Source organism: Kitasatospora sp. SolWspMP-SS2h, assembly GCF_003259315.1.
GTDB classification, from domain to species: domain Bacteria; phylum Actinomycetota; class Actinomycetes; order Streptomycetales; family Streptomycetaceae; genus Kitasatospora; species Kitasatospora fiedleri.
Genome location: NZ_QLLT01000021.1, coordinates 57,672 through 115,342, shown reverse-complemented (window position 1 = coordinate 115,342; position 57,671 = coordinate 57,672). Strand labels below are relative to the sequence as shown.

The window sequence follows — 57,671 nt, the reverse complement described above, 5'->3', positions numbered from 1 at the left end:
GCGTACGAGTCCGGCCGCGGCACCTTCAAGATCCGCGCGACCACCGCGATCGAGAACGTCACCGCCCGCCGCAAGGGCATCGTGGTCACCGAACTGCCGTACACGGTCGGCCCGGAGAAGGTGATCGGGAAGATCAAGGACCTGGTCAACGCGAAGAAGCTCCAGGGCATCGCCGACGTCAAGGACCTCACCGACCGCGCGCACGGCCTGCGCCTGGTCATCGAGGTGAAGAACGGCTTCGTCCCCGAGGCGCTGCTGGAGCAGCTGTACAAGCTGACGCCGATGGAGGAGACCTTCGGCATCAACAACGTCGCGCTGGTCGACGGCCAGCCGCTGACGCTGGGCCTCAAGGAGCTGCTGGAGGTCTACGTCGACCACCGCTTCACGGTGGTCAAGCGGCGCAGCGACTTCCGGCGCCGCAAGCGCCAGGACCGGCTGCACCTGGTGGAGGGCCTGCTGGTCGCGCTCGTCGACATCGACGAGGTGATCGCGATCATCCGCAACAGCGACGACGCGGGCCAGGCCAAGGACCGGCTGATGGAGCGCTTCGGCCTCTCCGAGACCCAGACCGCGTACATCCTCGACACCCCGCTGCGCCGGCTCACCCGGTTCGACCGGGTCGAGCTGGAGACCGAGCAGGCCAAGCTGCTCAAGGAGATCGCCGAACTGAGCGAGATCCTGGAGTCGGACAGCAAGCTGCGCTCCGTGGTCTCCGCCGAACTCGCTTCCGTCTCCAAGCAGTTCGGCACCGAGCGGCGCACCGTGCTGCTGGAGGCCGGCGCGGTGCCGTCCGCCGCGCTGGCGGTTCCGCTGGAGGTCGCCGACGACCCGTGCCGGGTGCTGCTCTCCGCCACCGGGCTGCTGGCCCGCACCTTCGACCTGGAGCCGGTCACCGAGGAGTCGGCGGCCCGCGCCAAGCACGACGTGCTGGCCTCCGCCGTCCCGGCCACCGCCCGCGGCGACGTCGGCCTGGTCACCACGGCCGGCCGGGTGCTGCGGCTGCCGGTGATCGACCTGCCCGCGCTGCCCCCGGGCACCACGGCGCTGTCCGGCGGCGCGGCGGTCTCCGAGTTCCTCCGCCTGGAGGCCGACGAGCGGCCGCTCGCCCTGACCACCCTGGACGAGTCCTCCCCCGGCCTGGCGCTGGGCACCGTGCAGGGCACGGTCAAGCGGGTGGTGCCCGAGTGGCCCGCCAACAAGGACGAGTTCGAGGTGATCGCGCTCAAGGACGGCGACACCGTGGTCGGCGCGGTCGAGCTGCGCACCGGCGAGGAGGACCTGGTCTTCATCACCTCCGACGCCCAGCTGCTGCGCTACCCGGCGGCCCAGGTCCGCCCGCAGGGCCGCCCGGCCGGCGGCATGACCGGCATCAAGCTGGCCGACGGCGCGCGGGTGCTCTCCTTCACCGCGGTCGACCCGGCGCAGGACGCGGTGGTCCTCTCGGTGGCCACCGCCTCCGGCACGCTGGCCGGCGAGGAGCAGACCAGCTGGAAGCTCACCCCGTTCGACCAGTACCCGCGCAAGGGCCGGGCCACCGGCGGCGTCCGCTGCCAGCGCTTCCTGCGCGGCGAGGACGGCCTCGCCTTCGCCTGGGCCGGCCCGCTGCCCGCCCTCGGCACCAGCACCGCCGGCCGGCCCGTCGCCCTCCCGGAGCGCGACCCGCGCCGCGACGGCTCCGGCACCCCGGTGCCCTCGCCGATCGGGGCGGTCGGCAGCCGGATGTGACGGCGGAACGCGACACCGGGGTCCGGGGAACGGCCGGGCACACGGGTGGCGCGGTCCGGGGATCGGCGGGCTCGGGGCCGCCGCGCGCAAGGGCGGCCGCGTGCGGGGGCCGTCGCGTGCGGGGGCCGTCGCATACGGCCGTTCCGGGTCCCCGGTCCCGGCCAGGAGCAGCGCGGACGAGCCGACGGGCTCCGGCCCCCGCGGCTCGGACCCGGCGTCCCGGCTGCCCCTGGCCCCTTCCGCGCCGGCCGCCGGAGGAGCCCCAGGGCCTAGGGTGGGGCGGGTGAGCACCTGCACGACGCTGTCGCACGAACTGGCCGAGCCGTTGACCGCCACCGCGGCCACCGCCACCACCTGGCTGCTGGTCGAGCAGTCCGGCCCGTGGGGGGCGCGGGCGCTGACCGGCAGTCACCTCGACGCCGGGGTCGGCGCCGCGCTGGAGGCGGCCGCGGAGGGGACCGGAGTCCGGGTGGCGCTGATCCGCCGCCCGGGCCGGCACCCGGACGGCGCCCTCGCGGCCCGGCACGAGGTGCTGGTCGCGCACACCTCCCCGGCCGACCCGTGGGTCCGCCGCGGGCACGTCGCCGACCCCGGCGAACTGCTCGCCCTCGACTTCGCCGCCCTCGGCGCGGGCGACCACGGCTCCCTCGGCGCCCCGCACGACGGCGGCCCGATCGCCCTGGTGTGCACCAACGGCCGCCGCGACCGCTGCTGCGCGCTGCTCGGCCGCCCGCTGGCGGCGGACATCGCGGCGGCCGGCCACGGCGAGGCGTGGGAGGTCACCCACCTCGGCGGGCACCGCTTCTCGCCGACCATGCTGGTGCTGCCGCACGGCTACGCGTACGGGCGGCTGACCGCCGAGTCCGCGAAGGAGGTGCTGGCCGCGACCGCCGCGGGCCGCACCGTCCCGGCGCACTCCCGCGGCCGTTCGTACTGGCCGCGCCCCGCCCAGGCCGCCGAGCAGGCCGTCCGCGAGCTGACGGCCGAGACCGCCGCCGACGCGCTGACCCTGCGGGTGTCCCCCGGCGGCTCGCCCTGGACGGTCGACGTCCGGCACGCCGACGGCCGGCACTGGCGGGCCGGCGTCGCCGAGTCGTTCAGCGAGCCGCCGCGCCCCGAGAGCTGCGGCAAGGGCCCGGGCACCCCGTCCCGGATGGACGTGGTCGCGCTGGAGGCCGTGGCCCGCTGACCGGGCGGCGGGCCGGTCCGGGACGGCGGGCGGCCGGTCCGGGACGGCGGCGGGCGGTCACTCCTCGGGCAGGGTGAAGCAGACCGCGGTGCCGCCTCCGGGGGCGTCGTCCAGCCAGACCGCGCCGCCGTGCCGTTCGACGATGCGGCGCACGATGGCCAGTCCGGCGCCGGAGCCGCCGCCGTGCTCGGCCGTCCGGTGCAGCCGGCGGAACAGCCCGAACACCAGCTCGCGCTGGGCGGCCGGCACGCCGATCCCGTTGTCGCGGACCACCACCGCCTCCCGCTCCGGGCCGCCGTCCGGGCCCGGCCGGCGCTCCACCGTGACCTCGACGGTGCGCGGCCCGTCCGCCCGGGCGTACTTGGCGGCGTTCACCAGCAGGTTGACCAGGACCTCCTGGAGCCGGTCGGGATCGGCGTGGACGACCGGGAGGTGCCCGCGCAGGAGCCGGACGCGCTGCTCGGCGAGCCGGGGCCCGGCGATCTCCAGGGCGTGCTCCAGGGCCTCGGCGAGCGGCACCGGGACGCGGCGCAGCCCGACCTCGCTGACCTGGGAGTAGCGCAGCAGCGAGTCGAGCAGGCCGTCCATCCGGACGGTCAGCCTGCGCACGGTGTCCAGGTGGCGGCGGCCGGCCCCGTCCAGGGCGTCGCCGATGTCCTCGATGACGAAGCTGGCCGCGTTGGAGATCCCGCGCAGCGGCTCCTTGAGGTCGTGGGCGGCGGCGTGGGCGAAGGCGTCGAGGTCCGCGTTGCTGCGTTCCAGCCGCTGGGTGAAGACCGCGGTCCAGGCGGCGTGCCGGGCCAGCAGCCCGGCGACCGCCCGGGCCACCTCGTGGGCGGCCGCCAGGTCGGTACCGTTCCACGGCAGGCTGCGCCCCCGCACGGCCGCCCGGAACACCTCCGTGGAGCCGCGCGGCGTCAACCGCTCGCCGTGCGGTCCCAGCCGGACGGGTACCGCGGGGTCGGCGGCCCAGCTGCGGGCGCCGGTCCGCTCCTGTCGCCACCAGGCGAGGAACCCGTCCCCCAGCGGCAGCAGCAGGACGCCCGCCGGGGCGTGGGCGTCACCGTCCGCCGCCGCGTCCGCGCCGACCGGTTCGCCGCCCGCGTCGGCGAGTGCTTCCGCCAGCCGGTCGGTGTGCCACGTCCCGGTGGTCCGCAGGCCGGCGGCGACGGTCCGCAGCCAGGAGAGCGTCCGGGCGCCCGGGTCCGGGCCCTCGACGGTGGTCTGCCCGGTCTGGTGGACGACCAGGCCGTCCGCCTCGACCAGCCCGGCGAACAGCCCGGCGAAGGCGTGCAGGGACGGGGCCCGTTCGTCGGGCGCCCCGCCGAGCAGGCCGTCGAGGGCGCCGCGGACCAGGTCGAGCGCCGCGGACCGCTCCCGGTCCGCGACCGCGGCGAGCTGCACGGACAGGGCGCTGCCGAACAGTTCGCAGGCCGCCCGCACGTCCGGCGACAGCCAGCGCGGCTCCTCGCCGTGGCAGGCGATCAGCCCCCACAGGGCGTCGTCGGAGAGCACCGAGACCGACATCGAGGAGCGCACGCCGATGTTGCGCAGGTACTCCAGGTGGTACGCGGAGACGGTGCGCAGCGCCGCGGCGGACAGGTCGAGGGGCGGGGCGCCGGCCTCGCCGCGGACGGAGTGCAGCCCGGCGGTGCGGTCGTCGACGTCGCCGATCACCCGGATCCAGTTGTGCCGGTAGAGCCGCCGGGCCTGCGGCGGGATGTCGCTGGCCGGGAACCACAGCCCGAGCCAGGGCTCCAGGTGCGCGGCCCGCTCCTCGGCGACGACCTCGCCGGGCCCCTCGGCGTCCTCGAAGCGGTAGGCGACCACCCGCGAGTAGCCGGTGAGCAGCCGCACCTCGCGCACGGCGGCCTCGCAGCACTCCGCCACGGTGGCGCACCGCTGGATGCGCAGCAGCGCCCGCTGGACGCGGCGGGCGAAGTCCGGGCCGGCCTCGGGCCGCTCGGCGCAGGGTTCGAGCTCCAGCACCAGCAGTCCGTCCCGGTGGTGCGCGCTGACGTCGAACGGGTGGGCGGCGCCGGCGGGACGGGCCCGGCCGGTGAGCAGCACGGCGGACTCCCCGGCGGCCCCGGCCTCGGCGAGCACCTCGGCGCCGACCAGGTCCCGGGCCGGACGGCCGACCAGGTCCGCGGCGGGGCGTCCCAGGTGGTCGGCGGCGTTGTCGGAGACGGTGCGGACGGTCCCGTCGAGCGGGTCGACCGCGATCAGCACGCCGAACGACTGCACGCCGCCGAGCAGGTGGATCGGCTCCCGGACGCAGTCGGCCAGGTCGAAGCCGCCGGGCGCGGCGGCCTCGGCCTGCTGCGCCCGCACCGACAGCCACCCGTCCTCGGCCATGCCCGGTTCCCGTCCTCGGCGCGGCCGGGTCGGCCGCGCGGTCGGTTCCACCCTAGGGCCTGCGACCGGCCCCGCGTCGTCGCCCGCCGGGCCGCACGCGCCGGGGGCGCCTCCCGGCGCGTGCGGCCCGACGGGCCGGACGGGGCTATCGTTGCGGGCGAGGTCCTCCCGCCGGAGGCGGGTACCGGGCGGGACCCGGAAGCCACGGACCGGTCCCACCGCCGGCGTACAACGGGGCCGGGCGGAAAGAGAGAGACCGTGACAGGCCAACAGCCCCCCGACGAACCGGCGGGAACCGCTCCCCGCGGCGACGGCGCCCCGCCGCCGCCCCGCGCGGCGCGGGCCGGGCGCCCGGCGGACGGTGACTGGAGCGCGGGTCTGCACCGGATGTGGCGGCTCGCCCAGACCTCGACCGACGTGACGGCGCTCTCCGAGCAGCTGTACGACCTGCTGCTGGGCCGGCCGGGGGTGGTCGTGGTCTCGGGCACCCGGTTCGCCCCGTCCGGCGCGGCCCGGTACATGCGGTCCAGCAGCCGTCCCGACACCCGCCCCGAACGGGTGCTGGCGCCTCCCGGCGATGCCTGGAAGGGCGGGCCGGCCCCGGTGCCCGGCCTGGTCCGGCAGTTCGCGCTGCGCTCCGAGCACGCGCGGGCCCGGCCCGAGTACGGGGTGTGGCGGGCGGCCGGGGCGGTGCGGGTGGTGGAGTGCGCGCTGGCGCTGGAGGAGGGCGACTGGGCGGTGGTGTCCGTCGGCCTGGCCGCGGGCCGGTCCGTCCCGGCCCGGCTCGGCCTCCGGGTCGCCCAGGTGTGCGACGTGGTCGCCGCCTGCAACGACCGGATCGTGCAGGAGCGGGAGAACGCCCGGGTGCAGGCCCGGGACGCGCTGCTCGCGGAGGCGTCGCTGCAGATGGACGCCTCGCTGGACGTCGGGGAGACCCTCCAGCGGGTGGCCCGGATGACGGTGCCCGCGGTGGCCGAGGGCTGCCTGGTGCACCTGTGCGGGCCCGGCGGGCTCACGCTGGTCGCCTCCGCGCACCTGGCGGCGGGCGCGCAGCGGCGGTTCGCCGCGGCGGGCGAGGACGGGACCTGGGTGGACGACGTCCTGCCGAAGCTGTCCGCGCTGCGCGAGGGCACCGTCCTGAGCGGCGGGGAGCTGGCGGGCACGCCCTTCGGCCCGGCCTCCGAGGTGACCGCCCGGGCGGTCACGGTGAACCCGCTGCGGGCCCGGGGCCGGCTGCTGGGCACCGTCACCTTCGTCTACGAGCGCGACCCGTCCCGCCTGCCGCCGCCGCTGTTCCTGGCCGACCTGGCGCTGCGGGCCGCGCTGGCGATCGACAACGCGACGCTGTACGAGGAGCGCCGGCAGCACGTGGTCTCGCTGCAGCAGCACCTGCTGCCGGCCGTCCTGCCCACCGTGCCGGGCCTGGAGCTGGCCGCCGCCTACGAGGTCGGCGACGCGGCCCTGGAGGTGGGCGGCGACTTCTACGACGCCGTCTCCGGCCGGCACTCGTTCTCCCTCCTGGTGGGCGACGTGTGCGGCCGCGGGGCCGAGGCCGCCGCGCTCACCGGCCTGGCCCGGCACACCCTGCGCACGCTGCTGGAGGACGACCTGCCGCCCGCCGCGGCGCTCACCCGCCTCAACCGCGCGCTGCGGACGGCCGCCTCCCGGAAGTTCGTCACCGGCGTGGTGCTGTCGCTGGTCCCGGCCGCGGACGGCGCCTTCGCGGCCCGGATCGCCAACGCCGGCCACCCGCAGGCGCTGGTGCTGCGCGCGGACGGGACGGTCGCGCCGCTGGGCGGCACCGGCGGGCTGCTGCTCGGCGTGGTCGACGACTACGAGCTGGCGGAGACCACCGACGTGCTGCGCCCCGGGGACACCGCGGTGCTGCTGACCGACGGGATCACCGAGTCCCGCTCACCCGACGGGGCGTTCTTCGAGGACCGGCTCTCCGCCGCCCTCGGCGCGCTGGCCGGCCTCCCGCCGGCGGAGGTGGTCACCGGGCTGGCCCGGGCGGCGCTCGGCTTCGGCCGGGGCTCGGCGGACGACATGGCCGTCCTGGCGATGCGGGTGGCATCGGGGGCGGAACCGGACCGGAACGAGGAGGGGAAGGCGTCGTGACGGCGATGGCCGAGGGACTGGTGCTCGTGGTCGAGGACTCCGAGGAGGACATGGAGGCGGTGGCGCGGGCCCTGGGCCGCTCGCACCCGCTGGTCCGCCTGGAGTTCGCCGGGCGGGCGGACGCCGTCCTCGGGCGGCTGCTCGACCCGGCGGCCGAACGGCCGCGCCTGGTCCTGCTCGACCTCAACCTGCCCGGCTACAGCGGCCACGACCTGCTCGGCGACCTCCGGGCCCACCCGGAGCTGGCCGGGCTGCCGGTGGTGGTCTTCACCTCCTCCACCGCCCCCGCGGAGGTGGACGCCTGCTACGCCGCCGGGGCGGACAGCTACATCTTCAAGCCGCTGAACTTCGAGCTGTTCCGGACCGTGCTCGGCAGCACCGTCGACTTCTGGCTCGGCGAGGTCCGGTCCGGCTGAACCGGGCCGGAACCGACCCGGCCGGAGCTGAACCGGGCCGGAGCGCGGGCCGGAAACGACCCGGCCGGAGCTGACCCGGCCGGAGCGCGGGCCGGAGCTGACCCGGGCCGGGGGGCGGGGACCGGACGTCCGGTCCCCGCCCCCCGGCCCGGGGTGCGTTCCTAGGCGGCGCCCGCGCCCGTCAGGGCCCGCACCTCCAGCTCGGCGAAGCCGTCCTCGTCCGGCGGCTCCCGGTCCAGGACGGTGCCCAGCCAGCCGGCCAGGAAGCCGAGCGGGATGGAGACCAGCCCCGGGTTCTCCAGCGGGAACCAGTGGAAGTCCAGGCCCGGCAGGACGGCGGTCTTCGCGCCGGAGACCACCGGCGAGAACAGCACCAGCACCACCGCCGGGACGAGGCCGCCGTACACCGACCAGACCGCGCCGCGGGTGGTGAACCGCTTCCAGAACAGCGAGTACAGCAGGGTCGGCAGGTTGGCCGAGGCGGCCACCGCGAAGGCCAGGCCGACCAGGAAGGCCACGTTCAGCTTCTGGGCGAACAGGCTGAGCACGATGGCGAGTCCGCCGATCACCACGGCCGAGATCCGCGCCGCGATGACCTCCTCGCGCTCGGAGACCTGCCGCCGCTCGGGGCGCCGCCAGGCCCGCGCGTAGAGGTCGTGGGCGAAGGCCGCGGAGGAGGCCAGCGTCAGCCCGGCCACCACGGCGAGGATGGTGGCGAAGGCGATCGCGGAGATCACCGCGAACAGCAGCAGGCCCCAGGTGGACTCCGGCCCGCCGCCGAGGTCGAGGGCCAGCAGCGGGACGGCCGTGTTGCCGGCCGGGTTGGCGGCCCGGACGGCCTTCGCGCCGACCACCGCGCCGGCCCCGAGGCCGAGCACGATCGCCATCAGGTAGAAGCAGCCGATCAGGCCGATGGCCCACATCGTGGAGCGCCGCGCGGCCCGCGCCGTGGGCACGGTGTAGAAGCGGCTGAGGATGTGCGGCAGGCCCGCGGTGCCGAGCACCAGCGCCAGGCCGAGGCTGACGAAGTCGAGCCGGCTGACCAGGCTGGAGCCGTACCGCAGGCCCGGTTCCAGGTACCTGTCGCCGACGCCGCTGCGCTGGGCCGCGGTCTCCATCAGCGCGCCGAGGTCGCCGTGGAAGCGGGCCACCACCAGCACCGTGAGCAGCACCGAACCGGCCACCAGCAGGAAGGCCTTGACGATCTGGATCCAGGTGGTGGCGCGCATCCCGCCGACCGTCACGTAGACGATCATCAGGCCGCCGACGCCGACGATGGTCCAGCCCTTGGCGGCGCCGCTGTCGGTGCCGAGCAGCAGGGCGACCAGGCTGCCCGCGCCGACCATCTGCGCGATCAGGTACATCAGGGTGACGACCATGGACGCCAGGCCGGCCGCGGCGCGCACCGGCCGCTGGCGCATCCGCAGCGCCAGCACGTCGGCCAGGGTGTAGCGGCCGGCGTTGCGGACGAGTTCGGAGACCAGCATCAGCACGACCAGCCAGGCGACCAGGAAGCCGATGCTGTAGAGCACGCCGTCGTAGCCGTACAGCGCGATCAGGCCGGTGACGCCGAGGAAGGACGCGGCGGAGAGGTAGTCGCCGGAGAGGGCGAAGCCGTTCTGCAGCGGCGAGAAGTCGCGGCCGCCGGCGTAGAAGTCCTCGGCGGCGTGGCCGCGGCGGCCGACCCAGACGGTGATGGTGAGCGTGACGGCGACGACGACGGCGAACAGCGCCACCGCGAGGCCGTGGCTGGGGTGTGGGGTCATCGCAGTTGGTCCTGGGTGTCCCAGCGCAGTTCGAGGGCGGCTCGGTCGCGCTTGGTGCGGGCGTTGCGGGCGTAGAGCCAGGTGAGCAGGAAGGTCGAGGCGAACTGGCCGAGGCCGAGCAGCCAGGCCAGGTTGAGCGGCCCGGCGACCCGCTGGCGCATCAGGTCCGGCGCGAACGCCTGGGCCGCGACGAACAGCAGGTACCAGGCCAGGAACCCGGCGCTGGCCGGGAACACGAAGGAGCGGTAGCCGCGCCTGATCTCCTGGAACGCCTCGCTGTCCTGGACGCTCCGGTAGACCTCCCGGCCGACCCGCTCCTCCGGCGGTGCCGGTTCCGCGGCCCGCCGCTGCGCCACCACCCGGGGTCGGGAAGGGGCCGCGGGCCACCAGTCGACTCTCTCCTGCTGCGCCACAGCCGACACCTCATCATTTCGGTCACCAGGACCGAACCATGATGGAGCGTCACAAACCAGACCACGAAACCCGTGCAGATACGTTCACCCGAACCAGCTAACCGGAAGTCGGTTCACGAACCGTCGGAAATTCCATGCTTGAAGGCGTACGCCACGGCCTGGGCGCGGTCCCGTACCGCTGTCTTGGCGAAAAGGTTGTTGATATGTGTTTTCACCGTCGCGGGGCTGACGAACAACCTTCCGGCGATCTCCGCGTTGGACAGGCCGGCGGCGATCAGCTCCAGCACCTCGGCCTCGCGCTGGGTCAACCCGTCCGGCAGCGCCGGGCGCCCGGCCGGCTCGGTCCTCGGCTGCGGTCCCGCCTGCGGTTCCGGCCGCGACTGCGCGGCGGGCCCGGTCGGGGCCGACAGCCGTTCCAGCAGCCGCAGTTGGACCTGCGGGGAGAGCCCGGCCGCGCCCGAGCGGACGTCCGCGACCGCGCGGGCGATCTCCTCCGCCCCGGCGTCCTTGGTCAGGAAGCCGCGGGCGCCGGCCTGCAGCGCCGAGAACAGCGAGTCGTCGTCGGCGTAGGTGGTGAGCACCACCACCTCGGTGGCGGGGTGCTCGGCGCGGATCCGGCGGGTCGCCTCCACCCCGTCGCAGCGCGGCATCCGCAGGTCCATCAGCACCACGTCGGGGGCGTGTTCGGCGACCAGCCGCAGCGCCTCCTCGCCGTCCGGCGCCGAGCCGACCACCGTGATGCCCGGCAGCAGGCCGAGCAGCATCACGATCCCCTCCCGCACCACGGTCTGGTCGTCGGCGACCACCACCCGGATCGGTCCGTCCGTCACGCCGGCACCCGCAGCAGCACGCGCCACCCTCCCTCCTCGGGGCCCGCCAGCAGTTCGCCGCCGAGCAGTTCCGCGCGTTCGCGCATCCCGAGCAGACCGTACCCGCTCCCGCTGTCGCCCAGCACCGGGTGCGCCCCGCGCGGCGCAGCGGAGTTGCGCACCCGCAGCTCCACCGCGCCGTCCAGGTAGCCGAGTCGGACGTCCACCCGGCCGCCGGGCGCGTGCTTGCGGGCGTTGGTCAGCGCCTCCTGGGCGACCCGGCGCACGGCCAGCCCGGCCTCGGCGGGCAGCGGCCGGGGCACCCCGTCGACGGTCAGCCCGGCCCCGGACTGGGCGGCCAGCTCGGCCACGAACTCGGCGACGGGGGTGAACTCGCCGCGCAGCGCGGACAGCGCCTGCCGGGTCTCGGTCAGCCCGTCCTGCGCCATCCGCCGGGCGGCGACCACCCGTTCGCGGACCTCGGCCCGGTCGGCCCCGGCGTCCAGCATCAGCCGGGCCGCCTCCAGGTGCACCAGCTGCGCGGACAGGCTGTGCGCCAGCACGTCGTGGATCTCCCGGGCGATCCTGGCCCGTTCGGCCAGCGCCGCGGACTCCGCCCGCGCGGCCTGCGCGGCCCGCTCCTGGGCGAGCAGGGCGCGCTGCGCGGAGCGGGCCTGGCCGTCCAGCCGCAGCAGGTAGCCGAGCAGGCCGATGCCGCCCGAGACGGCCAGCATCACCAGCAGCGAGTCGCCCGAGCCGAGGCCGTAACTGGCCAGCGCCGCCCCGGCGGTGAGCAGCCCGGCGGCCAGCGGCAGCCGGATCACGGCGAGCACCGCGAGCCCGCACCAGATCACCGAGGCGAGGGTGTCGGCCCCGCCCTCGTGGGCCAGCCCGGCGGTGGCCAGCAGCCCGGCGGCGCAGCCCAGCGCGGGCCACAGCCGCCGGGCCCGGCAGGCCAGGAACCAGCCGGTGGTCAGGGCGACCGCGGCCGCGATCCAGCCGACCGGGGCCAGCAGCCGCCAGCCGGAGTACCGCTCCTCGGCGAAGGTGCCGAGGACCACGGCGCCCAGCATGACGGCCCGGCTGCAGAACGACAGCACCACCCGGGCCCGGCTGGTGTGCTCCCGGAGCGGCACGTCCCCGGCGGGCCACCCGGTCCAGCGCTCCAGCGTGCTCACCTGCTGATCCTCCCTCAACGGTGGTGCCGCCGACCCCCGTTGCGGGGGCCGACGGCGGATGCCCGGCCCGGCGGCGGATGCCCGGCCCGGCGGCGGTGCGCCGGGCGGTACGGCGTGGGTGCGCCGGGCGGTACGGCGGGCGGCGCGTCAGGCGGCCAGGCCGTGGTGCTGCTTGCCGCCGCCGTCCAGCTGCCGGGCCCGCCACTGCAGGGCCGCCGAGCGGACCAGCAGCAGCAGGGCCAGCGACAGCAGCAGCACGCTGCCGGACTGGTGGACGTGCAGCGCGGCGCCCACCCCGTACCAGGCGATCCGGACCAGGATCGCGCCGACCCAGGCGAACACCGTGACGGTGGTGCCCCGGCTCCACAGCGCGCCGTCCGCCTCGCGCCAGATCCGCACCGTCCAGCCCCAGGCGCAGCCCATGCCGGCGGTGGTGAGCATCGAGCCGATCAGCAGGGCGGTGGCGGCGGTCCGGTGCTGCGGGTCGATCAGCACCGGGTCGCGCAGCGCGACGGCGGCGAGCACCAGCGGCAGCAGCCAGAAGCGGCGTTCGGTGTCCAGTCGGCGGGCCCGCAGCTGCCGGCCCACCACCAGGACGATCACGGCGGCGGCGATCAGGACGTCGGACAGGGCGGTCATTTCGGGTGCCTCCCGGGCGGGGTGGTTTCGACACCCCGAACGCTACGGAGCCGGCGCCCGCCGGTCCTCGGAGCGGGGGTTGATCCGCGGCGCGAAGGGCTCTCCACCCCGGGGTGGAGAGCCCTCGTGCGCGGGGCCGCCCGGCGGGGCGGCGGCCGGTCCGCCCCGGGGTCGCTCAGGCGTCGATCCGGGACCGGTCCAGGGTGGCCGCCGAGTCGACGATGAACTCCCGGCGCGGGGCGACGTCGTTGCCCATCAGCAGGTCGAAGGTCTTCTCCGCGGACTCCAGGTCGCCCAGGTTGATCCGGCGCAGGATCCGGTGCCGGGGGTCCATGGTGGTCTCGGCCAGCTGGTCGGCGTCCATCTCGCCGAGGCCCTTGTAGCGCTGGATCGGGTCCTTCCAGCGCAGCCCCTTGCCCTGGAACTGGAGCAGGGTGCGCCGCAGCTCGGCGTCGGAGTAGGTGTAGTGGTACTTCTCCTGGCCGCGCTTGGGGTTGGTCAGCTCGATCCGGTGCAGCGGCGGCACCGCGGCGAACACCCGGCCCTGCTCGACCATCGGCCGCATGTAGCGGTGGAACAGCGTCAGCAGCAGGGTGCGGATGTGCGAGCCGTCGACGTCGGCGTCGGCCATGAAGATGACCTTGCCGTAGCGGGCCTGGTCGATGTCGAACGTCCGGCCCGAGCCCGCTCCTATCACCTGGATGATCGAGGCGCACTCGGCGTTCTTGAGCATGTCGCTCACGGACGCCTTCTGGACGTTCAGGATCTTGCCGCGGATCGGCAGCAGCGCCTGGAACTCCGAGTTGCGGGCCAGCTTGGCGGTGCCGAGCGCGGAGTCGCCCTCGACGATGAACAGCTCGCTGCGGTCCACGTCGTCGCTGCGGCAGTCGGCCAGCTTGGCGGGCAGCGAGGAGGTCTCCAGCGCGGTCTTGCGGCGCTGCGCCTCCTTGTGCTGCCGGGCCGCGACCCGGGTGCGGGCGGCCGCGACGACCTTCTCCAGCACGGCCCGGGCCTGGAGCTTCTCGTCCTTCTTGGCGGAGGTCAGGAACGCCTTCAGCTCCTTGGCGACCACGGCCGCGACGATCCGGTTGGCCGCCGAGGTGCCGAGCACCTCCTTGGTCTGCCCCTCGAACTGCGGCTCGGCCAGCCGGACGGTGATGACCGCGGTCAGGCCCTCCTGCGCGTCGTCCTTGGTGATGTCGTCCTCGGCGACCCGCAGCAGCTTGGCGGCCCGCAGCGCCTCGTTGACGGTCTTGGCGAGCTGCCGCTCGAAGCCGGTGACGTGGGTGCCGCCCTTGGGGGTGGAGATGATGTTGACGAAGGAGCGCTGGGTGGTGTCGTAGCCGGCGCCCCAGCGCAGCGCGATGTCCACCCCGAGCTCGCGGGTGACCTCGGTGGGGGTCATGTGCCCGAGCTCGTCGAGCACCGGGACGGTCTCCTTGAAGGTGCCCTCGCCGCGCAGCCGCAGCACGTCGGAGATCGGTCGGTCGGGGGCCAGGAACTCGCAGAACTCGCTGATCCCGCCGTCGTAGCGGAAGGTCTCCTCGGCGACCTGCTCGCTCTCGGTGAGCCGCTCGTCGCGCACCACGATGGTCAGGCCGGGCACCAGGAAGGCGGTCTGCCGGGCCCGGCTGTGCAGCGACTCCAGCGAGAGCTTCGCGTCCTTGAGGAAGATCTGCCGGTCCGCCCAGTAGCGGATCCGGGTGCCGGTCCGGGTCTTGGCGAACTTGCCCTTCTTGGTCATGCCGCTGCCGGGCTCGAACTTCGCGTCCGGGCCCTCCCCGGCGTACGCGCCGGGGGTGCCGCGCCGGAAGCTGATCGCGTGGGTGGCGCCGGAGCGGTCCACCTCGACGTCCAGCCGGGCGGAGAGCGCGTTGACCACCGAGGCGCCGACGCCGTGCAGACCGCCGGAGGCCGCGTACGAGCCGCCGCCGAACTTGCCGCCCGCGTGCAGCTTGGTCATCACCACCTCGACGCCGGACAGCCCGGTCTTGGGCTCCACGTCCACCGGGATGCCGCGCCCGTTGTCGCGGACCTCGACCGAGCCGTCCTGGTGCAGCAGCACCTCGATCCGGTCGCAGAAGCCGCCCAGGGCCTCGTCCACCGAGTTGTCGATGATCTCCCACAGGCAGTGCATCAGGCCGCGGCTGTCGGTCGACCCGATGTACATGCCCGGCCGCTTGCGGACCGCCTCGAGCCCCTCCAGGACGAGCAGATGCCGCGCGGTGTAGTCGGACCCGCCCTCACCGGTCACCAGAGAGGGCGGGCCGGTCTTTTCTCCACTCACGCTCTGCACTCCTCCATGACGTTGACGGACACCCCCGCATGCTCTCAGCAACTGAGATCCGGGCCGCCGGGGCCCGCGCGCGCTGTACGCGCTGCGCGAACACGATTCCCGCCTCGGAGGCGGTTACCAGCCTGCCATCTCCTGCCGACACCACGGGTCCTGGCGGATCCGGGCGGCCGGGGAGGGCTGCGGAGCTGCTGCGATGCGGTGCAACGGGTTCCGGGACGGGGCTTATGCTCCGACCCGGCGGAGGATTATGCTACGCGGACCTCACCCCCCGGCCCGGCCGGGAGTTCGAGGTGATCGGCCGGCCACGGGAATCGGTACGCATGAACCATCGTTGCCCGGGGCACGTCCTCATCAAGACGACGGCAGAATCCTCCAAGAGAAAAGCCACGAGCGGGAACGAATTCGACCTGGTTGGATGTTGATCCTGGTACACAGCTCGTCGAGCTAGAGAAGAGGCGACGTGACTACTGTTCTGACCCCTGCGAGCCCGCTGACCGCGGCAGACCGCTGCGACCGTTGCGGCGCTCAGGCTTACCTGCGCGTCGTCCTCTCCAGCGGCGGAGAGCTGCTGTTCTGCGCCCACCACGGGCGCAAGTTCGAGCCCGAGCTCAAGAAGATCGCCGTGGAGATACACGACGAGAGCGACCGCCTCTCCGGTACGCCGGCGGTCGCCGAGGAGGGGGAGCGCTGACGCTCCCGCTCCACCGAGCTGCCTGAAACGGCCGGGTGGCCCACCCCTCCCAGGGGCGGGCCACCCGGCCGTGGCGTTCCCGGGCCCCGGCCCGGTCCGCGTTCACAGCACCTCGTGCACGGCCTCCGAGACGGCCGCGATCCGGGTGTACACCCCGGGGTGCTCGGCCTCCGCGCAGCCCGCGCCCCAGGAGACCAGCCCGGCCAGCCGCCCGGCCACCAGCAGCGGCCCGCCGCTGTCGCCCTGGCAGGCGTCCTTGCCGCCCCGCTCCTCGCCCGCGCACACCATGCTCCGGGCGTCGTACGCACTGTCCGAGCCGCCCGGGTAGGCGCGGCCGCAGACCTCGTCCGAGACGATCGGCACGGTGACCTGGCGCAGCGTGTTCGAGTAGCTGCCGTTGCCCCGGGTGTCGCCCCAGCCGAACACCGTGGCCGGGGTGCCCGCCGCGTACGGCTCGGTCTCGCCCGGGCCCACCATCTCCAGCACCGGCCGGCCGTCCTGCGGCTCGGCCAGGGTGAGCACCGCCACGTCCCGGGTGTTCGCGGTGAAGCTGTAGCCCGGGTCGATCCACACCCCGCGCACCGCCACCTCCCGCCCCGCGCCGCCCCGCAGGTCGTCCCGCCCGACGATCACCCGCAGCCCGGGCCGGTCGGTCGGCCGGGCCGTGGTCTCGTCGTAGAAGCAGTGCGCCGCCGTGACCACCTTGGTCGGACTGATCAGCGCCCCGCCGCAGAACTGCCCGGAGCGGGCCGAGCCGAACTGCTGCCGACTGGCCAGCGCCACCATCCACGGGTGGTCCCCGGTGCTGGCGCCGGTACCGCCGATGATCCGCCGCTGCGCGACGGCCGGCCCGGCCGCGCCCAGCGCGACCAGCGGGGCGGGCAGGGCGGCCAGGGCGACGAGCGCGACCGCCCGGCGGCGGAGCCGAGGCGCGAACGTGTCCAGGATGGGCACCGGTTCTCCAGGGGGTTCGGCGGGCTGGGAGGCGCTCCGAACGGGTCCGAGCCGGTCCGGGCGGAGCTGCGACAACCTGCCCAGCGTAGTCACCCCCTCACCCGCCGTGCCCGCACCCGGCCCGCCCACCACTCCATCAGGCGACCCCCGGACACGCGAACGGGCCCCTCCGCCGGTGGCGGAGGGGCCCGTCCAGGTGACTCGGGCCGACCGGGGTCAGTCCAGGTAGTCGCGCAGCACCTGGGAGCGCGACGGGTGGCGCAGCTTCGACATGGTCTTCGACTCGATCTGCCGGATGCGCTCGCGCGTCACGCCGTAGACCTTGCCGATCTCGTCCAGCGTCTTCGGCTGGCCGTCGGTCAGGCCGAAGCGCATCGAGACCACGCCCGCCTCGCGCTCGGACAGCGTGTCCAGCACCGAGTGCAGCTGCTCCTGGAGCAGGGTGAAGGAGACCGCGTCGGCCGGGACGACCGCCTCGGAGTCCTCGATCAGGTCACCGAACTCGCTGTCGCCGTCCTCGCCGAGCGGGGTGTGCAGCGAGATCGGCTCGCGGCCGTACTTCTGGACCTCGATGACCTTCTCGGGGGTCATGTCGAGTTCCTTGGCCAGCTCCTCCGGGGTGGGCTCGCGGCCCAGGTCCTGGAGCATCTGGCGCTGCACGCGGGCGAGCTTGTTGATGACCTCGACCATGTGCACCGGGATGCGGATGGTGCGGGCCTGGTCGGCCATGGCGCGGGTGATCGCCTGCCGGATCCACCAGGTCGCGTAGGTGGAGAACTTGTAGCCCTTGGTGTAGTCGAACTTCTCGACCGCGCGGATCAGACCGAGGTTGCCCTCCTGGATCAGGTCCAGGAAGAGCATGCCGCGGCCGGTGTAGCGCTTGGCCAGCGAGACCACCAGGCGGAGGTTGGCCTCCAGCAGGTGGTTCTTGGCGCGGCGGCCGTCCTCGGCGATGATCTCCAGCTCGCGCTTGAGCTTCGGGGCGAGCTTGTCGGCCTGGCTCAGCTTGTCCTCGGCGAACAGGCCGGCCTCGATCCGCTTGGCGAGCTCGACCTCCTGCTCGGCGTTGAGCAGCGGGACCTTGCCGATCTGCTTGAGGTAGTCCTTGACCGGGTCGGCGGTGGCGCCGGCCACCGCGACCTGCTGGGCCGGGGCGTCGTCCTCGTCGTCGTCCGAGAGCACGAAGCCCTGGTCGGTCTCCTCCTCGGCCTCGCCCTCCTTGCCGTCGCCGGGCAGGGCCACGTCCTCGAGGAGCTCCTCCTCGCCGATGACGTCCTCTTCGCCGGCCTTGGCACCGGGCTTGGCGGCCGCGGCGGTCTTCTTGGCGGCGGTCTTCTTCGCGGGGGCGGCCTTCTTGGCCACCGCCTTCTTCGCCGGGGCGGCGGCCTTCTTGACGGCGGCCTTCGCCTCGGCGACCTCGATGGTCTCGACGCCGACCTCGGTGCCGGCCACCGCGGCCACCGAGACCGACGGAGCCACGGTCGCCGCGGGGGCGATCCGGACCGGGGGCTTGGTCTGGGCGACCGGTGTGCGGGTGGTGACCGCCTTGGTCGCGGTGCGCTTGGTGGTGCTCTTGGCCGCGACGCTCTTGCGCTTGGCGCCGGCCGGCTCGGCCGCGCTGACCATCAGCTCCACCCCCTCCTCAATCAGCACCTGGTTGAGGCTGCGCATGACGTTCTTCCACTTGGTGACCGGGATCTGGTCCGCCTCGAACGCGTGGCGCACGTCGTCACCGGCGATCTGCCCCTGGGCCTTGCCCCGCTCGATGAGCGCCAGCAGTGCCGCGGACTCGGCGATCTCGGGGGGAAGGGAACGGGATGTGCTGGCCGACACGAACAACCTCTCGGACGATGAGTGGACACGAACCCGCGCCGACCGGCCCGACTGCTCGGGCTCGGACGGGTGGACGGTGACCGGGGTCTGCAGGACGGCAGCAGCGCCGCGGACCATCACAGCCAGCTGGCTTGTGGTGATATTCCGGAGCTGCTTCCGCTCCGTACACATCGCTGCCGCCCCTCAAGTGTTACGCATGCCCGTCGTGGCGCCCGTCACACCACCCGAGGGCCGGTGCGGGCAGCCCCCGAGCGGCCTATCCGCAGGGTCGGAGCGGCCCGGCGGGCGGCGTCGCACCGGGTCCTGGCGGGCGGCGTCGCACCGGCCCGGGGGCGGTCGGTCGGACGGCCTGGCCCCGACGTGCCGATGTGTCGCCGCGTCGACGTACCGATGTGCTGATGTGTCGCCTGTGCTGATGTGTCGCCGCGCCACCACGCCGATGTGCCGATGGCCCCTCGGCTGCGCGGGTGGGGCAGCAGAAGGGCCATCCGGTCGGAGGTCGGAGCGGCGGTCGGGGGCGGCCGCGCTCAGTGCTCGCGCGGCGCGGGGACGGCGTGCTCGATGTCCGGGTGGACGGTGAGCAGCGCGCGGACGGCGGCCTCGGCCGCGGTGCCGTCGCCGGTGCCGAGCGCGTCGACCAGCCGGGCGTGCAGGCTGACCGCCGCATCGGACGGGCGCTCGCAGGTGGTGCCGGAGCCGCCGGAGACCTGGAGCGCGTTGGCCACGATCCCGGACAGGTGCTCCAGCATCCGGTTCCCGGCCATCTGCAGCACCAGGCCGTGCAGTTCGGCGTCGGCCCGGGAGTAGCTGACCAGGTCGCCCTGGCTCCCGGCCTGGCCCATGATCTCGGTCAGCTCGACCAGCCGGTGCTGGACGTCCTCCCGGCCGTGCCCGGCCGCCAGGCGCGCGGCCAGCGGCTCGATCGCCCAGCGCAGCTCGAACAGCTCGCGGCGCTGCTCGTCGCGCTGCGGGCCGAAGGCGCGCCACTCGATGATGTCGGGGTCCAGCAGGTTCCAGTCGCTCACCGGGCGGACCCGGGTGCCGACGTTCGGCCGGGCCGAGACCAGGCCCTTGGCCTCCAGCACCCGGAGCGACTCGCGCACCACGGTGCGGGAGACCTCGAAGCGCTGGCCGATCTCCTCCGGCACCAGCGGACGGTCGGCGCCCAGGTCTCCGGAGACGATCATCTGGCCGAGCTGCTGGACCAGCTGGCCGTGCAGGCCGCGGCCGCGGCTGCTGGTGGTCTTCCGGCCGACCCGGGAGAGGTCGCTCTCCGCACCCTCCCAGCGGGGGGCGGGCGGAGTCGGGCGGTCGGCGTACGGGAAACGGTCCAACTCGGAGGCGGAGATCGACTCGGCCTGGCGAGCGGCGGTCACGGTGGGGTGCGCAAGGGTACTCACGCCATCCTTTGTCGGCGATCGGCGGAGTCGCCTTGAGCATTCTCGTGAAAAGCACACGAAAGGGTGATCGGCCGTGTCTGGATAATTGACTTCTTATCAGCCGGAAATGCGCATACCGGTCATCGGGCACGGATTTCCCCTGCGTCACCCCCGCCCCGGCTGTCACACCGTCAGGGCTCCTTCCGCCGGCGCTCCCCCGGGTTCTACCCGCGCTCTCCTGGTGGCGCGGGCCGGACAGGTGCCTGGTCAGAGGCTCCGGCGGCGCAGTTGCGCCAGCACTGCCACCAGCACCAACAGGGCGGCCGGGGCCAGCAGTGCGGCGACCACCACGCCGTCCAGCGCGCCGGCGGTCCGGTCGGCGGCGTCGCGGACCCAGTCCAGGCCGTACTGGAAGGGCATCAACTCCCGTACCCAGACCGGCCAGTTGCGGCCCGTGCGGTGCAGCAGCAGACCGGTGGTGGGCTCCAGCAGGGCGGGCAGCGCGCCGGTCAGCAGGACGCCGACGACGGCGCTGCGCACCAGCGAGGTGATCAGCAGACCGGCCCAACCGCCCGCCACCGCCAGCACCACGAACGCCGCCAGCGGGCGGCCGACCCCGCCCGCCGCGAACGGGCCCGACAGGTCGAGCACTTCCGACGCGTCCACTCCGCCGGGCAGCGCGAGCCGCGCCGCGAGGACGTTCACCCCGAGAGCGACCACCGCCAGCAGGACCGCTGCCGCGCCCACCACCAGCGACTTCGCGAGCAGGGCACCCAGTCGGCGCCCCAGGGTGACCCGCGAGGCGGACAGGCCGGGCCAGCGCGCCTCGTTGCCGTAGGACAGCGCGCCGAGCACCGCCGCCGCGAGCGCGGTCAGCGGCAGCGGCAGGACCGGCACCACCGCCGCGACCGACCGCACCGCGTCCGGCACCGCCAACTCCCCGGCGGGCAGCCGGTGCGCCGAGAACGCCGCCACCGCCGCGTTCACCAGCAGCGCCCCCACGACCACCACCCACGTGGAGCGCACCCCGCGCAGCCGACGTACCTCACTCGCCACCACTCGCACGGTCACTCACTCCCGTTCTCGTCGCCGACGGCACTCCGCCGCACCGCCCCTCGCGGGTCCACCGCACCCGTTCCGCCCGGCCGGACCTCCCCCGACTCCTGCGGCCGCCCGGCGGGTTCGACCCGTTCGGCTCGTTCTGTCCGTTCTGCCCGTTCGACCGGTTCGCCTCGCCCGGTCGGTTCGCCTCGCCCGGCCGGGCGCAGTTCGGTGGCGTCGGCCGACCAGGGGCGTCCCGGGAAGGGGCGGACGGGGTCGGCGGGGTGGGGGTCGACTCCCCCGATCCGGGCGGGAGTCAGCAGCTCCGCGTCGGTCGGGTTGGCGGCCAGGTGCTCGGTGTCGATCGCGGCGGGGCCCGCCACCGGCCCCACCACCACGCGTTCCGTCTCCCGAGCCGTTCCCGGCGTCCGCTCCGTCCCCGGCGTCCGCGCCGACCGGCCGAGCGCGGAGGCGCCGCGGGGCGTCCGCCTGGTCAGGTCGACGCCGGGGGCCGGCGACGCCTGAACGGGGGCGGTCGGCGCGGGCACGGACACGGCGTGGTCCTGCACCGGGACCTGAGCCGACTCCGGCCCGCGCCCTTCTCCCCCGCCCTTGCCCTCGGCCGCGCCCGCTCCCTTTCCCCGAGCCGGCGGGTTCGGCGCGAGGGCGGCCGCGGCCCAACGGCCGGCCTGTAGGCCGCGGTGGTCGAGCGGGCGCTCGGACTCCGGCCCGGCGGGGCGGCCGACGGCCGCGGGCCGATGCTCGTCGGAGCCGGCCGCGACGGGCTGTCCGGCGCGGTCGGGCCACGGCTGCTCGCCCGCGTCCTGACGGCCCTTCCCCTCGGGGGCCGCGTCCTGGCGGACCGTCCGGACCGACACCTGGCCGGAGCGGCCCGAACCGCTCGGCAGGGCGGAGGGGTAGGAGACCGGGCGCCGCACCACCCGGTCGGCCAGCTCGTGCAGCAGGATGCCGTTGCGGTAGGCGAGTTCGCCGACCTCGGTGCGGTCGATGCCGCTCACCGCGAGACCGGCGCCGCCGTCCCGCCGGACCTGGCCGCCCTGGGCGACCAGCAGGTCCGCGAGGCGGGCCATCTGCGGGCCCCGGACCAGGACTTCGGGGTGCAGCCTGGTGCGGCGGAACTCCACCACCGGCTGGTCGGCGGCCAGTCGGCCCGCGTCCAGGGTGACCACGCGGTCGGCGAGGGCGGCGGCCTGCTCCGGGGAGCGGGTGGTCGTCAGCACGGTGCCGCCCGAGAGCGCGAAGGAGCGCAGGAAGGCCCCGAACCACTCCTCGCCGTTCGGGGACAGGCCTTCGGTGGGGGCGTCCAGCAGCAGCGTCGAGGGGTTTCCGAGCAGGGCCGCGGCCAACGCGAGGCGGCGGTGCATACCGGGCGAGAAGGTGCCGATCCGGTGGCCGGCGACAGCGGCGAGCCGGGTCTGCTCCAGCAGGTCGTCGGCGCGGCGCGCCGGGACGCCGATCGCACCGGCCAGCATCCGCAGGTGGGACCGGGCCCGCTGCCCCGGGTGCCCGGCCTCCGGGCGGCCGGAGGGCAGCAGGACGCCGATCTCCCGCTCCGGGTGCCGGATCCGCCGGTACGTCCGGCCGTCGAACAGGGTGAGACCGTGGCCTCGTTCCAGCCCCACCATCAGCCGGAGCACGGTCGACTTGCCCGCGCCCTCGTCCCCGAGCAGCGCGGTGACCATCCCGGGACGGGCGTCGAAGGTCAGGTCCAGCACCGCGGGAGGACGCCCCCGCCGGTACGCCTTGGTCAGTCCGGTGATCTGGATCATCGCCGCCCGCTCCCTCGCCCGCCGACAGACCGGGGATGTCCACCTGGCCCGAGCCTGCACAGTAGGCCGCGGAAGCGGTGAAACCAGGCATTCCGGATGGGTCGTGGGCGGTGTTAGCGCCGACCTCACCCGTACAGGGGACAGCCCTCCCGCCGGGCTGACGCTTTCCTCACGGTCCGTCACCACCCGTCGGCAGCAACGGTTTCGACACCGGCACCGGTCGCACCGCGTCGATCAGCGAGCGCCCCCGCCACCGGCTCCGGGGAGCGCGGGTCAGGACTCGGGGCGCAGCATCGGGGGGTTGAGGACGGTGGCGCCGCCGGCGGTGAACAGCTGGGCGGGACGGCCGCCCTGACGGGTCGTGGTGCCGCCGGAGGGCAGCAGGAAGCCCGGGGTACCGGTCACCTTGCGGTGGAAGTTGCGCGGGTCGAGCACCACGCCCCAGACCGCCTCGTAGACCCGGCGCAGCTCGCCGACGGTGAACTCCGGGGGGCAGAAGGCGGTGGCCAGCGAGGAGTACTCGATCTTGGAGCGGGCCCGCTCCACCCCGTCCGTCAGGATCTGGCCGTGGTCGAACGCGAGCAGCACGCCGTCGTTGCGCTCCTCGCCGAGCAGTTCGCTCACCGGCGCCCACCGGGCGCTGCTGGCGTCGCCGCCCGCGCGCGGCGAGGGGAGGTCCGGGGCGAGGACCAGGTAGGCGACGCTCACCACCCGCATCCGCGGGTCCCGCTGCGGGTGCCCGTAGGTGGCGAGCTGCTCCAGGTGCGCGCCCGCGGGGGTCTGTCCGCCGGGGAGGCTGCCCGGCAGGGACTGCGCCCGCAGCCCGGTCTCCTCCGCCAGCTCGCGGGACGCCGCCTCGGCCAGGCCCTCGTCCAGCCGCACGAAGCCGCCGGGCAGCGCCCAGTACTCCTTGAACGGCGCCTCGCCGCGCTTCACCAGCAGGGCGCACAGCTCATGGTCGCGCACCGTCAGCACCACGAGGTCAACCGTGACTGCGAACGGGGGGAAGGCCGACGGGTCATAACGCGACATGGCGTCGATCTTAGTCGTCTCTCTGACGATAATCACAGACCACGGCGCCTTTCCCCTCCCTTCGCCCCACCCCGTCGCGGTGGAGCGCTCAGCCGGCGGCGAGTTGCAGGAACGACGGCGCCTCCTCCACGACCGCGACGCCGATCCGGCTGACCCGGACCGAGAACGGCTCGCCGGCCACCCGCAGGCCGGTCAGTTCCAGTGCGCCCAGGGGGGCGGTGCTCGCCGGGCGGGTGGCCACCCGCCCGGACGGGACGTCGGGCCGGACGCCCGCCAGCGAGAGGACCAGGTGCACGGCGGCCGCCGCGGAGACCGCGGCCGGGCGGCAGGCCGCCGGGTGCGGGACGGGTGGGCAGTCGGCGACCTTCTGCTCACCGGCGTACATCTCCGGCAGGCGGCCCTCGAAGTGCGCGGACGCCTCCAGCAGGCCCTCCAGCAGGATTTCGGCCTCCCGCTCGAACCCGGCGTCCACCAGCCCGCTCACCGCGAGCGCGGTCTCCTGGACCCGCACCGCGCCGCTGCGGTGGCCGAGCGGGTTGAACCGGGGGGACTTCGCGCTCAGGGTGCGCAGGCCCCAGCCGCAGTCGAACTCCGGGGCCACCAGGCGCTGGGCCAGCAGCCTGGTCTGCTCGCGGTCGAGCAGGCCTTCGTGCAGTTCGCCCTCGGCGGCCAGGCCCAGGTCGAAGAGGTGGACCAGGGTGGAGGCGACGGCCGGCACCGGCCGGTCCGGGGCCAGCAGGGCGGCTGCCGGACGGCCGCCGGACAGGTCGTCGATCCAGAACCGCTCCCGGAACCGTTCCCGCAACTCGGCTGCCCAGGAACGCCATTGGGCCGCGCCCGGCCGGTCGAAGGCGTCGAGCAGGTCCGCGCCCTGGAGGGCCGCCCGGTGGGCCTGCGCCTGGACCTCGCACCTGGCCGGGCCGGGGCGCGCGGCGCGCTCCTCCGCCGGGCGCCCGAAGTCGGCGACGAACCCGACCGGGCCGTCCGGACCCTCCACCACCGCGGACCGCAGCGCGCCGAGGGCCCGCTCCGCCGCCGGCAGTAGTTCGGCGACCTCGGCCCGGGGCATGCCCCAGCGCCAGGCTTCCGCCAGCACCGTGACGAACAGCAGGGTCGCCTCCGTCGCGGTGCAACTGGCCGGCAGCTCGGGGCCGCCGTGCCGCAGCGGACCGGGGATCACCCCGTCCATCGCCTGGGCCGCCGCGCCGGCCTCGCCACCGGGCGGGTTCGGCCCGCCGACCGGGCCCGGGGCGCTCCCCGGCACCGGCCCGGCCGCACCGCCCTCCGGGGCCGGCCCGCCGTCCCCCGGAGCGGCGTCGGCCGGTCGGGCCGCAGGGGCGGGAACAGGAGCGGCGGGAGCGGTGGCGGCCTGCGGGGCCGCCTGGTGCTGACGGCGGGCGACCGCCCGCAGGGTGCCGGCGGCGAGCCGGGTACCCAGCGGCAGGGTCATCCTGGCGGCCCAGAGCGCGTCGGCGGCGGTGAGGCCGAAGCGCCAGGGCGCGCCCGAGGCGGTGTAGAGGTCGGTGGGCCGGTCCGCGTCGGCGAGCAGCAGGCCGCCCAGCGAATCCAGGGCCCGGGAGACCAGCCGGGCGGCCCGGCGGTCGTCGGCCCGGACCTCGGGCTCGGACCAGGGCAGCGGCACCCCGGGGCCGCGCCCGGTCGGCGGCCGGCCCGTCGACGGGGTCTCCAGCTCGGCCCGGAGGTCGACCGACCAGCGGGCGCCGGGCTGGATCTCCAAGTCCCAGCGCAGCACGCCCGCACCGGCCAGCACCGCGTGCGGCGAGGGCCGTGCGCTGACGGTGGCCGCCCGGCCCTGGCCGACCCAGCGCAGGCCGGACGACTGGACCTGGCCCGGCAGGTCGGCCGAACGGCGGCCCGCCGCGATGTCGGTGAGCAGGCCGAGGTCGGTGCCGAGCGCGATCTCCAGCGGGAGCCGGGCCGGGCGGGCACCCGTGTTGCGGACCGTCACCGTCTCGGCGCCGTCGGCGTGCCGCAGCCGCTCGACCGTCAGCGCCGGGTCCGGGTCGAGGTCGCCCGGTACCCGGACCGAGCCGACGAACCGGGCCGCCGCCGTGGACGTCAGGGTGCCCTGGAGCGGGAGCGGCTCCACGCCGCCCAGCCGCAGCTCCATCCGGGCCAGGGTGCGCACCCCGTGCCGGAAGAAGCCGTGCAGGCCCTGGCCCCGCAGCTGGCCGTCCGGCCCGGATGACGCCATGCCGGGGGCGTTGACGCACAGCACGTCGTGCGCGGCGGAGGGCTGCGGTCTGGGCGGCGCCGCCGGACCGGGCTGCCGGGCCGCCCCGGCGGCGGGCGCGCCCGCCACCTGCTCGGACCGGCCCACCGGCGCTCCGCCCGGGACCGGCGGCTGGCCGGCGCGCGGGACCGGCCCGCCCCGTCCGGCCGTTGGATGGCCCGGGGCCTGCCGCGTCACGGTGCCGTACGGCGGGGTGCCGCCCCCGTACGGCGCACCACCGGCGGGGGTGCCGTACGGGGGCGTGCCCGCCGGGGCCGCGTAGGGGTGGGCTGCTGTCGGGTGCGGGGCGCCCGAGGGCGGTCCGGGCGGCGGCGTGCCGTGCGGGGGCACGCCGCCGTGCGAGGGCGTCCCGTAGGCCGGGGTGCCGTGCAGGGGGGTGCCGTAGGCCGGGGTGCCGGGAACCACCGGGCCGGTTCCGGGCGTCCCAGGGGCGGGAGCGCCGGGCATGCCGGTGCCGTACGGGGGTGTGGCCTGGCGGGGAGTCGGAGGGCCGGCCGGCCGGGCGGGTGGCGCGGGGGCGGCACCGGGGACCGGTGGGGTGGCAGGGGGCAGCGACTGGGGTGCTGCGTGGGGTGGCCTTGAGTCGGTCACCGGGTTCTCCTCCCCTCGACCGGCCGAGGGCTGCGGGCCCGGTCGGCCGCGAGCGTGCTCGATCGCGGACTGTGCTGCTCTGCCGCCGGAACACGCGGCTCTGACTCTGGTCGGACCGGACCACCGGTGCTCCGTCCCGGCCGGGGTGGTGTCCCGGACCGGACGCCGGGGCCGCCCGGGAGCCGGCTGCGCCGGGTCGAACGACGCGTGGCCGGTGCCCGACGCGGTCGGCCCGGCCGGGGTGGACCCGGAGGTGCCGGTTCGGGTGGTGGTGTTCTGCAGATTGAACGCACCACACCTGCCCCAGGTCACGCCCGCCCGGCGGACGTCCGGTCGGAGGCGGCCGTGGGCCGAGGGTGGTTCGGCGCTCGGCGACCGGCGCCCGGGGCGCCCGCTGTGTCGTGGTGCCGTTCGAGGTTCTCCGCATGCGGCGGACGCCCCCCGGCGGCTCCTTTCCGCCGTCAGGATACGGTGCGAGGACGACAGCGGACGCACCGGTGACCCCGGCGATCGGCGCCGCGACCAGCCTGTGACCAGCTCGCACCTAGGAGTTGCATGTCCTCCCTCAGCCGCATCCCCGGAATCGTCACCACCGACCACGTCTTCCGGGTGCCGCTGGACCACAGTGCCCCCGGCGGTGAGTCGATCGAGGTCTACGCCCGGGAGGTGGTGGCCGCCGGACGCGAGCACGACGAGCTGCCGTGGCTGCTGTACCTGCAGGGCGGCCCCGGTGGGAAGGCCAACCGGCCGATGGGCCGGGACGGTTGGCTGGACCGGGCGCTCGACGACTACCGGGTGCTGCTGCTGGACCAGCGCGGCACCGGCCGCTCCACCCCCGCCAACCGGCAGACCCTGGCCCGGCGCGGTGACGCCCGGCAGCAGGCCGAGTACCTGGCGCACTTCCGCGCCGACTCGATCGTCCGGGACGCCGAACTGATCCGCCGCCGGCTGCTCGGCGACGACGCCCGGTGGAGCCTGCTGGGGCAGAGCTTCGGCGGCTTCTGCACCCTGACGTACCTCTCGCTGGCCCCGGAGCACCTGCGCGAGGCCTTCGTGACCGGCGGCCTGGCCGGTCTGCGCCGCTCGGCGGACGAGGTCTACCGCGCGGCCTACCCCCGCGTCGCCCGCAAGAACGCCGGTCATTACGCGCGCTTCCCCCAGGACGTGGCGGCGGTACGGCGAATCGCGGCGCACCTGGTCGAGCGGCCCGCGCCCCTTCCCGACGGGGGCACGCTGACCGTCCGGGCGTTCCAGGCGCTGGGCATCCTGCTGGGCGGCGGCTCGGGCTCCTACGCCCTGCACTACCTGCTGGAGGAGGCCTGGGTGGAGGGCGCGGACGGGCCCGAGCTCTCCGACACCTTCCTGGCCGGGGCGCAGTCGCACCTGTCCTTCGCCCAGAACCCCCTGTACGCCGTCCTGCACGAGTCGATCTACGGGCAGCGCACGGTCGACGCCGGGGCCACCGGCTGGTCGGCGGAGCGGGTGCGCGAGGAGTTCTCCGAGTTCGACGCCGAGGCGGCGCTGGCCGGGGACGGGCCGGTGCTGCTGACCGGCGAGATGATCCACCCCTGGATGTTCGAGACCGACCCGGCGCTGCGGCCGCTGCGCGAGACGGCGCAGCTGCTGGCGGAGCGCACCGACTGGCCCGACCTGTACGACCTGCCGCGCCTGGCGTCGAACCAGGTACCGGTGTACGCGGCGGTGTACCACGACGACATGTACGTGGACACGGCGCATTCGCTGGAGACGGCGGACGCGGTGGCCGGTACCCGGGTCTGGGTCACCAACGAGTGGGAGCACGACGGCGTGCGCACCAGCGGGCGGACGGTGCTGGACCGGCTGATCCGGATGGCGCGCGGCGAGGTCTAGTCGGCTGCTCCGCAACCGCGGGTCGAGGGTTCGCATGTCAGTCTCCGATCGCGGGTCGGTTTCGGTGCACCCGGACGTGCCGGACGCGGACTCCCGCCGGGAGGAAGCGGTGCGGACGCGGACGGCGCCCCGGGTCGGGTCGGCAGGCTGCGGCGGACGGCCCGTCGGTCACGGCGGACGGTGTGGGCGGCGTGGGCGGACGGCTGTCGCCCGGGCTCTCGCCTCCTTCCGGCCCGGGCCCGTCCGGCCCGTTGTCCGGTGCCAGGTCCGGGGCGGGTGCCGGATCCGGCCCCGGCGCGGGTGCGGGGCAGCTCGGTGCGGGCTCGACCGCACCGGCGCCGGGTCCGGGACCGGGATCGGCCTGGGGCCGGTCCGGGCCCCGGTGGTCGAAGCCGTCGTCAGGTTCCTGCGGAGCGGCGCTGCCGCCGTCGGCCGTTTCTCCGCCGGGCCCTGCGGGTTCCGCGAGCCGCGGGGCCGGTGCGTCGCGCAGCCGGGCGGTGCGCTCGCGGCGGACCACCCGGAGCAGGGCTTCCGGGGCGATGCCGGAGTTCAGTGATTCGTAGAGGAGTTGGGCCAGGGTGTAGCCGGGTTCCAGCTCCAGTGCCCTGGCCAGCACGATCCGTGCCGTGGCCGAGTCTCCGGCCAGCCAGGACGTCCAGGCCAGCAGGGTCATCGGCGGGACGGCGAGGTGTTCGAACGGGTCGACGCAGCGCTGGACCAGGAACCGCCACAACCGCTGGGCGGTGGCGAGTTCGTCCGGTTCGGCGTACTCGGCGGCGCGGTCCCGGCCGAGTTTGTCCTGCATGCCGATCAGCAGCCTGGCGGTGCGGGCGGCATCCAACCCGCTTGCCCCGGAACGGAATTCGGCCATCGCCTCGGCGAGCACCCCGGCGGTGCGCTCGACGGCCGCGGCCCGGCCGCCGGGGCCGGCCAGTTCGCGGATGAAGGGCGGCCCGGCGTCCTCCAGGGCGCGGCGCTGCACCTCGGAGAGCGGTGGGCCGACCGGGGCAAGGCCGGCCACGATCGCCTTGCGGCTGCCCCGCGGGGCGAGGCCCGCGTAGGTGGCCGCCGCGGCGAGCGGGCTGGGCTGGTGGGCCGCCCGGACCGGAGTGCCGTCCGGTGGACAGCAGTCGACTCCGGTGCACAGGAAGGACCACCAGCGGCCGGCGGAGACGCACAGCGACTCCTTGACGACCACCCGTTCCTCCTGGAAGGCCCGGGCGAGCGCGTCGGCCAGCGGGCGGAGCCGGGTCAGCACGGCGTGCCCGCCGCCGCCGGGCGCGCGGTCGTCCCCGGCGGGATCCCGGCACAGGTACAACAGGACTTGGACGGGGCGGTGGGCCCGCTGCTCGGACAGCTCGACCAGCAGCCGGGCGGATTCCGCCGCGGTGCGCTCCCAGCAGGCCGGGTCCTCCGGGATGTCGATCCGGATCACGCCGCCCTGGTCGAGCGCGGTGCCCTGCAGGCCCACCGCGACGATGCTGTCGTCGGGGAAGAAGCCCAGCAGGTACGGGAGCATCTCCGCCATGTCGGCGGGGCCGCGCAGCCGGACCGGGAGGTGGCCGGGGCGCGGGACGGGGGTGGTGGTGCGGTCGTCTGCGGTCATGGCGGAAAGCTTGGACCGGATCACGGGCGGCTGCGGACAATTCGCCCCAGCCTGTGGATAAGTCGGGGGGTTCAGCATCTCTGCCCCCTGAATCACCCGGATTTTCGGCGATTACGGCGATTTCACAGCAGCTCAACCGATGAACGCCACTCTGTCCACAGCCCGGCATTCGCGGTCCGTCCGTGCCGCACGGTATCCATGACCTCATGCAGACGCGCGAACTCCCCCCGACCACCCCCGCCGACCGCGCCGCCGTCCGGGCCACCGCGGAAGCCGTGCTGCGCGACCTCGCCGGCCCGGGCGCGGCCCTGCGCGAGGACCAGTGGAAGGCCATCGAGGCGCTGGTGGTGGAGAGCCGGCGCGCCCTGGTCGTCCAGCGCACCGGCTGGGGCAAGTCCGCCGTCTACTTCATCGCCACGGCGCTGCTCCGCGCACGCGGCGCCGGACCGACGGTGATCGTCTCCCCGCTCCTCGCCCTGATGCGCAACCAGGTCGACTCGGCCGCCCGGGCGGGCATCCGCGCCCGGACGATCAACTCGGCCAACCCGGAGGAGTGGTCGGAGATCCAGCAGGAGGTCGCCGACGGCCTGGTCGACGTCCTCCTGGTCAGCCCCGAGCGGCTGAACAACCCCGACTTCCGGGACCACGTGCTGCCCAAGCTCGCCGCCTCCACCGGCCTGCTGGTGGTGGACGAGGCCCACTGCATCTCCGACTGGGGCCACGACTTCCGGCCCGACTACCGGCGGCTGCGCACCATGCTCGCCGAGCTCTCCCCCGGCGTCCCGGTGCTGGCGACCACGGCGACCGCGAACGCCCGGGTCACCGCGGACGTCGCGGAGCAGCTCGGCACCGGGGCCGGTGACGAGCAGGCGCTGGTGCTGCGCGGTCCGCTGGACCGGGAGAGCCTCAGCCTGGCCGTGCTGGCGCTGCCCGACCCGGCGCACCGGCTGGCCTGGCTGGCCGACCACCTGCCCGACCTCCCCGGCTCCGGCATCGTGTACACCCTCACGGTGGCCGCCGCCGAGGAGGTCACCGAGTTCCTGCGCGGGCGCGGGTACCAGGTCGCCTCCTACTCCGGGCGGACCGAGGACGCGGAGCGCCGCGAGGCCGAGGCGGCGCTGCTGGACAACCGGGTCAAGGCGCTGGTCGCCACCTCCGCGCTCGGCATGGGCTTCGACAAGCCGGACCTGGGCTTCGTGGTGCACCTCGGGTCGCCGAGCTCCCCGATCGCCTACTACCAGCAGGTCGGCCGGGCCGGCCGCGGCGTGGACCGGGCCGAGGTGCTGCTGCTCCCCGGCCGGGAGGACGAGGCGATCTGGCGGTACTTCGCCTCGATCGGCTTCCCCGCCGAGGAGCAGGTCCGCCGCACGCTGGACGCGCTGTCCGAGGCGGGCCGTCCGCTCTCCACCGCCGCGCTGGAGACCTCGGTCGACCTCCGCCGCACCAGGCTGGAGACCATGCTCAAGGTGCTCGACGTGGACGGCGCGGTCCGCCGGGTGCGCGGCGGCTGGGAGGCCACCGGGGAGCCGTGGCGGTACGACGCCGCGCGGTACGCCAAGGTCGCCCGGGCCCGCGAGGCCGAACAGCAGGCGATGCGCGAGTACGTGGCCACCGAGGGCTGCCGGATGGAGTTCCTGCGCCGCCAGCTCGACGACCCCGAGGCGGCCCCGTGCGGCCGGTGCGACCGCTGCACCCCGGCCCGGCACTCCGCCGAGGTCTCCACCGGGGCGCTGGACGCGGCCCGGGCCGCCCTGGGCCGCCCCGGTGTCTCCTTCGAGACCCGGCGGATGTGGCCCACCGGCATGGAGTCCCTGGGCATCCCGCTGAAGGGCCGGATCCCGGCGACCCAGCAGGCCGAGCCGGGGCGCGCCCTGGGCCGGCTCTCCGACATCGGCTGGGGCGGCCGGCTGCGCTCGCTACTGGACGAGCGCTCCCCGGACGGGCCGCTGCCGCGCGAGGTGCTGGACGCGATGGTCGGGGTGGTCGCGGACTGGGCCAGGGGCCCCGGCGGCTGGGCCGGGCCGGCCGGTCCGGACGGCCGGCAGCTCGCCCGTCCGGTCGGGGTGGTCGCGCTCGACTCGTCCACCCGTCCCCAGCTGGTCTCCGATCTGGCCGGCGGCCTGGCCTCGATCGGGCGGATGCCGCTGCTCGGGCGGGTCGAGTACGCCACCGGGGAGCCGCCGCACGGCCCGCGCAGCAACAGCGCCCAGCGGCTGCGCTCGGTCGCCGGTGCGCTCACTCTCGCGCCGGGCCTGGCGGACGCGCTGGCCGCCGCGCCGGGTCCGGTCCTGCTGGTCGACGACCTGGTGGACTCGGGCTGGACGCTGACGGTGGCCGCCCGGCTGCTCCGCCAGGCCGGTGCCACCGCGGTGCTCCCGCTCGTCCTCGCCGTGCGGGGGTGAGGCCGGGCTCCGCGACCGTCCCGGGGCCGCCGGTGGCCGGAAGGCGTGCGCGCCTGCGGCCGGGCGGGGCCGGGCGCACTGCTCTGCGGCGAGGCGCCCGGCCGCAGAGCAGTGCGCCCGGCCGCCGGGAGCGGCGTGCACCGGAACGTTTCGGGCCGTACACCCCGCGCTCACCGGAAGGTCAGCCGAATGGCCCTGTCGGGGGCGTGGAACATACCCGGCAGAAGCACGGATTTCGGGCTGCGATCGTCATTTCATCATTGCCGCTCGGACTGCTCTCGCCCGAGAATTGGAAGGTATCCAGTACCCGGTCCTCCGGACCCGGTCTTCGGCGTACGCTCGCGCGCTCCAGGGGCGCGGGCTCGGGAAGGAGGATCGTGATCAACGGCATCGACCGGGGTCCTTCCCACCACGACAACCGCCGGACCATCAGCCTGCCGGAGTGGAAGAGCCACGGCGTGCCGCTCCTGCGGGCCCCACGGGAGTTCGTCACCGAGCTGTACCGGCGGCACCTCCCGCAGCCGGGCACCACGGTGGTCGCGGTGCTGAGCGCCGAGAACCGGGTGACGGCCTCCGCCTCGTTCGGCGTGCGACCGCAGTTCAGCGACGGGTGGGACCACCGCAACGCGCTGCTCGGCCATCTCCGCCGGGTCACCCCGCACGACCTGAAGCGGTCGAGCCCCAGCCGGACGGCCGTCCTGCTGCGCTGCCGCGAGGGCGGGCCGGACTGGACCGAGCAGGACGGTGCCTGGATGTGGGCGCTGCGCGCCGCCGCCGAACTGCACGGGCTGCGCTGCGGCTCGTACCTGACGCTCACTCCGGCCGGCTGGCAGTCGCTCGGCGACGGCCGGCGCGGGCGCAATCCGCACTCCGGGTCGTGGGCGCTCGGCCCGGTCCACACCGTCACCGAACTGCCGCCGCGCATCCCGCTCGGGGTGCCCGCCGCGCCGCCCGGGCCACCGCTCCCCCAGCAGCCGCCGATCGCCCCGGTCACCTCGCTCAGCGCGATCCGCGCGCTGGAGGAGTCCCACGACGGCCGGAGCGCCCGCCGCACCGCCGCCCGCTGAGCGGACGGCGCGCGCCGAGCGCGGAGGACCCACCCGCCGACCAGGGGTCGACGAACCGGCCCGTCCACCGCCCCCTCCCGTCCGCCGCCGCCCCGCCGTGCCCGCCCGCCGTGCCGCAGGACGGCACCACGGACGAACACCGCCGGACGGGCAGCGCAGAACGAACGGACGGGACAGGCGGGGCAGAAAGGACAGGACGGAACGGGGTGGAAGGACGGAGCGGCGCTCAGGCGAACAGCGGGGCGACGGTGTCCGTCTCGCCGCAGACCACCAGGAGCTTCGCGGCCCGCTCCAGCGCCTTGCGCGCCGCAGCGGCCACCCGCTCCGAGCGGCCCTCGTTGACCACCAGCACCACCACGTCCCGGCGGAGCGGGCGCGTCGTGGCGGCGTCGGCGTAGAACACGTCGCCGCCGTCGGCGAGCTGCGCCCAGTAGCGCTCCTCGCCGAAGCCGAGTTCGTGCTGCTGCCAGGGGTGCGCCTCGCCGACCGTCAGGACCAGCACGTCGCCGGGGCGGCGGCCGGACTCCAGCAGGGCGTCGACGGCCTCGTCGGCGCGGTCGATCGCCTCGGCTGCGGCAGCGGGCAGGAGTTGGACGTCCGGCCGACCGGGGCGCGGCGCGGAGCCGGGCTTGGGACGGGCCGGGGGCCGCGGGCCGGGGACCGGACGGTCGGCACGGGGCGGGGCGGGGCGCGGCGGACCGGGGCGGGGGCCCGGGACCGGAGCGGCGACGGCGGTGGAGGAAGGCATACGGGGGGCAGGTGCGTCCGACGTGTGGGGAAGGGGAACGCCGGGGCCCGGGATCGTCTCGTGAATCTCCGGCTCCTCGGGGAAGACAGGCATACCCGGATTCCTATCAAATGCCGGTCGGATGCGCACGGGCACCCCACCACTTGGAAGTGTGGCGCACTCTACGCGCACCGGCGGCAACGCTCGGATGACCGGTGGATGAACCCTGACGAACCGTCAGGAAACGGGACCTCCGGGCTCCGGAGAACGGCTGTCGGCCCGCCCCGAACGCCGGGGAAATTCCGGAGGACCTGGCTCAGAAACCCAGCGAGAGCTGCTCGGCGGCGTCGACCGGGACGCGCTGCCGCTTGAGGTGGCTCCAGCGCGGCAGCCCGTCCAGGTAGGCCCAGGACAGGCGGTGGTGCTCGGTGGGGCCGAGCTCCTCCAGTGCGGCGCGGTGGGTGGGCGACGGGTAGCCGGCGTTCTCCCCGAAGGCGAACCGCGGGTGGTCCGTGCCGATTTCGGCCATCAGCGCGTCCCGCCGGACCTTCGCCAGCACCGAGGCGGCGGACACGCAGACGCAGGACTGGTCGCCCTTGATCACCGTGCGGACCTTCCAGGGACCGCCCAGGTAGTCGTGCTTGCCGTCCAGGATCACCGCGTCGGGCCGCACCGGGAGCTCTTCCAGGGCGCGGACGGCGGCCAGTCGGAGCGCGGCCGTCATGCCGAGGTCGTCGCACTCCCGGGCCGAGGCGGACCCGATCGCGTACGCCGTCACCCACTCCTCCAGGAGCGGGGCGAGCGCGGTCCGGCGGCGCTCGGTCAGCAGCTTGGAGTCGGTCAGCCCCTCGGGCGGGCGGCGCAGCCCGGTGACGGCCGCACCGACCATGACCGGACCGGCCCAGGCGCCCCGGCCGACCTCGTCCAGCCCGACCACCACACGGGCGCCGGTCTGGCGCAGGGAGCGCTCGACCGCGTGGGTCGGGGGGTCGTACGGCATCGGGGTTCCGTTCACTGGAGCGGGGGCGGACCGGACGGGACCGGAGCGGGGCGGGGCGCGCCGGTGCTCCCCGCCCCCATCAGCGTACGCCGCCGCGCCGACGCCCCCCGCCGCCCCCGACGCCACGTCCGGACCACCGGCAGCGGGACCCGCTCCGGCAACTCGACGCCGAACGCCTCGCCGAACGCGCCGCCGGGGCGGCCCGGCCACGCACACGGAGTCGTGGCCCGGGCCGCCCCGGCAGTCCCTCGGCGCCCTCGACGGACCAGGAGGTCAGTAGGTGCCGTAGAGCGAGTACACCAGGTTGTCCTTCACGGCGGTGCCGAAGCCGGCCGGGAAGGTCCCGAACGGGACGGACGTGCTGCTGTAGGCGCCCGAGCCGGCCGGGCCCGAGCTGTAGTGCATGTTGTTGACGGTGGAGCTGGTTCCGTTGGAGTTGTAGACCACCCAGTAGGTGGTGTTGGCCGCCAGGGTGTAGGTGATCGGCGCGCTGTTCCAGGCGTTGGCGCTCAGCGTGCCGACCGAGCTGGTGGCCAGCAGGGCGTCGGGCGAGCCGGCGTTGTCGCTGTAGACGGCGATCTGGAACTGGTTGTTGGGCGCCGCGCTGATCTGTCCGGTGTGCACGTTGAGCGAGGTCAGCGCGATGGCGGAGGCCCCGGTCGTGATCTTGGAGCCGTTGAGGTGGTTGGAGTCGGTGTCGTCGAGCAGGGTGCCGACCGCGCTGTTGCCGATGGTCTGCGGCGGCGCGCCGGCGGTGGTGAAGGCCGCGGTGTAGGCCGCGGTCTGGGTGTTGCCCGCCAGGTCCTTCACGTTGGCGACGCTCAGCGTGTAGCCGGTGCTGAGCGAGAGCGCGGCGCTCGGGGTGAAGGTGACGGTGTTGGTGGCCGCGTCCAGGGCGACGGCGCCGGGCACCGCGACGGAGCCGGCGGTGGTCTTCAGCGTGACGTTGGTGCCGTTGACGGTGCTCGCCTGGACGGGCTCGCTGAAGGACGCCTTGACCGGGGCGGTGGCGGAGACGCCGGTGGCACCGTTGGCCGGCACCGAGCCGGTGACGGTCGGCGCGGTGGTGTCCATGCCGTAGGTCGCCGTGTAGGAGCCGACGTTGCCGTCGAAGAACGCGTAGGAGATGCCGTGGATGGTCTCGATGCGGTAGCTGACGTTGGTGGTGCCCTGCTTGACGCCGGTGAGCGTGCCGACCGACGAATTGACCGGGACCATGGCGCGCAGGCCGTTGGCGCCGCCGGTGATGCTGAAGCTCAGCGCGTTGCTGGTCCAGGCCATCCCGGAGAAGGCGGAGCCGTTGCGGGCGTCCAGCCAGGTCAGCAGCTGACGGCCGGAGACCACCGGGGTGCCGTGCGCCTTGGCCGAGGCGATGACCTGGTCGGAGGCGGTGGAGGCGGCGTAGTCGGTGTGGATGTTGGCGGTCAGGACGGTGTAGTAGCCCTTGGAGTTGTAGGCGTTGTCCAGCAGCGTGTTGACGGTGCTCGGCATGGACTGCCCGGACTCGTCGGTGAGTTCGGTGGTGGCCTGGTACTCGTTGATGGTGCTGCCGTCGCTGTCCGCGTACTTCATCGGCAGGCCGGTGCCGTTGAAGTAGCCGGGCCGGTCCTGCACGAAGCTGGCCGGGTAGTAGTAGTAATCGGTGTCCAGCCGGATGCCGTTGGCGAGCTTGGTCTTGGCCTGGGTCGCCCAGTCGTCCCACTCGACGCAGTGGGTCCGGGTGCTGTCCGGGTTGGGCAGCGAGGGGTACTTGGCCCGCCAGGCGCCGATCTGGGTGGTGTAGATGTTCTGGAGGTCGGCCGGGGTGCCCCACGGGGTGCAGTTGGTGGTGACATGCACGCCGATCTCGAAGCCCTGGTCGGAGTAGGCCTTGGCCTGGGCGTCGGTGATCGGGTCGTCGGTGTAGATGTACGACGAGGCGCGCACGCACTCCCAGTTGGCCACGTTGCAGCCGACCGGGCTCTGCGCGACGTAGCCGTCGAAGCGGCCCGCGGTGCCGCCGATGCCGTGGTCGTCGCCGGTCATCACCACGACGGCCTTGGCGTCCCGCGGGAAGTACCAGAACTTCGGCAGCGGCTTCTTGGCCGCGTCCATGGTGGTGATCAGGTTGGCGAGCAGCCGCTGCTGCTCGTCGGCGATCGGGATCTGCGCCTTGTCGAGGTTGTTCCAGTTGAGCTGTCCGCCGGTGCCGAAGAACATCTCGCTGGCCTGGATGCCGTCCACGTTGTCGCGCTGCTGGCCGCCCCAGGCGGCGTTGCCCTGCCGGGTCTGCACGACGGACTTGGCGAGGTCGTAGGTGAACGCGGCGGCCTGGCCGGCGCCGGCGGTGCGCAGCGTGACGGCCGGGTTGGTGGTGGCCACCGCGGTGTCGCTGTACAGCGTGGCGACGGCGGTGGCGCCGTTGAGCGCGTACTTGTCGGCGGTGCCGTGGAAGCCGATGGTGTCGGAGGTCAGCCCGGCACCGGGCGCCGCGGTGGTGTTGATCTTCAGGTAGCTGTCGGCCAGCGTGTCGGTGGTCGTGGTGAGGCCGAGCAGCCCGGCGAGCTGCTTGTCGGGCCGCATCGCCACCAGCCGCCCGCCGGTGTTCACCCAGTTGGTGAACATGGTGGTCTGGGCGGCCGTCAGCTGGTGCTCCGCCAGCAGCACCACGTCGTACGAGTTGAGCAGGGTGGAGGTGACGGTGCTCAGGTCGGCGGTCTTGTAGTAGTTCAGGCCCTCGGACTTGAGGATCTCGCCGTAGTACGTGGTGTACGGGTTGGCGGAATCGGTGACCAGCAGGATCGGGCCCTCGTTGCCGGGTCCGCCGCCGGGGGTGCCGGTGCCGCCGCCGGAGGGCGTGTAGGTGGCGTAGACGGAGTAGTTCAGCGTGCCGGTGGAGACGGCGCCGAAGCTGCTGGGCCAGGTGCCGAAGGCGGTGCCGCCGGTGGAGTAGCCGCTCTGGCCGCCGGTGGAGTAGTTCAGGTTGTTGACCGCCGCGGAGACGCCGTTGGAGTTGTACGCCAGCCAGTACGGCGTGTTCGGCGCGAGCGTCGCGGCGACCGGCAGGGTGTTCCAGGCGTGCGCGGTGAGCGTGCCGGAGGCGGAGGACCCGAGCAGCGGTCCGGGCTTGCCGGCGACGTCGCCGTACACCGCCACCTGGTACTGGTCGTTGGGCGTGGCGCCGACGGCGCCGACGTACACGCTGACGCTGCTGACGGTGCCGCCGGCGGCGCCCGTCACGAAGCGGGAGGTGTTGATGTAGTTGGAGTCGCCGGAGTCGGTGGCGGTGCCGACGGTGTTGTTGCCGAGGACGGCGGTGGTGTCCGCGTGTGCCGCGGGCGCCACCATCAGTCCGCTGGCTGCGAGCAGGCCCACGAGCAGCCCGGCGATTCGTTTTCTGATCCTCACGCCAACCCCCCAAGGTCGGATGACCGGATGAACGGCAGAAGTGCCGTCCTCCGTCCTACCGGCTCCGCACCCGGCGCGTCCGCAGAACCCTCACATCACAGCCACGAGTTCCGGCCATCCGACGGCCCGACCCTCCGCGTCCGACCGGTCCGTCCGCGCACCTTCCGCCGCGACGGCGCGGACGGCGGCACGGACGGCGGGACCGGCGGCCACCCGGGAAGCGGGGAGCGGCACCGACGACGGCCCGAGGGGGCACCCGGGGAGACGGACGGAGCGGGCCCCCGGCGCACCCGGGAGCCCGCTCCGTCCGTTCAACACTTGTCCGCACCCGGGTGGCTCAGCCCTTGACCGACCCCGCCAGCAGGCCGCGGACGAAGTACCGCTGGAGGGCGAAGAACACCGCCAGCGGGACGAGCATCGACAGGAAGGCGCCCGCGCTGAGCAGTTCCCAGCGGCTGCCGTTGGAGCCGGAGAGCTGGGCCAGCCGGGAGGTGATCGGCGCGACGGTCGGGTTGCCGCCGGCGAAGGTGAGCGCCACCAGCAGGTCGTTCCACACCCACAGGAACTGGAAGATGGCGAACGAGGCCAGCGCCGGGGCGCTCAGCGGCAGCACGATCGACCGGAAGATCTTGAAGTGCGAGGCCCCGTCCACCACCGCCGCCTCCATCAGGTCGCGCGGCAGCTGGGCGATGAAGTTGTGCAGCAGGAAGATCGCCAGCGGCAGCGCGAACATGGTGTGCGTCAGCCAGACCGGCAGGTAGCTGTCCTTCAGGCTGAGCGCCGGGATGACCGTCACCGACCCGAGGTGCGCGCCGCCGGAGAACAGCCGCAGCAGCGGGATCAGCGACATCTGCAGCGGCACCACCTGGAGCGCGAAGACCACGAAGAAGAGCGTGTCGCTGCCCTTGAACCGCACCCAGGCCAGCACGTACGCGGCCATCGCGGCCAGCACCAGCGGGAAGACCGTGGCCGGGACGGCGATCGCCACCGAGTTGACCAGGTACGGCATCAGGCCGCCGGAGGTGCCGAAGGAGTTGTCGAACAGCACCGAGCGGTAGTTCTCCAGCCCGAAGTCGGGGTGGACGAACGCCTCCCACCAGCCGCTGGAGGCGACGTCGCCCTTGGACCGGAGCGAGGTGACCAGCAGGCCGACGGTCGGGATGGTCCACAGCACCGTGACGACGACCACCAGGGCGCCGGCCAGCGGGGAGCTGAACGCCCGGCGGACGGCCTTGGCCGGCGGCAGGTCGGGCCGGGCCGCCTTGGCCGCGGCGGCCCGCGCGGCGGGCACGGAGTCGGCCCCGGAGGCGGTCCCGGAGCCGGTGCCGACACCGGCACCGGCAGCAGTACCGGCACCGGCACCGGTGGCGGCGCCGGGCTCGGGCTCGGGCCCGGAGGCCGTGTCGAGGGCGGGCTTGGCGCTCATCGGGTCGCACGCTCCTTGCGCAGCAGGGCGATGTTGTAGACCACCAGGGGGGCCACCGCGAGGAAGAGGATCACCGCGAGGGCGCTGCCGCGGCCGTAGTTGTACTGCTCGAAGCTCTGCGAGTACATCTCGTTGGCCAGTACCTGGGTGCCGAAGTTGCCGCCGGTCATGGTGCGGACGATGTCGAAGGCCTTCAGCGTGATGATCATGATGGTGGTGAGCACCACCACCAGGGTGGTGCGGATCATCGGCACGGTGACGTGCAGGAACAGCCGCAGGCCGGTGGCGCCGTCGAGCCGGGCGGCCTCGGTGATCTCGTCCGGGATGGCCTTGATCGCGGCGGAGAGCACCACCATGGCGAAGCCGGTCTGCACCCAGACCATGGCGGACATCAGCAGGAAGTTGTTCAGCGGCTGGGACAGGATCCAGTTCGGCGGGTCGTCCCAGCCGACCGCGACGGCGAGTTGGCTGAGCAGGCCGACCTGGTTCTGCCCGTTGCCGCGCGACTCGTACAGCAGCTTGAAGATCAGCGAGGCGGCCACCAGCGAGACCGCCATCGGCATGAAGATCAGCGACTTGTAGACCGCCTGGCCGCGCATCCGGTCGACCAGCAGGGCCAGCAGCAGGCCGAGCCCGGTGGCCGCGATCGGGGCGACCACCAGCCAGAGCAGGGTGTTCAGCAGCACGTCGTGGATCTGCGAACTGGTCGCCGCCCAGCCGTAGTTCTTCCCGCCGACGAACTTCGCGGAGTCGGCGTCGTAGAAGCTCAGGAAGACGGTGCGCAGCAGCGGCGCCACCAGTCCGACGAGCAGCAGGACGGCCGCCGGGCCGAGCATCAGGGCGACCGCCAGCGGCCGGGAGAAGCGCCCGGTGGCGCGGCCGGCCGCGAAGAACACGGCGAGCAGCACGCCGAGGAAGCCCAGCACGGCGCCCCCGGTGTTGCCGAACTTGATCGCCGCGTCCTGCCACAGCGAGTCGGCGAGGTGGAGCGCCGGCCCGGCGAGCCGGGGGTCGGTGGGCATGCGGAGGGTCCTTCCTCGGGGCACGGGAAGGGCAGCGCGGGCCGGCCCGCGCTGCCCGTTGGCGTCCGGTTACTGCGGCCAGGCCGCGTCGATGTCGCCCGCCGTCTTCTGGATGGACTGGCCCTCGGCGAACCAGGCGGTCAGCGCCTTCCACTCGGCGCCCGAGCCGACGGCGGCGGGCATCAGGTCGGAGGCGTCGAACCGGAAGGTGGCCGCGGGGTCGGTGAGCGACGCGGCGGAGAGCTGGTCGATCGGGTCGGTGTACAGGCTCTTGTCCACGCCCTGGTTGGCGGAGACCCAGCCCGGGGAGACCTTGACCCGGCTGCTGGCCCACTCGGAGGTGGACAGGTAGTTCTGCACGGCCTGCACCTCGGGCCGGTCGGAGAACGCGCCCAGGAACTCGCCGCCGCCCTCGACCGGGCTGGTGACCTGCGGGTTCACCGGGGGCAGCGGGAAGGCGAAGACGTCGCCGTCCGGCCCGACCTTGGTGCCCTTGGGCCACTGCGCGCTGTAGAAGGACGCCTGCTGGAGCATCGCGCACTTGTTGCTGAGGATCGGGGTGCCGGCGTCCTGGAAGGTGGTGGTGGCGATCGTCTTGACGTCGCCGAAGCCGCCGTTGATCCAGGCCGGGTTCTGCATCCAGCCGGCGACGGTCTGCATCGCGGTGGTGATCTTCTCGTCGGAGAACTTCACCTGGTGGCTGATCCACTGGTCGTAGACGTCGCCGCCGTAGGAGCCGAGGACGATCTCCTCCAGCCAGTCGGTGGCCGGCCAGCCGGTGGCGGTGCCGGAGCCGATGCCGCCGCACCAGGGCTTGGTCTCGCCGCCGGCCCGGGCGATCTTGTCGCTGAGCGCGACCAGGTCGGCCCAGGTCTTCGGGACCTCGTACCCGGCGGCCTTGAACGCCTTGGGCGAGTACCAGACCAGCGACTTCATGTTGGCGCTCATCGGCGCCGCGTAGAAGGTGCCGTTGACCGACCCGTACTGCTTCCAGACCGGCGACCACTTGTTCTCGTTCTCGACGGTCTGCTGCGGCGGCTTGACCACCTTGCCGCTCTTGACCATCTGGGCGAGCAGGCCGGGCTGCGGGATGATCGCCAGGTCGGGGGCGTTGCCGCCGGCCACCCGGACCGGGAGCTGCGACTCGAAGTCGTTGGAGCCCTCGTAGACGATCTTGATGCCGGTACAGGTGCTGAACTCGGCCCAGGACTTCTCCAGCGAGTCCGACTCCGGCGAGAGGATCGAGGCGTACATCGACACCTTGGTGCCGGAGTGGCCCGCGTACGCCTGGTACTTGGCGCAGTCACCCGCCAGCGCGGAGGCGGAGCCACTCCCTCCTCCGCCGCCACCGCCGTCGGAGGAGCTGTTCGAGCAGGCGGCGGTCAGGGCCAGTGCCAGGACGGCCGGTACGGCGAGCAGCCGACGGCGTCCAGTGGTCACAGGGGTGGTCAATGCGGTCCTCCTTGCCAGGGCATGGACATGCCAGCCGTCAGACAGAACAACACTGCGCTGTACCGGAGATGTGGATCTGTACCCAGCGGTCGCTGGCTCAAAGACGTTAACCCACCGGTACTTCCACGCCAAGGAGTGTGTTCGACCTTCATCGGGCAGCGCCCCAGTTGTAACCGCGCCGTGTTACGAGGCCGCCCGCGCACCGCTCACCAGCGCGGCTTCCGTCGCGCGCTCCAGACCGGCCAGGTCGACGCCCTGCTCGCGGAGCACCCGGACGGCCACCCCGCCGCCCTCCCGCAGCAGGCCGAGCAGCAGGTGGCCGGTCTCGATCCGGCGGGCGCGCTGCCCGGTGGCGGCGCGCAGCGTCAGCGCCATCACTTGCCGCCCCCGGTCGGTGAACCGGGGGCCGCCCCGGCGGGGGCGGCGGTCCGGCGGCGGGGCGTCCAGCGCGCCCGCCCCGAAGCCGGACTCGACGGCCTCGCGGACCGCCGCCAGATCGATGCCGATCGCGGCCAGGGCGGCGGCGTCCCGCTCCGGGCCGGAGCCGCCCAGGGCGCGGAGCACCGCGCGCCGCCCGCCCTCCAGGTCGAGGCCGAACCCGCCGAGCACCCGGGCGGCCGGGTCCTGCGGCTGGGCGAGCAGACCGAGCAGCAGGTGCTCGGTGCCCAGGTGGTCGTGGTGCATCCGGCGGGCCTCCCCGGCGGCCAGCTCCACCGCCCGGCGGGCCTCCACCGCGAACCGTTCGAACATGTCAGTCCCCTCCCTGTCCGGCCGCCCGTCGGGCGTGCTTCTTGTGGACGGCCTGCCGGGTGACGCCCAGGCAGACCGCGATCTCGTGCCAGGACCAGCCCCGGCTGCGGGCGTTGCCGACCTGGAGGTCCTCCAGCCGGTCGGCCAGGTCCCGCAGGGCCCGGACGGCGCGCAGGCCGGCCGCCGGGTCACTGCTGCTCGCGTCGGCCGCGAGCCGTGTCGTCTCGCTCATGACGTCAACATAGGTTGACACCGGGGGGTTCGTCAACCCCGGTTGACACGCGGCGCGGCCGGATCAGGCCGGGTACCGCTCCGCCAGGAACTCGGCGAAGGTGATCCGGCCCGCCACGCGACCCGCCGTCCGGTCCGCCGCACCACCCGCCGTCCGGTCCGCCATCCGGTCCGCCGCACCACCCGCCGTCCGGTCCGCCGCACCACCCACCGCACCACCCGCCGCCCGGTCCGCCGGACGCCCCGGCACCAGGTTCCCGCCCGCCCGCAGCGCCCGCACCGTCCCGCCCGGCACCGGCACCCGCAGCACCGGCCGCCGCCGCCCCCGGGCCCGCAGGAACTCCGCCGCCCACGCCTCCACCGGACGCGCCTCGGGCCCGCCGAAGTCGTCCGCCCGCCCGGTCGGACCGGCCTCCGCGAGCTGCGCCAGCCGCTCCGCGACGTCCCGCACGTCCACCGGCTGGAACGCCACCCCGCGCGGCAGCAGCAGCACCGGGGCCTTCGACAGCCCCTCCAGCAGTCGCAGCAGCAGACCGTGGAACTGGGTGGCCCGCAGCACCGTCCAGCCCAGGCCGGACTCCGCGACCAGCCGCTCGCACTCCGCCTTCGCCCGGTAGTGGCCGAGCGGCACCCGGTCCACCCCGACGATCGACACGTACAGCAGGTGCGACACCCCGGCGGCGCGGGCCGCCGCCACCAGGCGGCGGGTGGCCGCGACGTCCCGCCCGCCGTCGGTGGTCGCGCAGTGCACCACCGTCCCGACGCCGGCCAGCGCCGGCTCCAGCCCCCGGCCGGTCACCAGGTCGCCCACCGCCCAGCCGTGCTCCCCCGGCGTGTGCGCCTGCCGGCTGAGCACCCGCACCGGGCAGCCGCGCGACAGCAGCCGGCGCACCACCGCGCGCCCCAGGGTCCCCGTCCCGCCCGTCACGAGTACCGGCCGCATCGCGCTCACCCCTCAGCTCAGCCACTGCCCCCAGCCTGCCCGCGACCACCGCCTCCGGCAGCCCGGTTCGCGCGCCCGGGGGAACGCGGCACCCGCCGGGCCGGTACCGCCCGGAGACGCCGAGTCCCCCCGGAGCCCGGAGGCTTCGGGGGGACGGCGGCCGGAACGGGTCGGGGCGGGGCCCCGGGCGGTCAGCTGCAGCCGCTGGTGGAGCCGCAGCCCTCGCAGAGGTAGCAGCTGCCCGCGCGGCGCATCTTGGTGCCGCAGGAGAAGCAGAGCGGGGCGTCCGCGTTCAGGCCGAGCCGGATCTCGGCGAGCTCGGTCGAGTTGTGCGCGGCCGGGGCGGCCTTGGGCTGCTCGACCAGCGGGAGCGCGACGTGCGGCTTCTCGGGGGCGAGCGGGGCGGACTGGGCCAGCGACTCGATGTCGACGTCGTCCTCGGCCGGCTCGTAGGAGCCGGTCTCCAGGTGCCGGGTGCGCTCCTCGACGGAGTGGATGCCCAGCGCGGAGCGGGTCTCGAAGGGCAGGAAGTCGAGGGCCAGCCGGCGGAAGATGTAGTCCACGATGGACTGCGCCATCCGCACGTCCGGGTCGTCGGTCAGGCCGGCCGGCTCGAAGCGCATGTTGGTGAACTTGGCGACGTACGTCTCCAGCGGGACGCCGTACTGGAGGCCGACCGAGACGGCGATGGAGAAGGCGTCCATCATGCCCGCGAGGGTCGAGCCCTGCTTGGACATCTTGAGGAAGACCTCGCCGAGGCCGTCGTCCGGGTAGGAGTTGGCGGTCATGTAGCCCTCGGCGCCGCCGACCGTGAAGGAGGTGGTGATGCCGGGGCGGCCCTTGGGCAGGCGCTTGCGGGTCGGCCGGTACTCGACGACCTTCTGGACGGCCGGGGCCGGGGCGGGGGCCGCGACCGCGGCCGGGGCCTTGGTCTTGGCCGAGAGCGGCTGGCCGACCTTGCAGTTGTCGCGGTAGATCGCCAGCGCCTTGACGCCGAGCTTCCACGCCTCGAAGTAGATCTCCTCGACGTCCTCGACGGTGGCGTTCTCCGGCATGTTGACCGTCTTGGAGATGGCGCCGGAGATCCACGGCTGGATCGCGGCCATCATCCGGACGTGGCCCATCGGGGAGATCGACCGCTCGCCCATCGCGCAGTCGAACACCTCGTAGTGGGCGGTCTTCAGGCCGGGCGCGTCGATGACGTTGCCGTGCTCGGCGATGTGCGCGACGACCGCCTCGACCTGCTCGTCCTGGTAGCCCAGGCGCTTGAGGGCGCGCGGGACGGTGCCGTTGACGATCTGCATCGAGCCGCCGCCGACCAGCTTCTTGAACTTGACCAGGGCCAGGTCGGGTTCGACGCCGGTGGTGTCGCAGTCCATCATCAGGCCGATGGTGCCGGTCGGGGCGAGCACCGAGGCCTGCGCGTTGCGGAACCCGTTGCGCTCGCCGAGCCGGAGCACGTCGGCCCAGGTCTCGTTGGCGACCGCCCAGACCGGGGTGTCCAGGTCGTCCAGCGGGGCGACGGCGGCCGAGGCGTCCGCGTGCTGCCGCATGACCCGCCGGTGCGGGGCGGCGTTGCGGGCGTAGCCGTCGTACGGGCCGACCACGGCGGCGAGTTCGGCGGAGCGGCGGTAGGCGGTGCCGGTCATCAGCGAGGTGATCGCGCCGGCCAGGGCGCGGCCGCCGGCCGAGTCGTAGGCGTGGCCGGTGGCCATCAGCAGGGCGCCGAGGTTGGCGTAGCCGATGCCGAGCTGGCGGTAGGCGCGGGTGGTCTCGGCGATCTTCTCGGTCGGGAAGTCGGCGAAGCAGATGGAGATGTCCATCGCGGTGATGACCAGCTCGACGACCTTGGCGAAGCTGACCGCGTCGAACGAGTCGTCGTCGCGGAGGAACTTCATCAGGTTCAGCGAGGCCAGGTTGCAGCTGGAGTTGTCCAGGTGCATGTACTCGGAGCAGGGGTTGGAGGCGTTGATCCGGCCGGACTCGGGGCAGGTGTGCCAGTGGTTGATCACCGAGTCGTACTGGATGCCCGGGTCGGCGCAGGCCCACGCGGCCTCGGCCATCTTGCGGAACAGGCCCTTGGCGTCGACGGTCTCGATGACCTCGCCGGTCTTGCGGCCGCGCAGGCCGAAGGTGGTGCCGTTCTCCACCGCGGTCATGAACTCGTCGTTCACCCGGACCGAGTTGTTGGCGTTCTGGTACTGGACGGAGGTGATGTCGTCGCCGCCCAGGTCCATGTCGAACCCGGCGTCGCGCAGCGCGCGGATCTTCTCCTCCTCCTTCACCTTGGTCTCGATGAAGGCCTCGACGTCCGGGTGGTCGACGTCCAGCACGACCATCTTGGCGGCCCGGCGGGTCGCGCCGCCGGACTTGATGGTGCCGGCCGAGGCGTCGGCGCCGCGCATGAAGGAGACCGGGCCGGAGGCGTTGCCGCCGGAGGAGAGCAGTTCCTTGGAGGAGCGGATCCGGGACAGGTTCAGGCCGGCGCCGGAGCCGCCCTTGAAGATCATGCCCTCTTCCTTGTACCAGTCGAGGATCGACTCCATGGAGTCGTCGACGGACAGGATGAAGCAGGCCGAGACCTGCTGCGGCTGCTGGGTGCCGACGTTGAACCAGACCGGCGAGTTGAAGCTGAACACCTGGTGGAGGAGGGCGTGGGTCAGCTCGTGCTCGAAGACCTCGGCGTCGTCAGGGGAGGCGAAGTAGCCGTGCTTCTCGCCGGCGGCGCGGTAGGTCAGCACCACCCGGTCGATGATCTGCTTGAGGCTCCACTCGCGCTGCGGGGTGCCGACCGCGCCGCGGAAGTACTTGCTGGTGACGATGTTGACCGCGTTGACCGACCAGAAGTCGGGGAACTCGACGCCGCGCTGCTCGAAGTTGATCGACCCGTCGCGCCAGTTGGTCATCACCACGTCGCGGCGCTCCCAGGTGACCGCGTCGTACGGGTGGACCCCAGGGGTGGTGTAGATGCGCTCCAGCCGCAGCCCGGCCTTGGGGCCCTTGGCTCCCTTGGCGGCCTTGTCCGACTTCGACCCTCGTGCGGACCCGCTCGTGGTGTCTGTCACTGCTCCTGCTCCTCCTCCTGGGCAAACGCCCGAAGTGCCCGGAAAAGTCCGGGCACGACTGGTTCGTTCCGTCCGCACGCGGGCAGGGCGGAACCCCACCACGGCACACGGGTACTGCGGGGTACTGCGGGTACTGCGCTGCGTGCGCGGAAAAGGGCGCGCGGAGGCGCCGGCGTCCGCCCTAGGGGACGGGCACCGGTTCGGGGGCGGCCGGCCGGCCGGCCCGCAGCTCCGCGATCGCCGCCTCGAAGTCCTCGAGGTTGTCGAACGCGCGGTAGACCGAGGCGAACCGGAGGTACGCCACCACGTCCAGGTCCTTCAGCGGACCGAGTATGGCCAGGCCCACGTCGTGGGTGGAGAGCTCGGCGCTGCCGCTGGCCCGCACGCACTCCTCGACCCGCTGGCCGAGCTGGGCCAGCGCGTCCTCGGTGACCGGGCGGCCCTGGCAGGCCTTGCGGACGCCGGAGATCACCTTCTCGCGGGAGAAGGGCTCGGTGACGCCGCTGCGCTTGATCACCATCAGGGTGGCGGTCTCGACGGTGGTGAACCGCCGGCCGCAGTCGGGGCACTGGCGGCGGCGACGGATGGAACTCCCGTCGTCGCTGGCCCGGCTGTCCACGACTCGGCTGTCCTGATGCCGGCAGAAGGGGCAGTGCACCTGGAACTCCCTCCCTACCCGTCCAACGGCGTACAACAGTCGTCATTCTACCCGCCGGACACAACACCTGTGCCCAACGAGAGACTAGACCACTAGATGTAGTGCGGGACACTTCACCACGCCGAGTGAACGGGCGGTTCCGGAGACAGCCGCCGGGGCCGCGCCATAGACTGTTCGAGTCGAACAAGCAATCGACTTACACCCGGAGGCTTGATCAAGTCAGCCAACCTCGAATAAGTTCACTCGAACGTGTGTTTGGCGCAACCTTTCGATAGAGGGGCCAGTTGAGCTGGGCAGATGGAGCACCAGCCCGACGAGAGGGTCGCCGCGATGTCCACCCCCAGCGCCACCAGCGTCATGCACACCGCCGAAGCCAAGACCGCCATCCCGGTGCAGGAGCGTCCCGCGCGCACCGCTGACCAGGAGAGCATGGACCAGACCATGAGCCGCAGTCAGTCGATCGAGGAACCCCCGCTCGGTGCGTCCGTCCCCGTCGCCCGCTCCCTCCCCGGCCGCCCGCCCGGCATCCGCACCGACGAGGCCGGGCTGACCGAGCGCCAGCGCCGGGTCATCGAGGTGATCCGGGACTCCGTCCAGCGCCGCGGCTACCCGCCGTCCATGCGCGAGATCGGCCAGGCCGTCGGCCTGTCCTCCACCTCCTCCGTCGCGCACCAGCTGATGGCGCTGGAGCGCAAGGGCTTCCTGCGGCGCGACCCGCACCGCCCGCGCGCCTACGAGGTCCGCGGCGTCGAGGTGGCCCGCCCGGCCGCGGCCGAGACCTCCGGCCGGCCGTCCACCTCCTACGTGCCGCTGGTCGGCCGGATCGCGGCCGGCGGCCCGATCCTGGCCGAGCAGACCGTCGAGGACGTCTTCCCGCTGCCCCGCCAACTGGTCGGCGAGGGCGAGCTGTTCGCGCTGACGGTCAAGGGCGACTCGATGATCGAGGCCGCGATCTGCGACGGCGACTGGGTGACGGTCCGCAAGCAGCCGGTCGCCGAGAACGGGGACATCGTGGCCGCGATGATCGACGGCGAGGCGACGGTCAAGCGGCTCAAGCGCGAGGACGGGAAGATCTGGCTGATGCCGCACAACGCGGCGTACGAGCCGATCCCGGGCGACAACGCGACCATCCTCGGCAAGGTGGTGGCGGTGCTGCGCCGCCTCTGAGCACGCGGCACGACGAGCGCGCGGCACGACGAGCGAACGACGCGACGAGCGCGCGGCACCACCGGCGAACGACCGGCACGTGCGAGGGCCGGCCCGAACTGTTCGGGCCGGCCCTCGCACGTGCCGGTGCGCGTGGTGGTCGGCCGCCGGCCGACCGGCGGCTAGCGCGGCCTGACCGGCGGGGCCGAGGCGTCGATCGCGGCGAGCGAGCGGCGGACCTGGTTGCGGTCGGTGGTGTACCAGAAGTCCGGCATGGAGGAGCGGAAGAAGCCGCCGTAGCGGGCGGTGGCCAGCCGCGGGTCGAGGACGGCGACGATGCCCTTGTCGTCGGCGGCCCGGACCAGCCGGCCGGCGCCCTGGGCCATCAGCAGCGCGGCGTGGGTCGCGGCGACGGCCATGAAGCCGTTGCCGCCGCGCGCCTCGACGTCCTTCTGCCGGGCGCTCATCAGCGGGTCGTCGGGCCGCGGGAAGGGGATGCGGTCCATCACGACGAGCTGGCAGGCGGAGCCGGGCACGTCGACGCCCTGCCAGAGCGAGAGGGTGCCGAACAGGCAGGTCTCGGCGTCGGAGGCGAAGGCCCGGATCAGCTCGCCCAGGGTGTCCTCGCCCTGGAGCAGGATCGGCACGTCCAGCCGCTCGCGGAGCTTCTCGGCGGCGGTCTGGGCGGCCCGCATCGAGGAGAACAGGCCCAGGGTGCGGCCGCCGGCCGCGCCGATCAGCTCGGCGAGCTCGTCCAGCATCTCCGGCCGGTCGGGCTCCCGGCCGGGCGGCGGGAGGTGCTTGGCGACGTAGAGGATGCCCTGCTTGGGGTAGGTGAACGGGGAGCCCACGTCCAGGCCGCGCCAGTACGGCGGGGCGTCCTCCCCGGTCTCGGCGGCGGGGCCGTCGGGGGTGCGGTGGTCGGGGAGCCTGGTCTCGCCGGGCAGGCCGAGCGAGGCGGCGACGCCGTTGAAGTCGCCGCCGAGCTTGAGGGTGGCGGAGGTGAGGACGACCGAGCGGTCCCGGTACAGGTTCTCCCGCAGCAGGCCGGAGACGGAGAGCGGGGCGACCCGCAGCGAGGCGGTGCCCAGGCCGTAGCGGTCGGAGCGCTCGATCCAGATCACGTCGTACTCGGAGCCGGTGAGCAGCCGGTCCGCGGTCTCGTGCAGCGTCTCGGCGGAGGCCATCGCCTGCTTGCGGACGGCGTCCTCGTCGGTGAGGCCCTTGTCGCGGGTCTCGCCGAGCGAGGTGATGACCTGGCGGCAGGCGTCCCGGATGCCGGCCACCGCGTAGCCGAGGTACTCGGGGAGTTCGTCGACCTGGCCGGGCTGGGCGGTCTCCATCAGGCCGTGGAAGTTCTCGGCGGCGGCCTGGAGCGCGTCCACCGCCTTCTCGTTGGCGAGCTTCGCGGCGCGCTTGACGGCCCGGTTGACCGCGCCGACGGTGAGTTCGGCGGTGGCCGCGCCGGTGACCCGGTTCACCAGCTCGTGGGCCTCGTCGATGATCAGCAGGCCGTGCTCGGGCAGCACGGGGGCGCCCTCGATCGCGTCGATCGCGAGCATGGCGTGGTTGGTGACCACCACGTCGGCCAGTTTGGCGCGCTCGCGGGCCAGCTCGGCGAAGCACTCCTCGCCGTAGGCGCAGCGGGAGGCGCCCAGGCACTCCTTGGAGGTCACGGCGAGCTGGGCCCAGGCCCGGTCGGAGACGCCGGGGGTGAGGTCGTCGCGGTCGCCGGTCTCGGTCTCCTCGGCCCACTCGCGCAGCCGGAGCACGTCCTGGCCGAGCTTGCCGGTGGGGCCGCCGAGCGCGTCGACCGGGTCGAACAGGCCCTCGCCCTCGTCGCTCGGGGTGCCCTCGTTGGCGCGGTGCAGGCACAGGTAGTTGGAGCGGCCCTTGAGCATGGCGAACAGCGGGCGGCGGCGCAGCACCGGGTGCAGGGCCTCGACGGTGCGCGGCAGGTCGCGTTCGACGAGCTGGCGCTGGAGGGCCAGCGTCGCGGTGGCGACCACCACCCGGTCGCCGTGGGCGAGGGCGGGCACCAGGTAGGCGAGGGACTTGCCGGTGCCGGTGCCGGCCTGGACGAGCAGGTGCTCGCCCTCGTCGACGGCGGCGGAGACGGCTTCGGCCATCCGCACCTGCCCGGGCCGTTCCACGCCGCCGACGGCGGCGACGGCGGCGTGCAGCAGCTCGGGCAGGCGGGAGGCGGGGACCGGCGCGGCGGGTTCGGCCGTCTCCGGGCCGCCGGGCAGGGGTTCGGTGGTGTCGTTCGTCATGACGCCCCCCAGCCTACGGGGCGGGACTGACAATCCTGACCCGCTGGACGGGGAGCTGCGCGGTGCTGTGCAGCGGGTTGTCGACCTGGCCGTGGACGGCGGCGTGCGGGCGGTCGGGGCGGTCCCGGTAGCCGTCGAGCAGCAGGCGGTTGCGGTTCAGGCAGAGCCGGTCGATCCGGGGCTTGAACAGGTCGAACAGCCGGTGGCGGTCCGCGAGTTCGGGGAAGCGCCGCTGGCAGCCGAGGATCTCCGCGCGCAGCAGCTCCCAGAACTCCGGCTCCGGCAGGCCGAGTTGCTCCTCCAGCAGCGGGGCGAGGTAGCGGTAGACGCCGATGAAGAGGCCGGAGTGCAGGAACTGGCAGAGGTAGTCCGGGTCCTCCCGGTTGAGTACCCCGGCGATGTCGGCGGGCAGGTCGGCGAGTTCGGGCAGCGGCCGGTCGCTGAGGTTGACGTCGTCGACGAAGTCCTTGACCGCGAGCCGGACCGGGACGTCGTCCTGGTCGAAGACCACGATGGCGTTCTCGCCGTGCGGGGAGAAGACCAGTCCGTAGCGGTACAGGAAGTGCAGCAGCGGCGGCAGCATCGCGGCGAACAGCCGGCTCACCCACTCCCGGGGCGCCAGGCCGGAGCGGGCGACGAGTTCGGCGGCCAGCGCCCGCCCGTCCGAGCCGGTCTGCAGCAGCGCGGCCAGCGTGCGGGCCCGCTCGCCCGGCTCCAGGTGGCGGCCGAGCGGTTCGCGCCAGATCGCGCCGAGCAGTTCCTTGTACTGGTAGGGCGCGTCGGGCAGGTCCCGGTAGAGCGGGTGCTCGACGGTGACCGAGGCGATCTCGCCGAGCAGCACCACCCGGCACTCGTCGCGCAGGTACGGGTCCCGGTCGCGCAGGCGGTGGATCCAGGCGGTGACGGCGGGCGCGGCGAGGGCGCGTTCGGTGGGCAGGCCGCGCCAGACCAGGGTGTTGAGGATGGCGAGCGGCAGTTTGACGGTGCAGCGGTCGGGGCGGCTGAGGTTGAAGAAGGAGCGGATGGACTGCTGGGGCAGCCGCAGGTCGCCGTCGCTGGGCAGCGGGACGATCCGGCCGTCGGCGATCCACGGCGCGAACAGGCCGACCACGGTCTCGTCCCACTGCCAGGGGTGCACCGGGAGCAGCCAGAACTCGTCGGCGCGCTCGCCCAGTTGGGTGCGGAAGGCGGGGTCGAGCTCGGTGCGGTAGATGGCCGGGTCGCCGCGGAACTCGGCCAGGCTCTTGTGCACGGCGAGCCAGGGCAGGGTGCGGGGCAGCCGGGCCTCCGGGGTCCAGCCGGCCGCGTCGGTGGCGGAGAAGCCGATCCGGCCCTTGTTGGCGACGATCCACGGGTGGCCGGTCTGCCGGCCCTCCAGGGCGACGTGGTCGAGGTCGGCGAGTTCGGCGGCGCTCAGCGCGGTGGCCCGCAGATGGGCGTCGGCGATCAGGGTGGCGGTGAGTTCGCGGACCAGGTGGCCGGTGGTGTCGCCGCTCATCCCGAGGACGTGCCGGGCCTGCTGGAGGAAGCGCAGCGGGTCGTCGCCGCCCTCGACCGACGCCGGGTCGACCCGCCAGCTCCCGTACGCGCCCCGGCGGGCGGCGAACCGGTAGTCGGCGTCCGGGAGCCGCACCAGGTGGCGGCCGTCGCCGTCGGGGCGGGGATGGAGCAGTTCCTCGTAGGCGAATTCGCCGAGCAGTTTGGCGAGCATGTCCCGTCCGGCGGCCCGCCAGTGCCCAGTGGTGAGCTGGGGTGGCAGGTGGAGTACGGAGTCAGCGGCTGGCTGCTGCACGCTCGGTCCCTTCCTGGGGTCGTGGGAGTGCCGCCGACGGCGGCGGGGCGGGTGCGGGTTCGGCGGCGGGTGCGGGTGCGGAGGCGGAGGCGGGTGCCGGGAGGAACGTGGTCCAGGCGGTGCGGTGGGGCAGCGGGTGGAGCGTCTTGCCCGCGACGGCGTTGAGGATCACGGCGGCGCGGTGGGCGCCGAGCCCGAGGTCCGGGGTGCCGACTCCGTGAGTGTGCAGCTCCGCGTTCTGGACGTACAGACCGCCGGTGAGTTCCGGCCGGGTGGCGACCCGGTGGTCGAGGTCGACCCGGTAGCGGCCCTGTTCGTCCCAGTCGATCAGCTCGGCGATCGGGTCGAGGGCGGCGGGGCGCACCGCCCGGTAGCCGGTGGCCAGCACCACGGCGTCGGTGCGGACCAGGTGGCGGCGGCCGGAGTCGCCGTGCCGGCAGTGCAGTTCGAGCCCGCCGCAGGGGCCCTGGGCGGCTTCGGTGACGGCGGTGCCGGGCAGGATCTCGACCGGTTCGGCGTCGATCGGGCGGCCGACGGTGCGCTCGTACAGGTGGTCGTGGATCTCGGCGAGCGTCTCGGCGCTGGCGGCCTTGTGCAGCTGCCACTGGGCGGGGACGAGGGCGTCCCGGACGTCGGCGGGCAGGCCGTGGAAGTAGCGGGTGTAGTCGGGGGTGAACTGCTCCAGGCCGAGCTTGGAGTACTCCATCGGGGCCAGTGCCCGGGTGCGGGTGAGCCAGCGCAGCCGGGTGCCGTCGCCGGCCCGGTGCCGGAGCAGGTCGAGGAAGACCTCGGCGCCGGACTGGCCCGATCCGACCACCGTGACGTCCCGCGCCGCGTCGAGCGAGCGGCGGCGTTCCAGGTAGTCGGCGGAGTGCAGGACGGCGGGGTGCCGGCGCAGCGGGGCGAAGGCCTCGGGGCGGGCGGGTTCGGTGCCGGTGCCGAGGACCAGGTGGCGGGCCCGGTGCACGGTGCCCGCGGCGTGCACCAGGTAGAGCCGGTCGGCGGCGTCCCAGTGCACGGCGGTGACGGGTTGCCCGAAGCGGCAGTTGGGGAGCCGTTCGGCGGCCCAGCGGCAGTAGTGGTCGTACTCGCGGCGGGGCAGCTGGAAGCGCTCGCTGAAGTAGAACGGGAACAGCCGCTGCCGGTCGCGCAGGTAGTTGAGGAACGACCAGGGGTTGGTGGGGTCGACCAGGGTGACCAGGTCGGCCAGGAACGGGACCTGCATCCGGGCGCCGTCGACGAGCATGCCGGGGTGCCAGCGGAACTCGGGCCGGGCGTCGAGGAACAGCGCGCTGACGGTCTCGGCCCGGTCGGCGAGCGCGGCCAGCGAGAGGTTGAACGGGCCGATGCCGACGCCGATCAGGTCGTACGGCTCGGGCTGCTGGCCCGCCGTGTCGTCAGGGGGAGTCATGTCGTCCTAGGTATCGGCGGTGGTGTCGGCGCGCCGGCGGACCATCAGGGCGGCGCGCTTGTCGGGCAGGTCGAGGTCGGCGACGCGGTCGAACCCGGCGCGCGCGAACGCCCGGACGGAGGGCGTGTTGCGGACGTCGGGTTCGGCGAGCACCCGGGTGCAGCGCGGTTCGCGCTCCAGCAGCCGGGTGGCGATCGCGTCGAGGAGCGGGGCGGCCAGGCCCCGGCCGCGGGTGGCGGGGGCCAGCAGCAGGTGCACGCCCAGGTCGTGCGGGCGGGCGGGGTAGTGCGCGGCCAGCGGGTCGAGGTCGGCCCGGTACAGCTCGAAGTAGCCGGTGGGCACGGTGTCGAGCAGGGCCAGGGCGGGGCGGCTGCGGCCGTCGCCGTCGAGCTGGGCGGCGAGGTGCTCCGCGGTGGTCCGCGGCGGGCCGGCCAGGGCCCACCAGCGGTCGGTGTCCGGGTCGTTCATCCAGCCGGCGAGCAGGTCCAGGTCGGTGGCCGGCCGCACGGTGCGCAGGACGAGTTCGCCGACCGCGGTGGGTATCGTGCCGGTCTCGGGCATCACGCCCGGGCCACCGGGTTGTCGATCTCGACGTACACCGACTGGGTCTCGACCGGGCCGACCAGTTCGTCCAGGCCGTGCAGCCGGGTGAGCAGGTTGGCCTTGCAGCGCAGGGTGGGGGCGTCCAGCAGGTGGGCGGGGAGCGCGGAGCCGGTGGCGGTGGCGGCGGGGCCGGACAGGAAGCGGCGCAGTGCGGCCAGCAGCAGCTGCTCGTCGGCGAGGCCCTGGGAGCCGAAGGCGCCGATCAGGCCGAGCACGTGGTTGATGCCGAGGTAGTAGGCGAAGCGCTCATCGGCGACCGCGTCGGGCACGAAGGTGTCGCTGTGCGCGCCGAGTCCGGGCAGCCGGGCGCGCAGCCGGTCGGCGTGCGAGGCGCGGAAGTAGTAGCCCTGGTTGTCGCGGTAGCGGCCGCCGGCGGGCCAGCCCTGGGCGTCCAGCAGGACCAGGCTGTTCTGCTGGTGGGCCTCCAGGGCGATGCCGGCCCGCCCGTCCAGCCAGAGGATCGGCAGCACGACGGTGTCCAGGTAGCGCAGGAACCACTCGGTGGCGACGGTCGGCACCGGGCGGCCGGTGCGGACGGCCAGCTCGGCGAGCACGCCGGCCAGGTGCGAGTCGAGCCGGTCCAGGGGCTGCTCGGCGACCAGCCCGGCCACGCACAGCGCCCGGTCGGCGGGCCCGAACGGCATCCGGCGCAGCACGGTGTCCAGGCCGTTGGGGTCGCCGAGCGCGGGGTGGTCGACGCCGATCCAGGCCGGGTCTCGGACGATGTCGAAGCCGGGGTGAGCGGCCCGCCACTGGGCGGCCAGGCCGGACTCCAGCAGGCGGTGCACCTCGGTGCCCCGGTGCAGCTCCTTGCGGAGGTTCTCCCGGCGGGAGTTGGTGATCCGCAGGCCCAGCGACAGCTTGAGCATCCACGGGGTGCCGGGGCGGCAGACGGTGCGCACCGAGCTGGTGGGGTGCCAGGGCTCGCCGTGCTGCCCGAGGTCGGTCAGCAGGCCCTGCTCCAGCAGGTCGGCGACGGCCGGGCGCAGCGCCAGCTCGCGGGCCTGCCAGGGGTGCAGCGGCAGGGCGGCCGTCCCCGCGGGCAGCGGGCGGCCGTACAGGTCGGCGGTGAGCTGCTCGGCGGGGGTGCCGGTGGCGCTGTCACCGGCCAGCAGCGAGCGGTGCACGGCCCACCAGTGCAGCCGGAACGAGCCGTGCAGCTCCGGGGAGTAGGCGGCGGACTGGGCGGGGCCGAGGCCGTCGCGGCTCTTCGGGGTGGGGTGCAGCGGGTGGCCGAGCAGCAGCGACTGCTCGGCGCGCAGGAACGCGTCGGCGGGCGCGGCGGGGGCGGCCCGGCGGTGGGTGAGGATCTCGGCCGTGCGGGCCGAGGAGTCGGCCACCCGGGCGGTCAGGTCGGCGAGTTGGCCGGGTTCGGGGCGGCCGGTGGCGCCGGCCACCAGGGCGGCGACGGTGACCGCGTCGACCGGATGCTCGGCGGCGCCGGTGGAGACGGTGGCGGGGCCGAACCGGTGCCAGCCGCAGGCCGACCAGTGCCGCACCGGCGCGGACAGCTGGGCGGCGCCGCCGAGCACCGGGATCCGCAGCAGGTCGCCGTCGGGGCGCTCGGCCGCGGTCTCCCGGGCCCAGCAGCGCAACAGGCTCTCGGTGGCGGCGTGTTCGGCGGCCACGGCCGGGTCGGGGTCGAGCAGCGGGTCCGGGGTGGGGTGCCCGGCCGCGGGCCGGGCGGCCGGGGGGACGCCGGTGAGGGTGCTGGCCAAATCCGCTCCTTGTAGCCGCGTGACTGCCTACGGGTAAGGGTTGCCTGTCCACCACCACCGGGCACAAGGACGGATCACTCGTTCCGGTGAGTTTCGGGCGATCACTCACCCGCAGGTGTGAGCGGACGGCACCCTGACGGACCGTCACCATCACGGTTCGATGACCGGACGTCAACGGAGGGGCACCGCCCGCCCGCCGCCCCGGGCCCGGGTGGAAGACTGTCCCGGGAGTCGGTCCGTTCTGGGGGGTTGATGGTGAGGGCACGGGGGGTGGTGGCCCTGCTGTCCGCGGTCGCCGTGGTGGCGGGCGGGACGAGCGCCTGCACGTCGACCGGCGGTCGCGGGGGCGGCGGGGAGCCGCGCAGCTTCGCCGAGTTGAAGCGCTGGGGGTACGCCGAGTGGGACGGCTGGGCGCAGCGCCACGGCTTCCGCAACCCGGCGGTGCCGGGTCTGTGGAGCGCCGACCGGATGGACCAGGCCCCGCCCCGGCAACCCGCCCCGGCCCCGGACGGGCCGTCCGCCCCGCCGCCCGCCGCACTGTCGCCGTCGCCGTCGCCGGCTGTGGACGCCCCGGCCGGCGCGTCCGGCACCGGCTCCGCCACCGCGTCCGCCGCCACCGGCGCGCCGTCCGCGCCGCCGTCCGCGCCGCCG

41 protein-coding genes (2 of these 41 cut by a window edge) are annotated in these 57,671 nt (G+C 74.4%); 10 read left to right on the top strand and 31 right to left on the bottom strand.

Going from position 1 to position 57,671, the window contains the following annotated elements; all coding sequences use genetic code 11:
- A protein-coding gene (locus K353_RS24935; protein ID WP_111555781.1) for a DNA topoisomerase (ATP-hydrolyzing) subunit A crosses the window boundary here: on the top strand, positions 1–1,725 show its 3' portion. The gene continues 726 nt to the left of window position 1, outside the view; only the last 1,725 of its 2,451 coding nucleotides appear in the window; its start codon lies off the left edge, out of view; it ends in the stop codon at positions 1,723–1,725.
- A gap of 283 nt (positions 1,726–2,008) precedes the next feature.
- A complete protein-coding gene (locus tag K353_RS24930; RefSeq protein WP_111555780.1) occupies positions 2,009–2,914 on the top strand; it encodes a sucrase ferredoxin in 906 nt (301 codons plus the stop codon).
- A gap of 57 nt (positions 2,915–2,971) precedes the next feature.
- Here the strand turns inward: K353_RS24930 and K353_RS24925 are convergent, their stop codons facing one another.
- On the bottom strand, positions 2,972–5,272 hold the full coding sequence (locus K353_RS24925) for an ATP-binding protein (protein WP_111555779.1): 2,301 nt from the start codon (positions 5,270–5,272) through the stop codon (positions 2,972–2,974).
- 258 nt (positions 5,273–5,530) lie between these two features.
- On the opposite strand from K353_RS24925, the gene K353_RS24920 reads away from it, so the two are divergent.
- The gene (locus tag K353_RS24920; RefSeq protein ID WP_233533815.1) at positions 5,531–7,390 is read left to right on the top strand and encodes a PP2C family protein-serine/threonine phosphatase; all 1,860 of its coding nucleotides are present in this window, start codon (positions 5,531–5,533) and stop codon (positions 7,388–7,390) included.
- 5 nt (positions 7,391–7,395) lie between these two features.
- On the top strand, positions 7,396–7,806 hold the full coding sequence (locus K353_RS24915; RefSeq protein ID WP_111555811.1) for a response regulator: 411 nt from the start codon (positions 7,396–7,398) through the stop codon (positions 7,804–7,806).
- Between the two features lie 161 nt (positions 7,807–7,967).
- On the opposite strand, the gene K353_RS24910 is transcribed toward K353_RS24915, so the two are convergent.
- From K353_RS24910 to K353_RS24885, 6 genes are all read right to left on the bottom strand, one after another.
- Positions 7,968–9,572 carry a cation acetate symporter gene (locus tag K353_RS24910; protein ID WP_111555777.1) on the bottom strand — a complete coding sequence of 535 codons (1,605 nt, stop codon included), beginning with the start codon at positions 9,570–9,572 and terminating at the stop codon, positions 7,968–7,970.
- Positions 9,569–9,985, bottom strand: coding sequence for a DUF485 domain-containing protein (locus tag K353_RS24905; RefSeq protein WP_111555776.1), 417 nt, complete (start codon positions 9,983–9,985; stop codon positions 9,569–9,571). The genes K353_RS24910 and K353_RS24905 overlap by 4 nt, the downstream gene beginning before the upstream one ends.
- Before the next feature lie 113 nt (positions 9,986–10,098).
- Positions 10,099–10,749: a response regulator gene (locus K353_RS24900; protein ID WP_370447652.1), complete on the bottom strand. Its 651-nt coding sequence runs from the start codon at positions 10,747–10,749 to the stop codon at positions 10,099–10,101.
- Positions 10,750–10,811: 62 nt separating this feature from the next.
- Entirely contained in the window at positions 10,812–11,972 is a 1,161-nt protein-coding gene (locus tag K353_RS24895; RefSeq protein WP_370447651.1) for a sensor histidine kinase, read from the bottom strand.
- A 147-nt stretch (positions 11,973–12,119) separates the two neighbouring features.
- Positions 12,120–12,611, bottom strand: coding sequence for a CcdC protein domain-containing protein (locus K353_RS24890; RefSeq protein WP_111555774.1), 492 nt, complete (start codon positions 12,609–12,611; stop codon positions 12,120–12,122).
- A gap of 175 nt (positions 12,612–12,786) precedes the next feature.
- Positions 12,787–14,898 (bottom strand): type IIA DNA topoisomerase subunit B, encoded by a 2,112-nt coding sequence (locus K353_RS24885; protein WP_111555773.1) that lies wholly within the window; start codon positions 14,896–14,898, stop codon positions 12,787–12,789.
- A 469-nt stretch (positions 14,899–15,367) separates the two neighbouring features.
- Between K353_RS24885 and K353_RS24880 the strand changes: the two genes are divergently transcribed.
- Positions 15,368–15,598, top strand: a complete 231-nt coding sequence (locus K353_RS24880; RefSeq protein ID WP_014138480.1) for a hypothetical protein — start codon at positions 15,368–15,370, stop codon at positions 15,596–15,598.
- Between the two features lie 102 nt (positions 15,599–15,700).
- Here K353_RS24880 and K353_RS24875 read toward each other — a convergent pair whose 3' ends face one another.
- From K353_RS24875 to K353_RS24845, 7 genes are all read right to left on the bottom strand, one after another.
- Entirely contained in the window at positions 15,701–16,552 is an 852-nt protein-coding gene (locus K353_RS24875) for a trypsin-like serine protease (protein WP_111555772.1), read from the bottom strand.
- A gap of 216 nt (positions 16,553–16,768) precedes the next feature.
- On the bottom strand, positions 16,769–18,385 hold the full coding sequence (locus K353_RS24870; protein ID WP_255410764.1) for an RNA polymerase sigma factor: 1,617 nt from the start codon (positions 18,383–18,385) through the stop codon (positions 16,769–16,771).
- A gap of 527 nt (positions 18,386–18,912) precedes the next feature.
- Positions 18,913–19,785: a FadR/GntR family transcriptional regulator gene (locus K353_RS24865; protein ID WP_111555771.1), complete on the bottom strand. Its 873-nt coding sequence runs from the start codon at positions 19,783–19,785 to the stop codon at positions 18,913–18,915.
- Between the two features lie 246 nt (positions 19,786–20,031).
- Positions 20,032–20,820, bottom strand: a complete 789-nt coding sequence (locus tag K353_RS24860; protein WP_146616563.1) for a hypothetical protein — start codon at positions 20,818–20,820, stop codon at positions 20,032–20,034.
- Positions 20,821–20,831: 11 nt separating this feature from the next.
- Positions 20,832–22,595, bottom strand: a complete 1,764-nt coding sequence (locus K353_RS24855; protein ID WP_111555769.1) for an ATP-binding cassette domain-containing protein — start codon at positions 22,593–22,595, stop codon at positions 20,832–20,834.
- A gap of 273 nt (positions 22,596–22,868) precedes the next feature.
- Positions 22,869–23,627: an NUDIX domain-containing protein gene (locus K353_RS24850; protein WP_100840382.1), complete on the bottom strand. Its 759-nt coding sequence runs from the start codon at positions 23,625–23,627 to the stop codon at positions 22,869–22,871.
- A gap of 88 nt (positions 23,628–23,715) precedes the next feature.
- Positions 23,716–25,968 (bottom strand): glycogen debranching N-terminal domain-containing protein, encoded by a 2,253-nt coding sequence (locus tag K353_RS24845; RefSeq protein WP_233533814.1) that lies wholly within the window; start codon positions 25,966–25,968, stop codon positions 23,716–23,718.
- Positions 25,969–27,027: 1,059 nt separating this feature from the next.
- Here K353_RS24845 and K353_RS24840 point away from each other — a divergent pair.
- A complete protein-coding gene (locus K353_RS24840; RefSeq protein ID WP_111555768.1) occupies positions 27,028–28,341 on the top strand; it encodes an alpha/beta fold hydrolase in 1,314 nt (437 codons plus the stop codon).
- Positions 28,342–28,378: 37 nt separating this feature from the next.
- On the opposite strand, the gene K353_RS24835 is transcribed toward K353_RS24840, so the two are convergent.
- Complete coding sequence (locus tag K353_RS24835; protein ID WP_158585484.1) at positions 28,379–29,947, bottom strand: DUF4192 domain-containing protein; 1,569 nt, start codon at positions 29,945–29,947, stop codon at positions 28,379–28,381.
- A 206-nt stretch (positions 29,948–30,153) separates the two neighbouring features.
- Here K353_RS24835 and K353_RS24830 point away from each other — a divergent pair, with 206 nt between their 5' ends.
- Both K353_RS24830 and K353_RS24825 read left to right on the top strand, forming a co-directional pair.
- Positions 30,154–32,349 carry a RecQ family ATP-dependent DNA helicase gene (locus K353_RS24830; protein ID WP_111555766.1) on the top strand — a complete coding sequence of 732 codons (2,196 nt, stop codon included), beginning with the start codon at positions 30,154–30,156 and terminating at the stop codon, positions 32,347–32,349.
- 380 nt (positions 32,350–32,729) lie between these two features.
- Positions 32,730–33,416: a hypothetical protein gene (locus tag K353_RS24825; protein ID WP_233533820.1), complete on the top strand. Its 687-nt coding sequence runs from the start codon at positions 32,730–32,732 to the stop codon at positions 33,414–33,416.
- 226 nt (positions 33,417–33,642) lie between these two features.
- Here K353_RS24825 and K353_RS24820 read toward each other — a convergent pair whose 3' ends face one another.
- From K353_RS24820 to nrdR, 11 genes are all read right to left on the bottom strand, one after another.
- Complete coding sequence (locus tag K353_RS24820; protein WP_370447650.1) at positions 33,643–34,164, bottom strand: hypothetical protein; 522 nt, start codon at positions 34,162–34,164, stop codon at positions 33,643–33,645.
- A 295-nt stretch (positions 34,165–34,459) separates the two neighbouring features.
- Positions 34,460–35,143, bottom strand: coding sequence for a ribonuclease HII (locus K353_RS24815; protein ID WP_111555763.1), 684 nt, complete (start codon positions 35,141–35,143; stop codon positions 34,460–34,462).
- Positions 35,144–35,416: 273 nt separating this feature from the next.
- Positions 35,417–38,530, bottom strand: a complete 3,114-nt coding sequence (locus tag K353_RS24810) for an Ig-like domain-containing protein (RefSeq protein ID WP_146616562.1) — start codon at positions 38,528–38,530, stop codon at positions 35,417–35,419.
- 337 nt (positions 38,531–38,867) lie between these two features.
- Positions 38,868–39,956: a carbohydrate ABC transporter permease gene (locus tag K353_RS24805; protein WP_233533813.1), complete on the bottom strand. Its 1,089-nt coding sequence runs from the start codon at positions 39,954–39,956 to the stop codon at positions 38,868–38,870.
- Entirely contained in the window at positions 39,953–40,978 is a 1,026-nt protein-coding gene (locus K353_RS24800) for a carbohydrate ABC transporter permease (protein ID WP_111555761.1), read from the bottom strand. The genes K353_RS24805 and K353_RS24800 overlap by 4 nt, the downstream gene beginning before the upstream one ends.
- 69 nt (positions 40,979–41,047) lie before the next feature.
- A complete protein-coding gene (locus tag K353_RS24795) occupies positions 41,048–42,430 on the bottom strand; it encodes an ABC transporter substrate-binding protein (protein WP_111555760.1) in 1,383 nt (460 codons plus the stop codon).
- Positions 42,431–42,613: 183 nt separating this feature from the next.
- Complete coding sequence (locus K353_RS24790) at positions 42,614–43,180, bottom strand: Clp protease N-terminal domain-containing protein (RefSeq protein ID WP_111555759.1); 567 nt, start codon at positions 43,178–43,180, stop codon at positions 42,614–42,616.
- 1 nt (position 43,181) lies between these two features.
- Positions 43,182–43,412 carry an RNA polymerase subunit sigma-70 gene (locus tag K353_RS24785; RefSeq protein ID WP_100840393.1) on the bottom strand — a complete coding sequence of 77 codons (231 nt, stop codon included), beginning with the start codon at positions 43,410–43,412 and terminating at the stop codon, positions 43,182–43,184.
- A gap of 63 nt (positions 43,413–43,475) precedes the next feature.
- A complete protein-coding gene (locus K353_RS36955) occupies positions 43,476–44,354 on the bottom strand; it encodes an SDR family oxidoreductase (RefSeq protein ID WP_111555758.1) in 879 nt (292 codons plus the stop codon).
- Between the two features lie 191 nt (positions 44,355–44,545).
- On the bottom strand, positions 44,546–47,419 hold the full coding sequence (locus K353_RS24775; RefSeq protein WP_111555757.1) for a vitamin B12-dependent ribonucleotide reductase: 2,874 nt from the start codon (positions 47,417–47,419) through the stop codon (positions 44,546–44,548).
- Positions 47,420–47,600: 181 nt separating this feature from the next.
- The gene (nrdR, locus tag K353_RS24770; RefSeq protein WP_100840396.1) at positions 47,601–48,077 is read right to left on the bottom strand and encodes a transcriptional regulator NrdR; all 477 of its coding nucleotides are present in this window, start codon (positions 48,075–48,077) and stop codon (positions 47,601–47,603) included.
- Between the two features lie 441 nt (positions 48,078–48,518).
- On the opposite strand from nrdR, the gene lexA reads away from it, so the two are divergent.
- Positions 48,519–49,244 (top strand): transcriptional repressor LexA, encoded by a 726-nt coding sequence (gene lexA, locus K353_RS24765; protein ID WP_233533819.1) that lies wholly within the window; start codon positions 48,519–48,521, stop codon positions 49,242–49,244.
- Positions 49,245–49,405: 161 nt separating this feature from the next.
- Here the strand turns inward: lexA and K353_RS24760 are convergent, their stop codons facing one another.
- Genes K353_RS24760 through K353_RS24740 form a run of 5 tightly spaced genes read right to left on the bottom strand, consistent with a single transcriptional unit; the run spans position 49,406 to position 57,020 of the window.
- Positions 49,406–51,496 (bottom strand): ATP-dependent DNA helicase, encoded by a 2,091-nt coding sequence (locus K353_RS24760; RefSeq protein WP_233533812.1) that lies wholly within the window; start codon positions 51,494–51,496, stop codon positions 49,406–49,408.
- 13 nt (positions 51,497–51,509) lie between these two features.
- Positions 51,510–53,288 carry an IucA/IucC family siderophore biosynthesis protein gene (locus tag K353_RS24755; RefSeq protein WP_199528233.1) on the bottom strand — a complete coding sequence of 593 codons (1,779 nt, stop codon included), beginning with the start codon at positions 53,286–53,288 and terminating at the stop codon, positions 51,510–51,512.
- A complete protein-coding gene (locus K353_RS24750; protein ID WP_111555754.1) occupies positions 53,269–54,699 on the bottom strand; it encodes a lysine N(6)-hydroxylase/L-ornithine N(5)-oxygenase family protein in 1,431 nt (476 codons plus the stop codon). The genes K353_RS24755 and K353_RS24750 overlap by 20 nt, the downstream gene beginning before the upstream one ends.
- Positions 54,700–54,705: 6 nt before the next feature.
- The gene (locus K353_RS24745; protein ID WP_370447649.1) at positions 54,706–55,260 is read right to left on the bottom strand and encodes a GNAT family N-acetyltransferase; all 555 of its coding nucleotides are present in this window, start codon (positions 55,258–55,260) and stop codon (positions 54,706–54,708) included.
- The gene (locus K353_RS24740) at positions 55,260–57,020 is read right to left on the bottom strand and encodes an IucA/IucC family siderophore biosynthesis protein (RefSeq protein ID WP_111555752.1); all 1,761 of its coding nucleotides are present in this window, start codon (positions 57,018–57,020) and stop codon (positions 55,260–55,262) included. Before K353_RS24740 ends, K353_RS24745 begins: the two co-directional genes overlap by 1 nt.
- Positions 57,021–57,272: 252 nt before the next feature.
- Between K353_RS24740 and K353_RS24735 the strand changes: the two genes are divergently transcribed.
- Positions 57,273–57,671, top strand: the beginning of a protein-coding gene (locus K353_RS24735; RefSeq protein ID WP_146616561.1) for a serine protease. It continues 771 nt past the right edge of the window; 399 of the gene's 1,170 nt are visible here — the first part of the coding sequence; its start codon is at positions 57,273–57,275; its stop codon lies off the right edge, out of view.

What these genes read in the sequence shown, in the direction of transcription:
- K353_RS24925 (WP_111555779.1), bottom strand. Translation starts at nt 5,272, where the DNA reads ATGGCCGAGGACGGGTGGCTGTCGGTGCGGGCGCAGCAGGCCGAGGCC.
- K353_RS24915 (WP_111555811.1), top strand. Translation starts at nt 7,396, where the DNA reads ATGGCCGAGGGACTGGTGCTCGTGGTCGAGGACTCCGAGGAGGACATG.
- K353_RS24910 (WP_111555777.1), bottom strand. Translation starts at nt 9,572, where the DNA reads ATGACCCCACACCCCAGCCACGGCCTCGCGGTGGCGCTGTTCGCCGTC.
- K353_RS24900 (WP_370447652.1), bottom strand. Translation starts at nt 10,749, where the DNA reads ATGCTGCTCGGCCTGCTGCCGGGCATCACGGTGGTCGGCTCGGCGCCG.
- K353_RS24890 (WP_111555774.1), bottom strand. Translation starts at nt 12,611, where the DNA reads ATGACCGCCCTGTCCGACGTCCTGATCGCCGCCGCCGTGATCGTCCTG.
- K353_RS24855 (WP_111555769.1), bottom strand. Translation starts at nt 22,595, where the DNA reads ATGATCCAGATCACCGGACTGACCAAGGCGTACCGGCGGGGGCGTCCT.
- K353_RS24850 (WP_100840382.1), bottom strand. Translation starts at nt 23,627, where the DNA reads ATGTCGCGTTATGACCCGTCGGCCTTCCCCCCGTTCGCAGTCACGGTT.
- K353_RS24840 (WP_111555768.1), top strand. Translation starts at nt 27,028, where the DNA reads ATGTCCTCCCTCAGCCGCATCCCCGGAATCGTCACCACCGACCACGTC.
- K353_RS24835 (WP_158585484.1), bottom strand. Translation starts at nt 29,947, where the DNA reads ATGACCGCAGACGACCGCACCACCACCCCCGTCCCGCGCCCCGGCCAC.
- K353_RS24830 (WP_111555766.1), top strand. Translation starts at nt 30,154, where the DNA reads ATGCAGACGCGCGAACTCCCCCCGACCACCCCCGCCGACCGCGCCGCC.
- K353_RS24820 (WP_370447650.1), bottom strand. Translation starts at nt 34,164, where the DNA reads ATGCCTTCCTCCACCGCCGTCGCCGCTCCGGTCCCGGGCCCCCGCCCC.
- K353_RS24815 (WP_111555763.1), bottom strand. Translation starts at nt 35,143, where the DNA reads ATGCCGTACGACCCCCCGACCCACGCGGTCGAGCGCTCCCTGCGCCAG.
- K353_RS24805 (WP_233533813.1), bottom strand. Translation starts at nt 39,956, where the DNA reads ATGAGCGCCAAGCCCGCCCTCGACACGGCCTCCGGGCCCGAGCCCGAG.
- K353_RS24800 (WP_111555761.1), bottom strand. Translation starts at nt 40,978, where the DNA reads ATGCCCACCGACCCCCGGCTCGCCGGGCCGGCGCTCCACCTCGCCGAC.
- K353_RS24790 (WP_111555759.1), bottom strand. Translation starts at nt 43,180, where the DNA reads ATGTTCGAACGGTTCGCGGTGGAGGCCCGCCGGGCGGTGGAGCTGGCC.
- K353_RS24785 (WP_100840393.1), bottom strand. Translation starts at nt 43,412, where the DNA reads ATGAGCGAGACGACACGGCTCGCGGCCGACGCGAGCAGCAGTGACCCG.
- K353_RS36955 (WP_111555758.1), bottom strand. Translation starts at nt 44,354, where the DNA reads ATGCGGCCGGTACTCGTGACGGGCGGGACGGGGACCCTGGGGCGCGCG.
- lexA (WP_233533819.1), top strand. Translation starts at nt 48,519, where the DNA reads ATGAGCCGCAGTCAGTCGATCGAGGAACCCCCGCTCGGTGCGTCCGTC.
- K353_RS24760 (WP_233533812.1), bottom strand. Translation starts at nt 51,496, where the DNA reads ATGACGAACGACACCACCGAACCCCTGCCCGGCGGCCCGGAGACGGCC.
- K353_RS24750 (WP_111555754.1), bottom strand. Translation starts at nt 54,699, where the DNA reads ATGACTCCCCCTGACGACACGGCGGGCCAGCAGCCCGAGCCGTACGAC.
- K353_RS24745 (WP_370447649.1), bottom strand. Translation starts at nt 55,260, where the DNA reads ATGCCCGAGACCGGCACGATACCCACCGCGGTCGGCGAACTCGTCCTG.